The organism is Streptomyces sp. NPDC004788, assembly GCF_053601115.1.
Genome location: NZ_JBSGBF010000049.1, coordinates 1 through 55,617 on the forward strand (window position 1 = coordinate 1; position 55,617 = coordinate 55,617).

54 protein-coding genes and 1 pseudogene (1 of these 55 only partly in view) are annotated in these 55,617 nt (G+C 71.9%); 26 read left to right on the plus strand and 29 right to left on the minus strand.

Annotation, left to right across the window (positions count from 1 at the left end; translation table 11 throughout):
* Positions 1-1,088 (minus strand): serine/threonine-protein kinase (locus ACWEJX_RS21645; protein WP_451609048.1); only part of this gene is annotated, 1,088 nt, incomplete at its 3' end.
* A gap of 245 nt (positions 1,089-1,333) precedes the next feature.
* Complete coding sequence (locus ACWEJX_RS21650; RefSeq protein ID WP_451609049.1) at positions 1,334-2,119, minus strand: VOC family protein; 786 nt, start codon at positions 2,117-2,119, stop codon at positions 1,334-1,336.
* Between the two features lie 206 nt (positions 2,120-2,325).
* Here ACWEJX_RS21650 and ACWEJX_RS21655 point away from each other — a divergent pair, with 206 nt between their 5' ends.
* Positions 2,326-2,973, plus strand: coding sequence for a TetR family transcriptional regulator (locus ACWEJX_RS21655; protein WP_451609050.1), 648 nt, complete (start codon positions 2,326-2,328; stop codon positions 2,971-2,973).
* A 115-nt stretch (positions 2,974-3,088) separates the two neighbouring features.
* Here ACWEJX_RS21655 and ACWEJX_RS21660 read toward each other — a convergent pair whose 3' ends face one another.
* Together ACWEJX_RS21660 and ACWEJX_RS21665 are read right to left on the minus strand one after the other, a co-directional pair.
* Entirely contained in the window at positions 3,089-3,541 is a 453-nt protein-coding gene (locus ACWEJX_RS21660) for a nitroreductase family deazaflavin-dependent oxidoreductase (protein ID WP_451609092.1), read from the minus strand.
* Positions 3,542-3,562: 21 nt separating this feature from the next.
* A complete protein-coding gene (locus ACWEJX_RS21665) occupies positions 3,563-4,849 on the minus strand; it encodes an acyl-CoA dehydrogenase family protein (RefSeq protein WP_451609051.1) in 1,287 nt (428 codons plus the stop codon).
* A gap of 116 nt (positions 4,850-4,965) precedes the next feature.
* Between ACWEJX_RS21665 and ACWEJX_RS21670 the strand changes: the two genes are divergently transcribed.
* The 4 genes from ACWEJX_RS21670 (at position 4,966) to ACWEJX_RS21685 (ending at position 11,670) form a co-directional block, all read left to right on the plus strand.
* On the plus strand, positions 4,966-6,132 hold the full coding sequence (locus ACWEJX_RS21670) for a thiolase C-terminal domain-containing protein (protein WP_451609052.1): 1,167 nt from the start codon (positions 4,966-4,968) through the stop codon (positions 6,130-6,132).
* Positions 6,133-6,229: 97 nt separating this feature from the next.
* A complete protein-coding gene (locus ACWEJX_RS21675; protein WP_451609053.1) occupies positions 6,230-7,462 on the plus strand; it encodes an FAD-dependent monooxygenase in 1,233 nt (410 codons plus the stop codon).
* A 146-nt stretch (positions 7,463-7,608) separates the two neighbouring features.
* Complete coding sequence (locus ACWEJX_RS21680; protein WP_451609054.1) at positions 7,609-10,962, plus strand: hypothetical protein; 3,354 nt, start codon at positions 7,609-7,611, stop codon at positions 10,960-10,962.
* Positions 10,963-11,001: 39 nt separating this feature from the next.
* On the plus strand, positions 11,002-11,670 hold the full coding sequence (locus ACWEJX_RS21685) for a pyridoxine/pyridoxamine 5'-phosphate oxidase (protein WP_451609055.1): 669 nt from the start codon (positions 11,002-11,004) through the stop codon (positions 11,668-11,670).
* A gap of 69 nt (positions 11,671-11,739) precedes the next feature.
* Here the strand turns inward: ACWEJX_RS21685 and ACWEJX_RS21690 are convergent, their stop codons facing one another.
* The 5 genes from ACWEJX_RS21690 to ACWEJX_RS21710 all read right to left on the minus strand — a co-directional run bounded on the left by ACWEJX_RS21690 (position 11,740) and on the right by ACWEJX_RS21710 (position 17,490).
* Positions 11,740-13,647: an AMP-dependent synthetase/ligase gene (locus ACWEJX_RS21690; protein WP_451609093.1), complete on the minus strand. Its 1,908-nt coding sequence runs from the start codon at positions 13,645-13,647 to the stop codon at positions 11,740-11,742.
* Between the two features lie 108 nt (positions 13,648-13,755).
* Entirely contained in the window at positions 13,756-15,090 is a 1,335-nt protein-coding gene (locus ACWEJX_RS21695; protein ID WP_451609056.1) for a dicarboxylate/amino acid:cation symporter, read from the minus strand.
* Positions 15,091-15,471: 381 nt separating this feature from the next.
* Positions 15,472-15,738: a DUF4229 domain-containing protein gene (locus tag ACWEJX_RS21700; RefSeq protein ID WP_451609057.1), complete on the minus strand. Its 267-nt coding sequence runs from the start codon at positions 15,736-15,738 to the stop codon at positions 15,472-15,474.
* Positions 15,739-15,812: 74 nt separating this feature from the next.
* Entirely contained in the window at positions 15,813-16,976 is a 1,164-nt protein-coding gene (gene mqnE, locus ACWEJX_RS21705; RefSeq protein WP_451609058.1) for an aminofutalosine synthase MqnE, read from the minus strand.
* A gap of 58 nt (positions 16,977-17,034) precedes the next feature.
* Complete coding sequence (locus ACWEJX_RS21710; RefSeq protein WP_403800263.1) at positions 17,035-17,490, minus strand: Lrp/AsnC family transcriptional regulator; 456 nt, start codon at positions 17,488-17,490, stop codon at positions 17,035-17,037.
* A gap of 125 nt (positions 17,491-17,615) precedes the next feature.
* On the opposite strand from ACWEJX_RS21710, the gene ACWEJX_RS21715 reads away from it, so the two are divergent.
* Complete coding sequence (locus ACWEJX_RS21715; RefSeq protein ID WP_403800618.1) at positions 17,616-17,741, plus strand: hypothetical protein; 126 nt, start codon at positions 17,616-17,618, stop codon at positions 17,739-17,741.
* Positions 17,742-17,748: 7 nt separating this feature from the next.
* On the opposite strand, the gene ACWEJX_RS21720 is transcribed toward ACWEJX_RS21715, so the two are convergent.
* Genes ACWEJX_RS21720 through ACWEJX_RS21730 form a run of 3 tightly spaced genes read right to left on the minus strand, consistent with a single transcriptional unit; the run spans position 17,749 to position 20,798 of the window.
* The gene (locus ACWEJX_RS21720) at positions 17,749-18,417 is read right to left on the minus strand and encodes a UbiX family flavin prenyltransferase (protein ID WP_451609094.1); all 669 of its coding nucleotides are present in this window, start codon (positions 18,415-18,417) and stop codon (positions 17,749-17,751) included.
* A 30-nt stretch (positions 18,418-18,447) separates the two neighbouring features.
* Positions 18,448-19,350, minus strand: a complete 903-nt coding sequence (mqnP, locus tag ACWEJX_RS21725) for a menaquinone biosynthesis prenyltransferase MqnP (protein WP_451609059.1) — start codon at positions 19,348-19,350, stop codon at positions 18,448-18,450.
* The gene (locus ACWEJX_RS21730; RefSeq protein ID WP_451609060.1) at positions 19,347-20,798 is read right to left on the minus strand and encodes a menaquinone biosynthesis decarboxylase; all 1,452 of its coding nucleotides are present in this window, start codon (positions 20,796-20,798) and stop codon (positions 19,347-19,349) included. Before ACWEJX_RS21730 ends, mqnP begins: the two co-directional genes overlap by 4 nt.
* A gap of 112 nt (positions 20,799-20,910) precedes the next feature.
* Between ACWEJX_RS21730 and ACWEJX_RS21735 the strand changes: the two are divergent.
* Positions 20,911-21,180 (plus strand): annotated as a pseudogene (locus ACWEJX_RS21735) (PLD nuclease N-terminal domain-containing protein); the annotation flags it as partial.
* A 14-nt stretch (positions 21,181-21,194) separates the two neighbouring features.
* A complete protein-coding gene (locus ACWEJX_RS21740; protein WP_451609061.1) occupies positions 21,195-22,073 on the plus strand; it encodes a LysR family transcriptional regulator in 879 nt (292 codons plus the stop codon).
* Here ACWEJX_RS21740 and ACWEJX_RS21745 read toward each other — a convergent pair.
* From ACWEJX_RS21745 to ACWEJX_RS21755, 3 genes are all read right to left on the minus strand, one after another.
* A complete protein-coding gene (locus ACWEJX_RS21745) occupies positions 21,985-22,908 on the minus strand; it encodes a DMT family transporter (RefSeq protein ID WP_451609062.1) in 924 nt (307 codons plus the stop codon). The two genes, ACWEJX_RS21740 and ACWEJX_RS21745, sit on opposite strands and share 89 nt — an antisense overlap.
* 980 nt (positions 22,909-23,888) lie before the next feature.
* A complete protein-coding gene (locus ACWEJX_RS21750; RefSeq protein ID WP_451609063.1) occupies positions 23,889-24,236 on the minus strand; it encodes a hypothetical protein in 348 nt (115 codons plus the stop codon).
* A complete protein-coding gene (locus ACWEJX_RS21755; protein WP_451609064.1) occupies positions 24,233-24,568 on the minus strand; it encodes a hypothetical protein in 336 nt (111 codons plus the stop codon). The genes ACWEJX_RS21750 and ACWEJX_RS21755 overlap by 4 nt, the downstream gene beginning before the upstream one ends.
* A gap of 160 nt (positions 24,569-24,728) precedes the next feature.
* Between ACWEJX_RS21755 and ACWEJX_RS21760 the strand changes: the two genes are divergently transcribed.
* The 4 genes from ACWEJX_RS21760 to ACWEJX_RS21775 all read left to right on the plus strand — a co-directional run bounded on the left by ACWEJX_RS21760 (position 24,729) and on the right by ACWEJX_RS21775 (position 29,715).
* Positions 24,729-25,001, plus strand: coding sequence for a GntR family transcriptional regulator (locus tag ACWEJX_RS21760; protein WP_451609065.1), 273 nt, complete (start codon positions 24,729-24,731; stop codon positions 24,999-25,001).
* Positions 25,002-25,033: 32 nt separating this feature from the next.
* Positions 25,034-25,954, plus strand: a complete 921-nt coding sequence (locus ACWEJX_RS21765) for an isopenicillin N synthase family dioxygenase (RefSeq protein WP_451609066.1) — start codon at positions 25,034-25,036, stop codon at positions 25,952-25,954.
* Positions 25,955-26,060: 106 nt separating this feature from the next.
* Positions 26,061-28,157 (plus strand): hypothetical protein, encoded by a 2,097-nt coding sequence (locus ACWEJX_RS21770; protein WP_451609067.1) that lies wholly within the window; start codon positions 26,061-26,063, stop codon positions 28,155-28,157.
* 4 nt (positions 28,158-28,161) lie between these two features.
* Positions 28,162-29,715 (plus strand): ABC transporter substrate-binding protein, encoded by a 1,554-nt coding sequence (locus ACWEJX_RS21775; protein WP_451609068.1) that lies wholly within the window; start codon positions 28,162-28,164, stop codon positions 29,713-29,715.
* A gap of 37 nt (positions 29,716-29,752) precedes the next feature.
* On the opposite strand, the gene ACWEJX_RS21780 is transcribed toward ACWEJX_RS21775, so the two are convergent.
* The 8 genes from ACWEJX_RS21780 to hemL form a co-directional block, all read right to left on the minus strand.
* Positions 29,753-30,286: an SRPBCC domain-containing protein gene (locus ACWEJX_RS21780; RefSeq protein ID WP_451609069.1), complete on the minus strand. Its 534-nt coding sequence runs from the start codon at positions 30,284-30,286 to the stop codon at positions 29,753-29,755.
* Between the two features lie 121 nt (positions 30,287-30,407).
* Positions 30,408-31,502 (minus strand): c-type cytochrome biogenesis protein CcsB, encoded by a 1,095-nt coding sequence (gene ccsB, locus ACWEJX_RS21785; RefSeq protein ID WP_451609070.1) that lies wholly within the window; start codon positions 31,500-31,502, stop codon positions 30,408-30,410.
* Positions 31,499-33,259, minus strand: coding sequence for a cytochrome c biogenesis protein ResB (gene resB, locus ACWEJX_RS21790; protein ID WP_451609071.1), 1,761 nt, complete (start codon positions 33,257-33,259; stop codon positions 31,499-31,501). Before resB ends, ccsB begins: the two co-directional genes overlap by 4 nt.
* 10 nt (positions 33,260-33,269) lie before the next feature.
* Positions 33,270-34,013, minus strand: a complete 744-nt coding sequence (locus ACWEJX_RS21795) for a cytochrome c biogenesis CcdA family protein (protein WP_451609072.1) — start codon at positions 34,011-34,013, stop codon at positions 33,270-33,272.
* A gap of 27 nt (positions 34,014-34,040) precedes the next feature.
* On the minus strand, positions 34,041-34,652 hold the full coding sequence (locus ACWEJX_RS21800; RefSeq protein WP_451609073.1) for a TlpA family protein disulfide reductase: 612 nt from the start codon (positions 34,650-34,652) through the stop codon (positions 34,041-34,043).
* Between the two features lie 77 nt (positions 34,653-34,729).
* A complete protein-coding gene (locus tag ACWEJX_RS21805) occupies positions 34,730-35,983 on the minus strand; it encodes a hypothetical protein (RefSeq protein ID WP_451609074.1) in 1,254 nt (417 codons plus the stop codon).
* Between the two features lie 176 nt (positions 35,984-36,159).
* Positions 36,160-36,834: a histidine phosphatase family protein gene (locus ACWEJX_RS21810; protein WP_403800211.1), complete on the minus strand. Its 675-nt coding sequence runs from the start codon at positions 36,832-36,834 to the stop codon at positions 36,160-36,162.
* Positions 36,831-38,147, minus strand: a complete 1,317-nt coding sequence (hemL, locus tag ACWEJX_RS21815; RefSeq protein ID WP_451609075.1) for a glutamate-1-semialdehyde 2,1-aminomutase — start codon at positions 38,145-38,147, stop codon at positions 36,831-36,833. The genes ACWEJX_RS21810 and hemL overlap by 4 nt, the downstream gene beginning before the upstream one ends.
* An 805-nt stretch (positions 38,148-38,952) precedes the next feature.
* Between hemL and ACWEJX_RS21820 the strand changes: the two genes are divergently transcribed.
* Positions 38,953-39,522, plus strand: a complete 570-nt coding sequence (locus ACWEJX_RS21820; protein ID WP_451609095.1) for a hypothetical protein — start codon at positions 38,953-38,955, stop codon at positions 39,520-39,522.
* Positions 39,523-39,821: 299 nt separating this feature from the next.
* Positions 39,822-40,199 (plus strand): MerR family transcriptional regulator, encoded by a 378-nt coding sequence (locus ACWEJX_RS21825; RefSeq protein ID WP_451609096.1) that lies wholly within the window; start codon positions 39,822-39,824, stop codon positions 40,197-40,199.
* A 249-nt stretch (positions 40,200-40,448) separates the two neighbouring features.
* Here ACWEJX_RS21825 and ACWEJX_RS21830 read toward each other — a convergent pair whose 3' ends face one another.
* Positions 40,449-41,234, minus strand: a complete 786-nt coding sequence (locus ACWEJX_RS21830; RefSeq protein ID WP_451609097.1) for an ABC transporter substrate-binding protein — start codon at positions 41,232-41,234, stop codon at positions 40,449-40,451.
* Positions 41,235-41,561: 327 nt separating this feature from the next.
* Between ACWEJX_RS21830 and ACWEJX_RS21835 the strand changes: the two genes are divergently transcribed.
* Genes ACWEJX_RS21835 through ACWEJX_RS21845 form a run of 3 tightly spaced genes read left to right on the plus strand, consistent with a single transcriptional unit; the run spans position 41,562 to position 43,518 of the window.
* Entirely contained in the window at positions 41,562-41,810 is a 249-nt protein-coding gene (locus tag ACWEJX_RS21835) for a hypothetical protein (protein ID WP_451609076.1), read from the plus strand.
* A 53-nt stretch (positions 41,811-41,863) separates the two neighbouring features.
* Complete coding sequence (locus ACWEJX_RS21840) at positions 41,864-42,970, plus strand: DUF6597 domain-containing transcriptional factor (protein ID WP_451609077.1); 1,107 nt, start codon at positions 41,864-41,866, stop codon at positions 42,968-42,970.
* Positions 42,971-42,984: 14 nt separating this feature from the next.
* Positions 42,985-43,518 carry a GNAT family N-acetyltransferase gene (locus tag ACWEJX_RS21845; protein WP_451609078.1) on the plus strand — a complete coding sequence of 178 codons (534 nt, stop codon included), beginning with the start codon at positions 42,985-42,987 and terminating at the stop codon, positions 43,516-43,518.
* Here ACWEJX_RS21845 and ACWEJX_RS21850 read toward each other — a convergent pair.
* Complete coding sequence (locus ACWEJX_RS21850; protein WP_451609079.1) at positions 43,499-43,942, minus strand: N-acetyltransferase family protein; 444 nt, start codon at positions 43,940-43,942, stop codon at positions 43,499-43,501. The two genes, ACWEJX_RS21845 and ACWEJX_RS21850, sit on opposite strands and share 20 nt — an antisense overlap.
* 185 nt (positions 43,943-44,127) lie before the next feature.
* On the opposite strand from ACWEJX_RS21850, the gene ACWEJX_RS21855 reads away from it, so the two are divergent.
* Positions 44,128-44,862: a Mut7-C RNAse domain-containing protein gene (locus tag ACWEJX_RS21855; RefSeq protein ID WP_451609080.1), complete on the plus strand. Its 735-nt coding sequence runs from the start codon at positions 44,128-44,130 to the stop codon at positions 44,860-44,862.
* 13 nt (positions 44,863-44,875) lie between these two features.
* On the opposite strand, the gene ACWEJX_RS21860 is transcribed toward ACWEJX_RS21855, so the two are convergent.
* Both ACWEJX_RS21860 and ACWEJX_RS21865 read right to left on the minus strand, forming a co-directional pair.
* Complete coding sequence (locus ACWEJX_RS21860; protein WP_451609081.1) at positions 44,876-45,361, minus strand: MarR family winged helix-turn-helix transcriptional regulator; 486 nt, start codon at positions 45,359-45,361, stop codon at positions 44,876-44,878.
* 281 nt (positions 45,362-45,642) lie between these two features.
* The gene (locus tag ACWEJX_RS21865) at positions 45,643-46,203 is read right to left on the minus strand and encodes a TetR/AcrR family transcriptional regulator (protein ID WP_451609082.1); all 561 of its coding nucleotides are present in this window, start codon (positions 46,201-46,203) and stop codon (positions 45,643-45,645) included.
* A 124-nt stretch (positions 46,204-46,327) separates the two neighbouring features.
* Between ACWEJX_RS21865 and ACWEJX_RS21870 the strand changes: the two genes are divergently transcribed.
* Complete coding sequence (locus ACWEJX_RS21870) at positions 46,328-47,821, plus strand: FAD-dependent monooxygenase (protein ID WP_451609083.1); 1,494 nt, start codon at positions 46,328-46,330, stop codon at positions 47,819-47,821.
* A gap of 40 nt (positions 47,822-47,861) precedes the next feature.
* On the opposite strand, the gene ACWEJX_RS21875 is transcribed toward ACWEJX_RS21870, so the two are convergent.
* A complete protein-coding gene (locus tag ACWEJX_RS21875) occupies positions 47,862-48,332 on the minus strand; it encodes a hypothetical protein (protein ID WP_451609084.1) in 471 nt (156 codons plus the stop codon).
* Between the two features lie 158 nt (positions 48,333-48,490).
* On the opposite strand from ACWEJX_RS21875, the gene ACWEJX_RS21880 reads away from it, so the two are divergent.
* From ACWEJX_RS21880 to ACWEJX_RS21895, 4 genes are all read left to right on the plus strand, one after another.
* Positions 48,491-48,826, plus strand: a complete 336-nt coding sequence (locus tag ACWEJX_RS21880) for a YnfA family protein (protein WP_403800179.1) — start codon at positions 48,491-48,493, stop codon at positions 48,824-48,826.
* A 62-nt stretch (positions 48,827-48,888) separates the two neighbouring features.
* The gene (locus tag ACWEJX_RS21885) at positions 48,889-49,653 is read left to right on the plus strand and encodes an SDR family NAD(P)-dependent oxidoreductase (protein ID WP_451609085.1); all 765 of its coding nucleotides are present in this window, start codon (positions 48,889-48,891) and stop codon (positions 49,651-49,653) included.
* A 65-nt stretch (positions 49,654-49,718) separates the two neighbouring features.
* Positions 49,719-50,390 (plus strand): DUF2278 family protein, encoded by a 672-nt coding sequence (locus ACWEJX_RS21890; RefSeq protein ID WP_451609086.1) that lies wholly within the window; start codon positions 49,719-49,721, stop codon positions 50,388-50,390.
* A 140-nt stretch (positions 50,391-50,530) separates the two neighbouring features.
* The gene (locus ACWEJX_RS21895; RefSeq protein ID WP_451609087.1) at positions 50,531-51,361 is read left to right on the plus strand and encodes a hypothetical protein; all 831 of its coding nucleotides are present in this window, start codon (positions 50,531-50,533) and stop codon (positions 51,359-51,361) included.
* A gap of 46 nt (positions 51,362-51,407) precedes the next feature.
* On the opposite strand, the gene ACWEJX_RS21900 is transcribed toward ACWEJX_RS21895, so the two are convergent.
* A complete protein-coding gene (locus ACWEJX_RS21900; RefSeq protein WP_451609088.1) occupies positions 51,408-52,601 on the minus strand; it encodes an RtcB family protein in 1,194 nt (397 codons plus the stop codon).
* Positions 52,602-52,783: 182 nt separating this feature from the next.
* Between ACWEJX_RS21900 and ACWEJX_RS21905 the strand changes: the two genes are divergently transcribed.
* The 3 genes from ACWEJX_RS21905 to ACWEJX_RS21915 form a co-directional block, all read left to right on the plus strand.
* Positions 52,784-53,740, plus strand: coding sequence for a DUF3558 domain-containing protein (locus tag ACWEJX_RS21905; RefSeq protein WP_451609089.1), 957 nt, complete (start codon positions 52,784-52,786; stop codon positions 53,738-53,740).
* Positions 53,741-53,859: 119 nt separating this feature from the next.
* Positions 53,860-54,594 (plus strand): DUF3558 domain-containing protein, encoded by a 735-nt coding sequence (locus tag ACWEJX_RS21910; protein ID WP_451609090.1) that lies wholly within the window; start codon positions 53,860-53,862, stop codon positions 54,592-54,594.
* Positions 54,595-54,713: 119 nt separating this feature from the next.
* Positions 54,714-55,617, plus strand: partial view of a DUF2637 domain-containing protein gene (locus ACWEJX_RS21915; protein ID WP_451609091.1) — the 5' portion only. Its footprint extends 386 nt past the window's final position; the window shows 904 of its 1,290 coding nt (coding positions 1-904); it begins with the start codon at positions 54,714-54,716; its stop codon lies off the right edge, out of view.

The window sequence follows — 55,617 nt, forward strand, 5'->3', positions numbered from 1 at the left end:
GGACCGCCGTCGCCGGATGCGGGGGCGACGGCGGAGGCCCCGACCGGCTCGGCCGCCGGGCCGGCATGACGGCCGCCACCGGGCCGGTCACCGCCGGGCCGGCCACCGCCGGGCCGCTCGCCACCGCGCGGATCGCCGGGCGGGCTCGGCGGCATCGGCGGCGCCACCGGGGCCGGCGGGGCGCTGGGCCGGCCGCCGCGACGCGACTCGATCATGGCCGTGGCGCGCTGCGGCAGCCAGGCCGCGGCCGTGCCGCTGTCGTCGCCGCCGTCCGCCGGACCGAAGAGGTGCGGGGCGAGCATCGCCTGGAGGTCGGCCGGGGTGGGCCGCTTCGAGACGTCCATCTGCATGCAGGCGTCGATCAGGGGCCGCAGCTCGTCCGGCAGGCCCTCCAGGTCCGGGCCCTCGCGCAGCAGCATGAAGACCGTCTCGACGGGGTTGGCGCCGTGGTACGGGGCATGGCCGGTGGCGGCGAAGACCAGCATCGAGCCGAGCGAGAAGACGTCACTGGCGCCGGTGACGCTGCGCGAGTCGCGGGCCTGCTCGGGCGACATGTAGGCGGGGGTGCCGACGGCGACGTTGGTCATGGTCAGGCGCGTGTTGGAGACGCCGGACGCGATGCCGAAGTCGATCACCCGGGGGCCGTCCTCGACGACGAGGACGTTGGACGGCTTGAGGTCGCGGTGGACGAGCCCGGCGCCGTGGATCGACTGCAGGGCCTCGGCGACGCCGGCCGCGAGCCAGCGCACCGCCTGGGCCGGGAGCGGCCCGCACTCGTTCACTATCTCTTCGAGGGAGGGAGCGGGGACGTACGCGGTCGCGAGCCACGGCACGGCGGCGCGCGGATCGGCGTCGACGACGGCCGCGGTGTAGAAGCCGGAGACCGCCCGCGCGGCCTCCACCTCCCGGGTGAAGCGGACCCGGAACAGCTGGTCCTCGGCGAGCTCCGTCCGGACGGTCTTGATCGCCACGCGCCGCCCGGACGCCGAGCGCGCGAGATACACCAGGCCCATTCCGCCCGCGCCGAGCCGGCCCAGCACCTCGAAGGGCCCGATCCTTCTCGGGTCGTGCTGCGTCAGCTGCTCCACTTGCCTGCCACCTCCCCGTAGGGCCATGAGGGTACGGCCCCGTGGACCCTGATTGTTCCTGTCCGGGGCGGTGGTTGCGAACCCGGGGGCGGATCGGGGTGTCACAGGTCATATCGACCGTCCCGGCACCCGCCCTTCCGGGGGCCTTCCAGCCGCCTTCCGGGTGCCTTCCAGCTGCCTTCCGGCTGCCTTCCGGGGGCCTTCCAGCTCCCTTCCGGCTGTCGCGGCGGCCGTCGCTCGGGTGTTCACCCGGACGGCTTCGCCGCCCGCTTCTCAAGGACGGCGAAACGCGCGCCCTGGTTGTCCTGGAGGACGGCGGTGCGGCCGTGCGGGGTGTCGACGGGGTCGGTGGTGACCCGGCCGCCGAGGCGGACGGCGGTGGCGCAGGCGGTGTCGCAGTCGCGGACGGCGAAGTGGACGAGGACATGGCCGGGGAGCTCGGCGGGGAAGGCGTCGGTGATGACGGCGCGGCCGCCGAAGGCGGAGGGCCAGGAGCCCGCCCCGGAGCGGGGCGGGGACCAGACGCGGTAGTCGGCCTCCGTGGGGCCCACGGGCTGCGACTGGCGGCCGAGCCAGCCGAAGACGGAGGCGTAGAAGGTGTCGACCGCGTCCGGCTCCCTCGTGTGGACCTCCAGCCAGCAGAAGGCGCCGGGCTCGTCGACGACCTCGAAGCCGTCGGCGTCACCCGCCTGCCGCAGACCGAAGACGGCGCCGCCGGGGTCGGCGGCGAGGGCGAGGACGCCGAAGGGGCCGACGGGATAGGGCTCCATCACCATCCGGCCGCCGGCGGCCTTCACCCGCTCGGCGACGATGCCCGCGTCGTCGGCCGCCAGGTAGACGGTCCAGGTGGTGGGCATCCGCCCGTCCCGCTTGGGCAGGAGCCCGGCCACGCGGCGGCCGCGCAGCAGGGCCTCGTCGCGGTCGGGGTCGAAGCTCCAGCCGAACAGCTCGCCGTAGAAGCGCTTGCCCGCCTGGAGGTCGGGAAGCTGCGCGTCCACCCAGCACGGGGTGCCCTGTGTGAATACGGCCATGGCTTCAGGATGGGTGCCGGATCGCGGCGGCGCACGCCGCGACTCCCGGCCCGTCGGTTGTCCACCGAAGTTTTCCACAGGCTGTTAATAAGACGAATGTGCTGTGGAGGGAGCCGGGAGGCCCCGCGGGACCCCTCCGGCGAGGGGTGGCCCCCATTTGCAGTCGGCCGAATCGCGCGCGGATCACCCCTCGGTAAGCTGACGGCATGACAGGACAAGTACGCACCGTCGACGGCCGCGTGGCCGGACGACGCGGCCAGGCGACGCGGCAGAAGCTGCTCGACTGCCTCGGTGAGATGCTCAGCTCCTCGCCCTACCGGGACGTCAAGGTCATCGACGTGGCCCGCAAGGCGGGGACTTCACCCGCGACGTTCTACCAGTACTTCCCTGACGTCGAGGGCGCCGTCCTCGAGATCGCGGAGGAAATGGCCAAGGAGGGCGCGGGGTTGACCGATCTGGTCTCCGGCCGCTCCTGGGTCGGCAAGGCCGGGTGGCAGACCTCCGAGGAACTGGTCGAGGGATTCCTGGACTTCTGGCGCAAGCACGACGCGATCCTGCGGGTGGTGGACCTCGGGGCCGCGGAGGGCGACAAGCGGTTCTACAAGATCCGCATGAAGATCCTGAACTCGGTCACCAACTCCCTCACGGACGCGGTGAAGGAGCTCCAGTCGAAGGGCAAGGTCGACAAGGACATCAGCCCCGCGGCGATGGCGGGCTCGCTGGTGGCGATGCTGGCGGCGGTCGCCGGCCACCAGAAGGGCTTCCAGACCTGGGGTGTGAAGCAGGCCGAACTCAAGCCGAACCTCGCCCTGTTGGTGCATCTGGGGATCACGGGCAAGAAGCCGACGAAGTAACCCCGCAGCCCGGGGAGCGCCCCGCTTCCTTCACCCGTCCTGTCGCGCCGGCGGTGGCCCCACGTACGTGTACGCGTACGGGGGACCACCGCCGGTTTTTTGCGCCCGGCCCGGATCAGGCGCGCGTCAGCCGGAACAGCCGGATCTCCCGCTCGATCCGCGCCTGGTACGTCGCGTACGGCGGCCAGAACGCCAGCACCGCCCGCCACGCCTCCGCCCGCTCCTCCCCCGTGAGCAGCCGCGCCCGTACGGGGAAGCTCTCGCCGCGCCAGCTGACCTCGGCGTCCGGGTGGGCGAGCAGGTTGGCGGTCCAGGCGGGATGCCCCGGCCGGCCGAAGTTGGAGCCGACGAGCACCCAGGTGCCGGCGTCCGGCTCCGGCATGCAGGCGAGCGGGGTGACCCGCGGCTGCCCGCTCTTCGCGCCCTTGGCGGTGAGGACGACGCCCGGCAGCATGCGCGCGCTCAGCATCACCTTGCCCCGGGTCAGCCGGTGCACGGCCCGGTCCATGGCGGGGACGAAGTGCGGGGCGACCTTGGCGAAGGTACGGGTGGAGGAGACCTTCTGCATCACGCGCAGCCCGATCGGCACCTACGCCACCTCCCCAAAGGCGCCGGACGCCCCGGAGGCCCCGGAGGTCCCAGGGGCGCCGGAAGCCCCGGACGCCCCGGAGGTCCCGCCCGCCTCGCCGAAGAGGGCGGCGCGCTCGGCGGCCCGCGCCCGCAGGGCCACCGCCGGGCCGAAGAGCAGCTCGTCCGCCGCCGCCCGCTTGAAGTACAGATGGGCGTCGTGCTCCCAGGTGACGCCGATCCCGCCGTGCAGCTGGATCGTCTCGGCGGCCGCCGCCCGCTGGGCTTCGAGGGCCTGGGCGAGGGCGAGCCCGGCGGAGACGGGATCGGCGTCCGCCGCCGCGCAGTGGGTGAGCGAGCGCGCCGACTCGATCTGGACGAGGAGGTCGGCGAGCCGGTGCTTGAGGGCCTGGAAGGAGCCGATCGGCCGGCCGAACTGCTCGCGCGTGGCGGCGTGTTCGACGGTACGGTCGAGGGCTCCGCGGGCGGCGCCGACGGCCTCGGCGGCCAGCGCGACGGCGGCGGCGCGCCCGGTCGTGGCGAGCGCGCCGAGCACGTCCAGCGGCTCCGCACCCAGCAACTCCGCCGACACGTGGCGGAGTTCGAGGGCCGCCTGGGAGCGGGTGAGGTCGAGGGTGGCCTCCCGGCGCCGCACGAGACCGGTCGCGGCCGCCTTCACGAGGAAGAGCAGGGTACGGCTGCGCGGGAAGCCGCCGGTGTGCGCCGCGACCAGGAGCAGCCCGGCGCTGTGCCCGTCGAGGACGTGGCCGGCCTCCCCGTACAGCGACCAGCCGCCCTCCGGCAGCGGCACGGCCTGGACGCCGCCGGAGCGGCCGCCGCCCGACCAGGGCGTGGCGGTGTTGTCGCCGACGAGGTCGAGGGCGAGCGGGAGGGAGCCGCCGGACAGGGCGAGGGCACAGGTCAGGGAGCCGTCCGCGATGCGGGGCAGCAGGTCGGCGCGCTGCGCCGCGGTGCCGAGCGCGGTGATCAGCGGCGCGGCGAGGACGGCGGTGGCGAGGAGCGGGGAGGGCGTGAGGGCGCGGCCGGTCTCCTCGCAGGCGACGGCCAGTTCGGCGGGGCCGCAGCCGGCTCCGCCGTACCGCTCGGGCAGGGCGAGGCCGGGCAGGCCGAGGGTGCCGGCGAGGGTGGCCCAGAGTCCGGTGTCGTAGCCCTCGGGGGTGGCGACGGCGGCTCGGGTCCCGGCCGGTCCGGCGCGCTTGGCGAGGAGCTCGCGCAGGGTGCGGCGGATCTCCCGCCGGACCTCCTGCCGATGCTCCAGCTGTTCTTCGGTGACGGCGGCGGTACGCATGGGTCTCCCTTCCGGGGTCCCTCGTATCTGACGGTGCGTCATGCTAGGACCGTGCGGAGCAGAAGCACAGCCCGGCGGACCTCCCGATCCGCCAAATCTGATGTACCGTCAGATTCATGCCCACCACCACAACGGACCGCCGTCGGCGCGTCGCCGTCGTCGGCATATCCCTCTCCGACTGCGGCCGGGTCGACGAGGCCACGCCCTATGCCCTGCACGCCCAGGCCGCCCGGCGCGCCCTCGCCGACAGCGGCCTGGACCGCTCACTGATCGACGGCCTCGCCTCGGCGGGCCTCGGCGTCCTCGCGCCGGTGGAGGTCGCCGAGTACCTGGGCCTGCGCCCGCGCTGGGTGGACTCCACCTCGGTCGGCGGCGCCACCTGGGAGGTCATGGCGGCGCACGCCGCCGACGCCATCGCCGCCGGACATGCCAACGCCGTCCTGCTCGTCTACGGCTCCACCGCCCGCGCCGACGTCCGGGCGCGCCGCCGCACCGGCAACCTCTCCTTCGGGGCGCGCGGCCCGCTCCAGTTCGAAGTCCCGTACGGGCACAGCCTGATCGCCAAGTACGCGATGGCCGCCCGCCGCCACATGCACGAGTACGGCACCACCCTGGAGCAGCTCGCCGAGGTCGCCGTGCAGGCGCGGGCGAACGCGGCGCTGAACCCGGAGGCGATGTTCCGCGACCCGGTCACGGTCGACGAGGTCCAGGGCGGCCCGATGATCGCGGACCCGTTCACCAAGCTGCACTGCTGCATCCGCAGCGACGGCGGCTGCGCGGTGCTGCTCGCGGCCGAGGAGTACATCCCCGACACGGCGAAGGCCCCGGTGTGGATCCTCGGCACGGGCGAGTACGTCTCGCACACCACGATGTCGGAGTGGGAGGACTTCACGGTCTCCCCGGCCGCCGTCAGCGGCCGGCTCGCCTTCGAGCGGGCGGGCGTGCGGCCTGAGGACATCGAACTGGCCGAGATCTACGACGCGTTCACCTACATGACCCTGGTGACCCTGGAGGACCTGGGCTTCTGCGCGAAGGGCGAGGGCGGCGCGTACTTCGCGGAGAAGGACCGGCTGCCGGTGAACACGGACGGCGGCGGCCTGTCCGCCTGCCACCCGGGGATGCGGGGGCTGTTCCTGCTGGTGGAGGCGGTACGGCAGCTGCGCGGCGAGGCGCCGGGGCTACAGGTGCGACGGCCGGACGGCTCGCTGCCGGAGCTGGCGGTGGCATCGGGGACGGGGGGCTGGTTCTGCTCCTCGGGAACGGTGGTGCTGGGCCGGGACTGAGATCTACACATCCGTCATAGACAAGCGTGTAGGACATCCGTATAGTCGCCTGTGCGGGGCCGGAGCGGCCCCGCACCACCCGACAAGGAGTCCCGCCATGCGTGCTGCCAAGACCGTCCTGATCTCCGGCGCCTCGATCGCCGGCCCCGCCCTGGCCCTCTGGCTGCACCGCTACGGGTTCGTCCCGACCGTCGTCGAGAAGGCGCCCGCCCTGCGCACCGGCGGGTACAAGGTCGACCTGCGCGGCGACGCCATCGGGATCTGCGCCCGGATGGGCATCCTCGACGAGGTCCGCGCCCACTCCACCGACATGGCGGGCGGCTCGTACGTCGACTCCCGTGGCCGTACGGTCGGTGAACTGCCCGCCGAGATCTTCGGCGGCCGCACCGAGCAGGACGACGAGATCATGCGCGGCGACCTCGCCCGGATCCTGTACGAGCGGACCCGCGACGACGTCGAGTACCTCTTCGGCGACTCGATCGCGAGCCTGGCCGAGGACCCGGACGGCGTCACCGTCACCTTCGACTCGGGCACCGTCCGCCGCTTCGACCTGGTGGTCGGCGCGGACGGCCTGCACTCGCACACCCGCCGCCTGGTCTTCGGCGACGAGCGGCGGTTCAAGCGCCACCTCGGCGCGTACATCTCCATCTTCTCGGCGCCCAACCGGCTCGGCCTGACCCGCTGGGAGACCTACCACGCCCGCCCGGACAAGCTGATCTCCGTCTACGCCACCGCCGGCGAGCGGGCCGGCACCGCCAAGAACTGCTTCGTCTTCGCCGCCCCCGCCGAACTCCCCTACGACCACCGCGACACCGCCGCCCAGAAGCGCCTCCTCGCCGACGCCTTCGCGGGCGACGACTGGGAGATCCCGCGCCTGATCGCGGACGCGGCCGACGCCGACGACTTCTACTTCGACTCCATCGCCACCATCCACATGGACCGCTGGTCCCGCGGCCGCGTCGTCCTCCTCGGCGACGCCGCCCACTGCACCTCCCCCGCCTCCGGCCAGGGCACCGGCCTCGCCCTCACCGGCGCCTACGTCCTCGCCGGCGAACTCGCCGCGGCCGGCGGCGACCACCTGGCCGCCTTCGCCGCGTACGAGGAACTGATGCGCCCGGGCGTCGAACTCAACCGGCGCTTCGCGGAGAAGTTCGCCAAGGAGATGACCGTCTCCTCCCGCTGGAAGATCGCCCTGCGCATGTTCATGGTCCGCACGCTCCCGAAGACCCCGTTCAAGAACCTCATCGCGAAGAAGATCCGCGAGGAGATCCAGCGGGCGTCGACGGCGGTGCCGGTGAAGGAGTACGCGGCGAGGGCCGAGGCGGCCTGAACGCGTTCGAAAACCCCTACCGGTGCACGTGAGGCCCCTGTTACGATCGCGCCTTCGGACGGGAAGCGCCGGAGGGGGCAGCGCGGGGAGACCCGCGCACGAAGGCCGCCCGTCCCTGCCTATCAGGCTCACGGAGGGGAACTTCCTTGCACATACGCACCCGCAGAACACTGGCCCTCGCCACCGCCGCCGCCATCTCCGCCGGCCTCTGCACCGCACTCACCACCCCGGCCCTCGCCGCCGACACCCCGGCGGCCGACGAGGTCGTGATCCCGAACCCGGGCCGCTTCCAGCCCCAGGGCGAACAGCTCGGCCAGGTCGGCCCGACCGGCTACGCCCACCGGCGAGAGACCGGAAGCGCCGGCTGGGTCTGGACCGACACCGGGACCGGCACCGACAAGCCGATCACCGAAGAGCAGGCCACCAAGGGCCACTCCGGCCTCTACCCGGCGGTCACCGCCGACCACGTCAAGGTCAGGGATGTGGCCACCGGGCAGGAACACCTGGACGTGGTGCTGCCGGAAGGCCGGCGATTCACCGGCGCCTTCAACGCCGACACCGCGGTGACGTCCACCCTGCGCCCCGACGGGACGTACCTCGACGCGATCCAGCTGCTCCAGCTCGTCGACGGCAAGCCCACCGAGCGCGCGGTGACCCCGCTGACCGAGCAGTTCGCCGAGGTGGAGGTCCGTCAGCAGGACTCGCACGGCGCCCTGCTCCGCCTCTACCGCGAGCCGGGCCAGTCGGGGGTCGACTACGTACTCGACTACGCGACCGCCACGCTCAAGCCGGCGGCGTCGAGCGGCGAGGGCGTGTACGTCGAGCTGGGCGCCGACCGCATCGCGTACTACGACTTTCTCAACTACCGGGTCCTGACGGCCCCGCGCGACAACCCGAAGCAGACCACCGAGACGCCGATGCCCTCGCTCCAGGACACCTGGAACGCGGAGCTGGCGATCGCCGGCGACTGGGTCCTGGTCGTCGAGCAGCCCTCGCAGCGCACCGAGATGACCGTCACCGGAAACCCGCTGAAGGCCGTCCGCATCGGCACTGGCGAGGTCAGGGACCTCCTGCCGCACGCGGCCGCGCAGCTCGCCGCCGCCCCGGACGGCAGCGTCCTCGCCGTCGGCGGCACGGGCGCTGACGACTGGGCGGTGCAGCGCGTCACGATCGGCGAGGACGGCGCGCCGAAGCTCACCAAAGTGTCCGAGATCCCGGCCGCCCCGGCCCGCTTCGCGGGCATCGCCCTGGGCGGCGGCCGGCTGAACTTCCTGAGCGACGACGTGTCGGGCATCGACGCGCTGGGCCTCCACGACGTCGACGTCGACCTGACCACCGACCCGGCGTCCGCGGGCGCCCCGCGCCTGCGCGCCAAGGTCACCGACGCTCCGTCCGCCCCCGGCCTGGTGTCGCTCGGGGACGGCGACTCCGTCTACACCCACGACAACCGCCTCTACGCCCGGACCGACGGCACCACCAGCCGCACCGCCGACCTCCCGGTCGCCCACGCCACGGTGATCGATGGCGCCGGCCGCTACGTCCTGGCCGAGCGGGGCACCACCAAGTACGTCGCCGACCTCCAGAACGACGGCACCAGCGCGACGGACGTACGGCTCACGCTCCAGGACACCGCCGCGGCGCTGTGGGACACCAAGGTCTGGAAGCCGGCCGCGACCCCGGGTCAGGTCAACGCCTACGACCTCCGCACGAATACCACCTCGGCACCGGTCGACCTCGGCTCCGGCTGCCGCCCCACCGAGCTCCAGGCCGTCGGCCGCTGGCTCTACTGGGCCTGCGGCGCCGACAAGGCCGGCGTCTACGACCAGACCGCGAAGAAGAGCGTGCCGGTCCCGGCCGGCGAGGCCCTGCTCGGTGACGGCTTCGTCGTGCGCCACGAGGGCGACACGCTGAAGCTCACCGACGCGGTCTCCGGCGAGACCCGCGACCTCGCCGACCTCCCGGCCGGGATGGGCTCGGGCCGCCGGTCGACCTGGACCGTGGACAAGTTCGGCGGCGGTGTCGCCTTCGTCGACGCCGAGAAGAACATCCACGTCAAGAAGACCGGTGTCACGGCGCAGCCGCTGGCACGGCTCCAGCACACGGTCGAGCCGCTGACCTTCACCGGCTCCGGTGTCGAGCCCGCGCCCGCCACCTGGTCCCCCGTGTGGCGCTTCTCGAAGCAGGTCGGCGCCTGGACGCTGCGCGTCGCGAAGGGCGACGGCGAAAGCGTCCGTACGTTCACCGGGACGAGCGGCACCGGCGCCGCCGTCCGCGTGAAGTGGGACGGCAAGGACTCCCGTGGCCGCGCCGTCGAGAACGGGCAGTACCGCTGGGAGCTGACCGCCCGTCCGCTCGACGGCATCGGCAACGCCCAGGTGTTCTGGGACGTCTTCGACGTCAAGGGCAGCTCGCTCACCACCCTGCCCGGCACCTTCTCCCCGGTCACCCCGACCCGGCTCCTCGACACCCGCTCCGGCCTCGGCGCCCCGAAGGCGAAGATCGGCCCGAACGGCACGGTCCTGCTGAAGGTGGCGGGCACGGCCGGGGTACCGACCGAGGGGCTCACCTCCGTGGTCCTCAACGTCACCGCCACCAACGCGACGGCCGACAGCTTCGTCTCCGTCTACCCGTCCGGCACCCTGCGCACCTCGTCCTCCAGCCTCAACTTCAAGGCCGGCAAGACCGCCGCGAACCTGGTGACCGTCCCCGTCATCGACGGCTACGTCCAGCTCTACAACAAGAACGGCTCCGTCGACCTCCTCGCCGACATCGCCGGTTACTACGCCGAGGGCACCTCGGGCTCCACCTACCAGCCGGTCGCCCCGAAGCGCCTGATGGACACCCGCAACGGCACCGGCGTGCCGAAGGCGAAGATCCAGGCCGGCGGCACGGTGACCCTTCCGGTGACCGAGCCGGGTGTCACCGCGGTGGCCCTGAACGTGACGGCGACCAACGCCACCTCGGCGAGCTTCGTGTCGGTCTACCCGTACGGCACCGCCCGCCCGAACGTCTCGAACGTCAACTTCGAGGCCGGGCAGACCGTCCCCAACATGGCCGTGGTCCCGGTGAAGGACGGCAAGATCACCTTCTACAACCGAGCCGGGTCGGTGGACGTGATCGCCGATGTCGCCGGGTACTTCAAGGGCGGCGCCGGCGCGGTCTTCACCGGCATGCAGCCCAAGCGCCTGATGGACACCCGTGACGGCACCGGCGTCGCCAAGGCCAAGGTCGGCGCGGGCCAGACGGTGAGCCTCACCGTCGGCACGAAGTACAAGGCCGTCGTCCTCAACGTCACCGCGACCAACCCGACGGCGACGAGCTTCGTCTCCGTCTACCCGTACGGCACGCCCCGCCCGTCCGCGTCGAACCTCAACTTCGTCGCCGGGCAGACCGTGCCCAACGGTGTGATCGTCCCGGTCAAGGACGGCAAGATCACCTTCTACAACCACAACGGCACCGTCGACCTCATCGCCGACGTGACGGGTTATTACACCGACTGATCCCCCGGATCGGCAGCGCAGGGCCTCATGATGGACGCCATGGACGACGAACGGCGTTTTCAGGAGGCCCTGCGGTCTCTCCGGGTCTGGGACACCGAGCTGCCCGCCTTCGATCCGGCGGACGTGCCGGAGGAGCCGGTGGCGCTCTTCCACACGTGGTTCGCGGGCGCGGTGGAGGCGAAGGCGGTCGAGCCGCACACCATGGCGCTCGCCACGGTGGACGCGGACGGGCGGCCCGACGTGCGGACGGTGATGCTGCACGACGTGGACGCGCGCGGCTGGCACTTCGGCTCGCACGCCGGCAGCGCGAAGGGCCGGCAGCTGGCCGCCCGGCCCGAGGCGGCGCTCAACTTCTACTGGCCGGCGCAGGGCCGGGCCGTGCGGGTGCGGGGCCGGGTGGTGACCGGGACACAGGAGGAGGCGTACGCGGATCTGCACGCCCGGACCGCCGGGGCGCTCGCCTCCGCGCTGGTCGGGCACCAGAGCGAGGTGCTCGGTTCGCTCGGCGAGCTCGCGGAGGCGAGCGCGGCGGCCTGGGACCGGGCCCAGCGTGAGCCGGAGGCGCACGCGGAGAGCTGGACGCTGTACGTGGTGGAGCCGGCCGAGGTCGAGTTCTTCCAGGGCGACGAGCAGCGCCGGCACGTACGGCTCAGGTACCGGAGGACCACCGAGACCGGGGCCTGGGCGCGCGAGCTGCTCTGGCCGTAGCGCCCCGATCGGCCCGGACCGGCCCCGAACCGGCCCCGATCGGCCCTGGCCAGCCCGGATCGGCCCCGATCAGCCCGGGTCCCCGTACATCGCGTCGATCTCCCGCGCGAAGTCCCTCAGCACCGCCCTCCGTCTGAGTTTCAGGGAGGGCGTGAGGTGCCCGCTCGTCTCGGTCCACTCCGTGGTCAGGATCCGGAACGCGCGGATCGACTCGGCCCGCGACACCAGCCGGTTCGCCTCGTCGACCGCGCGCTGGACCACGGCGAGCAGCTCCTCGTCGCGGGCCAGCTCCCACAGCGCGAGGTGGTCCTTGTGGCGCATCCGGCGCCAGTGCAGCAGGCCCTCGTGGTCGAGGGTGACGAGCGCGGTGACGAACGGGCGGTTGTCGCCCAGCACCATGCACTGGGCGACCAGCGGGTGGGCGCGCAGCCAGTCCTCCAGAGGCGCCGGGGCGACGTTCTTGCCGGCGGAGGTGACGATCATGTCCTTCTTGCGGCCGGTGATGCGCAGATGGCCCTCGTGGTCGAGAGCGCCGAGGTCGCCGGTGGGGAACCAGCCGTCGTCGGTGTACGGCAGGGCGACGCCGCGCTGGGCGTCCCAGTAACCGGCGAAGACATGGCCGCCCTTGAGCCAGATCTCGCCGTCGGGCGCGATCCGGACGGCGGTGCCGGGCAGCGGGCGGCCGACGGTGCCGGGGCGGGGGCCGTGCAGCGGGGTGACGGTGGCGGCGGCGGTGGTCTCCGTCAGGCCGTACCCCTCGTACACCTCGATGCCCGCGCCCGCGAAGAACTCGGCGAGCCGGGCGCCGAGCGGCGAGCCGCCGCAGATGACGTGGCGGACCCGGCCGCCGAGCGCGGCGCGGATGCGCTTGTAGACGAGCGGGTCGTAGAGGGCGCGGGCGGCGCGCAGCCCGAGGGACGGCTGGGCGTCCCGCGCCTCCCGCGCGTCCTGCCCCTGGCCGTACCGCTCCCTGCCGTACCGCTCGGCCACCCGCGCCGCCCTGTCGAAGGAGGCGGCGCGGCCGGCGCGTTCGGCGGTGGCGCGGGCGGTGTGGAAGACCTTCTCCAGGACGTACGGGATGGCGAGCAGGAAGGTCGGGCGGAAGCTCGCGAGGTCGGCGAGGAGTTCGTCGCTCTCGATGGACGGCGCGTGGCCGACCCGCACCCGGGCGCGGACACAGCCGATGGCGACCATGCGCCCGAAGACGTGCGAGAGCGGGAGGAAGAGGAGCGTGGACGCCGGCTCCTTGGTCACCGAGCGGAAGACGGGGTGCAGGAGCTCGACCGCGTTGTCGACCTCGGCGAAGAAGTTGGCGTGGGTGAGCGCGCAGCCCTTGGGCCGGCCGGTGGTGCCGGAGGTGTAGATGAGGGTGGCGAGGTCCTGCGGGGTGAGCAGCCCGCGCCGCGCGGTGACGGCCTCGTCGGCCACCCGCGCGCCGGCTCTTCGCAGCTGGTCGACGGCGCCGGTGTCGAGGACCCACAGCTGGCCGAGCGCGGGCAGTTGGCGGCGCTCGGCGGAGACCAGCCGGGCCTGCGCGGCGTCCTCGACGACACAGGCGGTGGCGCCGGAGTCCTGGAGGATCCAGCGGGTCTGGTACGCGGACGAGGTCGGGTACAGCGGGACGGTGATCAGCCCGGCGGCCCAGGCCGCGAAGTCGAGCAGCGTCCACTCGTACCGGGTACGGGCCATCAGCGCGAGCCGGTCGCCGGGCCGCAGCCCGTGCGCCACGAGCCCCTTGGCGACGGCGTGCACGTCGGCGGCGAAGGCGGAGGCGGTGACGTCGGTCCAGCCGCCGTCCGGCGCCTTGCGGGCGAAGAGCACGGCCGCCGGGTCCTCGCGGGCGGTCTCGTACGGCAGGTCGGCGAGCGAGCCGCGCCGCACGGGCGGGACGAGCGCGGGTACGGAGACCTCGGTGACGGGCACGTGCGGCTCCTCGGGGCATCGAGAACCGGACAGTAACCTTACTTCCGAGTAAATCTAGGGCGTGGGAAGGGATTTGGACAGATCCGGGCAGCGCCCCCTGCAAACGCACCGCGCCCCGGACCGTCGGGTCCGGGGCGCGGTGTGTACGACACGCGGCTCGCGTCAGGCGGCGGCCGGGACCGCGACCTTCTGCTCGGCCTGCTCGGCGTCGGCCGGCTCGTCGACCGGGGAGGCCGAGGCCGACGCGTAGGCGGCGAGGTCCAGGATCTTCTCGCGGGCGGAGACGATGACCGGGACCAGGGCCTGGCCGGCGACGTTGGTGGCGGTGCGCATCATGTCGAGGATCGGGTCGATCGCCATCAGCAGACCGACGCCCTCCAGCGGCAGGCCCAGGGTGGAGAGGGTCAGCGTCAGCATGACCGTCGCACCGGTGAGACCGGCGGTGGCCGCCGAGCCGATGACCGAGACGAAGGCGATGAGCAGGTACTCCTTGACGCCCAGCTGGACGTCGAAGATCTGCGCGATGAAGATCGCCGCGAGCGCCGGGTAGATCGCGGCGCAGCCGTCCATCTTGGTGGTGGCGCCGAACGGCACGGAGAAGGAGGCGTACTCCTTCGGGACGCCGAGGCGCTCGGTGACCCGCTGGGTGACCGGCATGGTGCCGACGGAGGAGCGGGAGACGAAGGCCAGCTGGATGGCGGGCCAGGCGCCCTTGTAGAACTGCAGCGGGTTCAGCTTGGCGACGGTCGCGAGCAGCAGCGGGTAGACGCCGAAGAGGACGAGCGCGCAGCCGACGTAGACGTCGACGGTGAAGGTCGCGTACTTGCCGAGCAGGTCCCAGCCGTAGTTGACGATGGCGCGGCCGATGAGGCCGGCGGTGCCGATCGGGGCCAGCCGAATGACCCACCACAGGGCCTTCTGCAGCAGCTGGAGCGCGGACTCGGAGAGGGTGAGCAGCGGCGCGGCCTTCTCCCCGAGCTGGAGCGCGGCGATGCCGGCGACGGCGGCCATGAAGACGATCTGCAGGACGTTCAGCTCGGTGAACGGCGTGATGACGTCCGTCGGGATGATGCCGGTGAGGAAGTCGATCCAGCTGCCGTGGTGCTCGGGCAGCTTGCCGTCCTTCGGCGTGAGGCCGGTGCCGGAGCCCGGGTTCGTGAGCAGGCCGATCGCGAGGCCGATGGAGACGGCGATCAGCGAGGTGATCATGAACCAGACGAGGGTCTGCACGGCGAGCCGGGCCGCGTTGTTGACCTTGCGGAGGTTGGTGATCGAGACCAGGATCGCGAAGAAGACGAGCGGGGCGACGGCGAGCTTCAGGAGCTGGACGAAGATGCCGCCGACCTGGGTCAGGGTCTCCTTGAGCCAGCCGACGTCCTGGCTGCGGGCCACCCAGCCGAGCAGGACGCCGATGACGAGACCGGCGACGATCTGGGCCCAGAACGGGACCTTGGGTATACGGGACTTCGCCACGGGCGCGGGCGCAGACGCGGACACGGGCACACTCCACTGGTGCGTATCGGGGGAATACGGGACGGGGGTGCGGCACACACGCGCTTTCGCGCGGGCCGCTGCATGATGCCGGATCAGAAGGCGCGGCAACAGACCGCGGACATACAGCGGCACAGATCGACGTGCAGGCGCGCCACGAGCAGGCTGCTCGCGGCCTCACGGGGGCGCACTGCGGTCTTCATGGCAAGAACGTTAACACTTGTACTTTGAGAACCTCAAAGCAGTTCTTTGAGGTAAAGGGGTGCCAGGGCGGCGTCTCAGCCTTCGGAACGCAGAAAACCCCTGGCGGGAGCCTTCGAAGCTCCCGCCAGGGGCGGAGTCTGTGATGCTGCTTACGCGGCCTTTATGCGGCTGCGGCGCTACGGCTCAGGCGGCGTCCTCGGCGGAGCGGTTCGCCTCCAGGCGACCCTTCGCCCGGTCGACCCGCGCCACGATGTCGACGCTCATCCGGTCCCGCTCCTTGCGCAGCAGGACGAAGCTCAGCGGCGCCGACACGACGATGGACAGCAGGAGCACCCACAGCAGGTTGGAGTCGCCGAGGCCGCGCGGCAGCACGTGCGCGTAGACGAGACCCCACAGCACGAGGAAGCTGCCGGCGAAGATGCCGAGGCGCATGAGGGTGTAACGGAGCATGCGAGTTCCTCCCATACCGGACGAGCGAGCCTCCAGTGAAGCACGCGCGAAAGCGATCATTCGGAGGGGGGTCCTCAGACGCGCATCGGCTGCGGCGACTCGCGGAGCCCGGCGTCCGGGCCCGGGTACTCGCGGATGACCTCGTAGCGCGTGTTGCGCTCCACCGGCCGGAAACCGGCGTCCCGGATGAGCTCCAGGAGGTCGTCCCGGGTCAGCTTGTTCGGGGTGCCGTAGTTGTCGGCGTCGTGCGTGATCTTGTACTCGACGACCGAGCCGTCCATGTCGTCCGCGCCGTGCTGGAGCGCCAGCTGTGCGGTCTGCACGCCGTGCATCACCCAGAAGACCTTGAGGTGCGGGACGTTGTCGAAGAGCAGCCGGGAGACGGCGAAGGTCTTCAGGGCCTCGGCTCCGGTGGCCATCGTGGTGCGGGCCTGGAGCCTGTTGCGGACCTTGCCGTCCTTCATGTCCACGAAGTCGTGCTGGTACCGCAGCGGGATGAAGACCTGGAAGCCGCCGGTCTCGTCCTGCAGCTCGCGCAGCCGCAGCACGTGGTCGACGCGGTGGCGCGGCTCCTCGATGTGGCCGTACAGCATGGTGGCCGGGGTCTTCAGACCCTTCTCGTGCGCGAGCCGGTGGATCCGGGACCAGTCCTCCCAGTGGGTGTTGTGGTCCACGATGTGCTGCCGGACCTCCCAGTCGAAGATCTCGGCGCCGCCGCCGGTCAGCGACTCCAGACCGGCCTCGATCAGCTCGTCGAGGATCTCACTGGCGCTCAGCCCCGAGATGGTCTCGAAGTGGTGGATCTCGGTGGCGGTGAAGGCCTTGAGCGAGACGTTCGGCAGCGCCTTCTTCAGCTCGGAGAGCGAGCGCGGGTAGTAGCGCCAGGGCAGGTTGGGGTGCAGCCCGTTGACGATGTGCAGCTCGGTGAGGTTCTCGCCCTCCATCGCCTTCGCGAGGCGCACGGCCTCCTCGATGCGCATGGTGTACGCGTCCTTCTCACCGGGCTTGCGCTGGAAGGAGCAGTAGGCGCAGGAGGCGGTGCAGACGTTGGTCATGTTCAGATGCCGGTTGACATTGAAGTGCACCACGTCGCCGTTCTTGCGGGTCCGGACCTCGTGGGCCAGTCCGCCGAGCCAGGCGAGGTCGTCCGACTCGTACAGGGCGATGCCGTCCTCACGGCTCAGCCGCTCGCCGGCGAGGACCTTCTGCTCCAGCTCACGCTTGAGCCCAGCGTCCATCACGGCCGCCTCCCACTCTCATCCGCACTGTCTGTAATCAGGCTCCCCAACCGTACTCTCAGCCCTCTTCCGGCAGATCCCCGACCCGGTTCTCCCACTTCGTCGACAGCACGATCGTGGTGCGCGTCCGGGACACGCCCTTCGTGCCGCTGAGCCGGCGGATCGTCTTCTCCAGGCCGTCGACGTCCGACGCGCGGACCTTGAGCATGAAGGAGTCGTCGCCGGCGATGAACCAGCAGTCCTCGATCTCGGCCAGGTCCTTCAGCCGGCGGGCCACGTCCTCGTGGTCGGCGGCGTCGGAGAGGGAGATGCCGATGAGGGCGGTCACGCCGAGGCCGAGCGAGGTGGCGTCGACGGTGGCGCGGTAGCCGGTGATGACCCCGGCGGCCTCAAGGCGGTTGATGCGGTCGGTGACGGAGGGGCCGGAGAGCCCGACGAGCCGTCCGAGCTCGGCGTATGAGGCCCGGCCGTTCTCGCGCAGGGCCTGGATGAGCTGCCTGTCCACGGCGTCCATAGGTATGAAGCCTTCCATTGTCCAGCGATACCGCGAGTATAGGTATAGAATCTAAGGCACACAGGGCCGACACCCTGTGAATCTTTCAGTGGATCAAAGACGATCTTTCAGGAGTGGTGTTCACCGTGTACACGATCGAGATGGCCTACGCCCGTATGCGCGAGCTGCAGGAGATGGCCAACCGCTCGCGTGCGTACAAGACCTCCGCCGCCTCGAAGCGCGCCGCCAAGAAGGCCGCCAAGAAGCGCTAGCCCTCTACTACCGGGTCGGGGATGCTCCACCGAGCTCTCCCTCCCAACGGCGGTACAGCTCGTGCGGCACCCCTGCCGCGTCGAGCACCCGCCCCGCGACGAAGTCCACCAGGTCCTGGATGTGCGTCGCACCCGCGTAGAACGCCGGAGAGGCGGGCAGCACCACGGCGCCCGCCTCGTCCAGCGCCACCATGTGCCTGAGCGTCTGCCCGTTCAGCGGGGTCTCCCGCACGGCGACGACCAGCGGCCGCCGCTCCTTGAGCGTCACGCTCGCGACCCGCTGCAGCAGATCCTTCGAGAGCCCGAGCGCGACCCCCGCCACGGCGGCCGTCGACGCCGGCACGATCAGCATCCCCTTGACGGGGTACGACCCCGAGGACGGCCCGGCGGCCAGGTCCCCGGCCGCCCAGTACCGCACGTCGCTGACATCGACGTCGAAGGTGTCGGGCTTCCCGTCGGCGCCCCGCGCCAGCCAGGTCGCCAGGTCCTCGCGCCAGTGCGCGTCCCGGAAGGCGATCCCCGTCTCGTCGAGCAGCGTCAGCCGCGAGGCCCGCGAGACCACCAGGTCGACGCTCTCCCCCGCCGCGAGCAGTCCCCGCAGTACGGACGCGGCATACGGCGTGCCCGACGCCCCGGACACCCCCACGACCCACGGACGACGCTGCTGCTTGTTCACCGGCTCCACGCGGCCGAGCCTATCCGGCCACTAGGGCGTCAGCCCGCGCACGAGGAGGTCGAGCAGCGCGCACACGAAGAGCGCGATCCCGATGAAGCCGTTGACGGTGAAGAACGCCCGGTTCAGCCTCGACAGGTCGTGCGGCTTCACGATCGAGTGCTCGTAGCAGAACGCCACCACCACGATCACCAGGCCCGCCCAGAAGAAGCCGCCCGCCTCCGTCGCCAGGGCGTACCAGACGAGCAGCGCCGTCGTGACGACCGCCGAGGCCCGCGCGCCCCACAGGGCGGCCGGGATGCCGAAGCGGGCCGGAACGGACATGACGCCGTGGGCGCGGTCCGCCTGGACGTCCTGGCAGGCGAAGATCAGGTCGAAGCCGCCGATCCAGATGCCGACCGCGAGGCCGAGGATCACCGCCTCCCACGACCACTCGCCCGTCACCGCGAGCCAGGCGCCGATCGGGCCGATGGACTGGGCGAGACCGAGGATCGCGTGCGGGAAGTTCGTGAACCTCTTCCCGTACGGGTAGACCACCATCGGGATCACCGCGAGCGGCGCGAGCGCCAGGCACAGCGGGTTGAGCAGTGCCGCCGCGCCCAGGAAGACGACGACGGCGATGCCGGCCCCGGTCCACGCGGACTTCACCGACACCGCGCCGGTCACCAGCTCCCGGTTCGCGGTGCGCGGGTTACGGGCGTCGATCTCGCGGTCGATGATGCGGTTGCAGGCCATGGCGAAGGTGCGCAGGCCCACCATGCAGACGGTCACCAGGAACAGCGTCCACCAGTGGATCTGCTGGTCCGTCTCGTACATGGCCGTGAGGGCGGCGATGTACGCGAAGGGCAGCGCGAAGACCGAGTGCTCGATCATCACGAGCCTGAGGAAAGCCTTCGTGCGCCCCGGCTGGGCGCCGGGGACGGCCGCGGTCGTCACAGCCCGTACTCCTTCCAGCGGCGGTCCACCAGGGCCGCCGTCGCCGGGTCCGACTCGACCATGTCCGGCCAGCCGCCGTCCCGGGTGTAGCCCTCCTCGGGCAGCTTCTTCGTCGCGTCGATGCCGGCCTTGCCGCCCCAGAACTGCTGGTAGGAGGCGTGGTCCAGATGGTCCACCGGCCCCTCCACGACGGTCAGGTCACGCGAATAGTCCGTGTTCCCCAGCGCCCGCCAGGACACCTCGTGAAGATCATGGACATCGCAGTCCTTGTCGACCACGATGATCAGCTTGGTCAGCGACATCATGTGCGCGCCCCAGATGGCGTGCATGACCTTCTGCGCGTGCTTCGGGTACTTCTTGTCGATCGAGACGATCGCGCAGTTGTGGAAGCCGCCGGACTCCGGCAGGTGGTAGTCCACGATGTCCGGCACGATGATCTTGAGGAGCGGCAGGAAGAACCGCTCCGTGGCCCGGCCCAGCGGGCCGTCCTCGGTCGGCGGGCGGCCGACCACGATCGACTGGAGCAGCGGGCGCCGCCGCATCGTGATGCAGTCGATCTTCAGCGCAGGGAACGGCTCCTGCGGGGTGTAGAAGCCGGTGTGGTCGCCGAACGGCCCCTCGGGCAGCATCTCGCCCGGCTCCAGCCAGCCCTCGATCACGACCTCCGCCTGTGCGGGGACCTGGAGCGGCACGGTCTTGCAGTCGACCATCTCGATCCGCTTGCCCTGCACGAAGCCCGCGAAGAGGTACTCGTCGATGTCGCCGGGCAGCGGCGCCGTCGAGGCGTACGTGACGGCCGGCGGGCAGCCGAAGGCGATCGCGACCGGCAGCCGCTCGCCCCGCTCCGCGGCGACCGCGTAGTGGTTGCGGCTGTCCTTGTGGATCTGCCAGTGCATGCCGATGGTGCGCTTGTCGTGCCGCTGGAGGCGGTAGAGGCCGAGGTTGCGGACCCCGGTCTCCGGGTGCTTGGTGTGGGTGAGCCCCAGGTTGAAGAAGGAGCCGCCGTCCTTGGGCCACGTGAAGAGCGCCGGCAGCAGGTCGAGGTCGACGTCGTCGCCGGTGAGCACGACCTCCTGGACGGGCGCCTCCTTGACCTTCTTCGGGGGCACGTGGACCATCGAGCCCAGCTTCCCGAACGCCTCGCGGACGCCGACGAAGCCCTGCGGCAGCTCCGGCTTGAGCAGCCCGCCGATCTTCTCGCTGATCTCCTCGTACGACTTCAGGCCCAGCGCCTTGAGGAGCCGGCGGTCCGTACCAAAGACGTTCATGGCGAGCGGCATGGCGGAACCCTTGACGTTCTCGAAGAGAAGCGCGGGACCCCCTGCCTTGTTCACCCGGTCGACGATCTCCCCGACCTCCAGGTACGGATCGACTTCGGCCTTGATGCGCTTGAGGTCGCCTTCGCGCTCCAGTGCCCTGAGCAGCGAGCGGAGATCGTCGTAAGCCATACGGGCAAGTATCGGTCACCGGCTAGTCTGAGCCTGTCACCGGGGCCGCCGGACGCGCCCCCGCCACCGCTTGGCCGCTGCTTCGGCCGCCGCTTCCAGGGGGCTTTCGCACATGCTCAGGGCTCTGCTGTTCATCCTGCCGCTGGCGCTGATGATCTACGCCTTCATCGACTGCCTGAACACCCCCGAGGACGAGGTCAAGCACCTGCCGAAGGTGGTGTGGGTGCTCATCATCCTGCTCGTGTGGGTCGTCGGCGCGGTCGGCTGGATCGCGGCGGGCAAGCAGCGTGCGGCCCGGGACCGGGCGGCCGGCCGGTGGGTGGCGCCGGACGACAACCCGGAGTTCCTGAGGTCGCTCGACGAGCAGCAGGACAAGGACAAGGACACCGAGAACTGATGGAGCTCCGGCTCCTCGTCACGTTCGAGAAGGTCGCGACGGTCCTCTCCTTCACCCGGGCGGCCGCAGAGCTCGCGTACGCCCAGTCGTCCGTCACCGCCCAGATCCGCGCCCTGGAGGCCGACCTCGACGCCGAGCTCTTCGAACGGCTCGGCTCCCGCATCCGCCTCACCGAGGCCGGCGAGCGGCTCCTGCCGTACGCCCGGCAGATGATCGCGCTCGCCGCGGAGGCCCGGGCGGCGGTGGCGGCCGGGGACGGCGAACCGGCCGGGACGATCACCGTCGGCACGATGGAGTCGCTGACCTCCTACCGGCTGCCGCCGCTCCTGGAGCTCTTCCACCACCGCTATCCGGGCGTACGGCTCTCGCTGCGCCCCACCCTCGGCGACGCGACCCGGCAGGCGCTGCGCCAGGGCACGTACGACCTGGGCCTCCTGATGGAGCGGGAGACCGCGCACGAGGGCCTGGAGAGCGAGGTCCTCGGCGCCGAGCCGCTGGTCCTGGTGGCCGCACCCCGTCACCCGCTGGCCGGCCGGACCGGACTGACGACGGCGGACCTGGCGGCGGTCGGTCTGGTCGGCACCGAGCCGGGCTGCGCCTACCGAGACCTGTTCGAGGCGGAACTGAAGCCCTACGGGCCGCTCTTCACGGAGTACGGGACGATCGAGGCGAGCAAGCGGGGCGTGGCGGCCGGGCTCGGCATCGCGCTGCTGCCCCGGATCACCGTCGAGGGGGAACTGGCGTCCGGGGAGCTGGTGGCGCTCGACTGGGAGCCGCCGTTCACCCTCTTCACGCAGATCGCGTGGCGGCGCGGGAAACGACTGCCGGCGCACGTCCGGCTGTTCGTGGAGCAGGCGCGGCGGCTCGCCCGAGAGTGACCTTCAGGCTCGCGAGGACGATCAGCGGCACGCCGAGCGCCTGCACGAGCCCGATGTGGTGCCCGTAGACGGCCCAGTCGACGCCCATCGCGACGGCCGGGTAGGTGAAGGCGAGCACCGCGATCCGGGCGGTGGGCAGCTTGGCGTACGCCGCGTACATCAGCACGTACATCACCCCGGTGTGGATGAGCCCGAGCCCCGCGAGCCATCCCCACCCGGCCCCGAGCCGGGCCGCCTCGCCGAAGTCCGCGAACGGCAGCAACAGCGGAATCCCTACGCTCACCTGCACGAGCGCGATGAGGTGCGGCCGTACGCCGCTGATCCGCTTGGTGACGATGGTCGATGCGGCATAGAGCACGGCCGCGGCCAGCGCGAACCCGAGCCCCTTCAGCGACGCCGTGTCCCCCGGCCGCACCCCCGACACGAGCACGAGCCCGGCGAACGCGACCCCCAGCCACCCCAGCTTCCCCGCACCGATCCGCTCCCGCAGCACGACCGCACCGAACAGCACGAGGAAGAACGGCTGCGTGTGGTAGACGACGGTCGCGAACGAGATCGAGGTGGCCTCGTACGCCTCGAACAGGAACACCCAGTTGAAGACGATGAACGCCCCACCGAGCGCGGCGAGCCCGAGCTTGCGAGGGGTGAACCCGTGCCCGGTGAAGAACCCGCGGACAAGGCTGTAGACCCCGAGCGCGAGCGCCCCGAACAGGCACCGGAAGAACACGACGGTGAACGGCGACGCCCCCGACTGCACGACGAAGACGCCGAGGGTGCCGGACAGCACCATGGCCAGGGTCAGTTCGAGGGTCCCGCGTGTCGTCTCGTTTCTCATGCCGACGACGCTACGAACGGGGGCCGGGGGCGGTCCACGAGCCAGTGGGGGACGCTGCCGATGGGGGAATCGGCGGAGCCGATGGCGTGACGCGCGAGTGGGGCGGAGGTCCGAGACGGTCGGGGTGAGCGCTGTCGAATGGGCGACGTGCGGCCGCCCTCTCTCCGAGTGTGGCCCCCTCCGCCGGCCCCTCAAGGGCGCTCCTTCGTCGCGTCGCTGCGCGATGGGCCGGTTGGGGTTCATGCCCCGCTGGTCACCGTCGGTGGGTGGTGAGGTGGTGCGGGACAGCCCTTCGCCCGCCATCAACACCGAACAGACCCCTTCCATGGGGTCAGGGCGGTGTGTTTGGCAGGTGGAAGTGGTTGATGGCGGGGAAAGGGTTCGCGACGGCGGGATTCCGGCCGGGGTTTCCGAACCCTTCGCCCGCCAGTGTGCGAAATCCCCGGCCCTGGTGGGACAGAAGAGGACTCCTGTGACTCCAGAGACGACTTGGGACAGGCCATGGCGGGGAAAGGGCTCGCCACGGCGGGACCGATCACCGCCCACACCCCCGGGAGTGACCAGCGGGGCATGAACCCCAACCAAACGGCGGCAGATGCCCGCTGAGCCGGGATCAGGCGCCCCATTCCACGTCCGCGCACCCCGGGACGGCGGATACGCACCCACCCGCCCCAGCCACAAACCCAGCCCCCACCCACCGGGCAGCACAAGCCCTCAAGCAGGAGCGATACCCGAAGCCCACCCACCACCGGCCCGACAGACCGCCAACGGCGGCAGCGATACCCGGACCTCCGCGCGGCCCCGCCCCCCGGCCGCCCTCCGAGTGTGAAAAGGCCGCCGGAGCCACCGGGTCAAGGGTGGGCGCAGCCCATCGCGCAGCGACGCGACGAAGGAGCGCCCTTGACGCGGTGGCGGAGGGGGCCACACTCGGAGAGAGGGCGGCCGCACGTTGCCGATCCCAGGCCGCCCGCTCCGACCGCCTACCGTTCCCCGGCCACGTGGCAGACGCACCCGCACACCAGGTAGCGGACGCCCGGTACGCCCGAGTCACGCGGCACGTGGTCCCGGCAGCGGGCGTGGAGGCCGACGACGCAACGTGGTGACTGGTACTCGGGCTCGGGCGCGGCCCCGAGCGCGTGGGCCAGCAGCGACACGCTCACCGCGTCCGCGATCTCCGGCGTCACCCACCACGCGTCTCCGGCGCGGTCGCGGTGCGGGCCGTCGTGCCCCGTCGGCAGCACGCAGACCGAGCCCGCGCACACGGGCCGCATCACCTCGACGACGGCGATCGCGGGCCGCCGGGCCCCGCAACGGCCCGGACGGCTCATCGGGCGCTCCCGGCATGGATGTTCCGCTGGTCGATGTCGACGCCGACCGTGGCCAGCCACAACGCCCGCCGACGCCTGCGCTGCGCCGCTCGCGCGGCGAGCCCGGACACGTAGGGCCGCGCGAGCGGCGACCGCGCGCCGTCGAGGAGCAGCGCCTGCTCCCGGGCGTACGGGGAGCGCGGGCGCCGAGCGGGGACACGGTGACGCGGCGCGGAGGCCGGCGGCGCCGGGCGGGGGCGGTGCCTGCCCGTGGGCGGCAGGGTCAGCATCAACAGCCAGAGGAGGGCGGGAATCAGGACCCGGCCCAGTGGGTGCGCGATAGTGTTCCGCACGTCATCAACTCCTGCTTAGTTGGTGGCCATGCCCCGGGAGGTCTAGCCACCTCGCCGGGGTCTTCGTTGCGCGAACCTAGCAGTTGTCTACAGCCCTCGGTATACAAGTGCAGACAGATCCATCCGATCGTGGAGTTGCGCATCGCTCTACGTTGGACACATGAGCGAACCTTCCGGCCCCAGTGGCCCCCTGGACCCGAAGAGCGCCACCCCTCTCTACGTCCAGCTCGCGGACGCCATCAGCAAGCAGATCGCCTCCGGCGCTCTGGCCCCTGATCGCCCCATCCCCTCCGAGCACCGCCTGGCCGAGGAGTACGGCGTCGCCCGCCTCACCGCCCGGCGTGCCACCCAGGAGCTGCGCGAGCGCGGGCTCGTGATCACGGTGCGCGGCAAGGGCTCCTTCGTCACCCCGCTGCCTCCCGAGACGGAGTGACGCCACCGCCCCACCGGGGAAACCTCCCCCCCATGACCCCACCCCACGCCAGCCTCCCCACCATCGACCTCACCCGCCCCCCGACCCCCCAGCTCCCCGCCGTCGACCTTGCCCTTCGCAAGGCCGGCTTCCTGCTGGTCAGCGGCCACGGCGTCGACCCTGTCCTCCGGGCCGCCATCCGCACCCACGCCCGCGCGTTCTTCCACCTCCCCTCCCCCACCAAAGAGAAGTACGCGGTGAAGGTCGGCGGGCGCGGCTGGCTCGGGCCCGGGGCAGAGGCCAACGCGTACGCGGAAGGGACGGCAACACCCCCCGACCTCAAGGAGTCGCTCTCCTTCGCGGCGGAGGAGCCGACCGGGGACGCGGCCGTGGACGCCGAGTGGTTCCTGCCGAACGTCTGGCCCGCCGAGGTGCCGGAGCTCCGGCCGCTCGTCGAGGCGTACCTGGCGCAGATGCGGGCGCTGTCGGACCGGGTCCTGGACCTGCTCGGGCAGGCGCTCGGCGAGGGGGCCGACTTCTTCACGCGGCACACCGGGCACCCGACCTTCGGGTTCAACATCAACTGGTACCCCGGGCAGGACAGGGTCGGCCCGCCCGAGCCCGGGCAGTTCAGGATCGGGCCGCACACCGACTTCGGCACGGTGACGATCCTGGACCGGCAGGCCGGCAAGGGCGGGCTCCAGGTGTACTCGGACGAGGGCGGCTGGCAGGACGCCCCGTTCGACCCCGACACCGACGCCTTCACCGTCAACATCGGGGATCTCATGGCGAGTTGGACCGGCGGGCGTTGGCGGTCCGGGCGCCACCGGGTGCTGCCGCCGCCCGCCGACGCGCCCGCCGAGGAGCTGATGTCGCTGGTCTACTTCTACGAGTGCGACCCCGGCACCATCATCCACGGCATCGAGTCGCACTCCTACCTGCGCGCCCAACTTGACGCCATCACAGCCGGATAACCCGATGAATTCCGCACCGTAAAGCCGCACCCCTTCCAACTCCCGCTCGATATCCTGGACTTGAGGATGTGACGGGGCACGTCTGCTGGGATGCGGGGGGTGTCGAGTGGACAGGGTCCTGTACGGCCGCGAGGCGGTGTTCCATCGCACCGGGCTCGCCGCGCGGCTGGTCGGGCTCGACGGGGAGCGGCTCGGGGCCGTCCGGTACGAGCACGGGGACGACCCGCCGGTCGTGGTGTTCACCGGCGGGCGCGGGATGGGCAAGACCGCGCTGCTCAAGCAGCTGCGCAACACCTACAGGGGCGCCACGCCGCTCGCGTTCGTCGACTGCGCGCACATCGAGCCGCCCGCCGACCACGGGCCGGGGTGGACCGAGCTGACCGGGGCGCTCGCCGAGCTGGCGGTGCAGCTGTCGCCGAAGGTGACCGGGGCGCGGCCGGTGAAGTTCCCTCGGCTCTCGCTCGGCCTCGTCGCGGTCGCGTCGATCAGCTGGACACGGGAGGACGAGGAGCGGGCGCAGGGGGACCTGCAGCGGCTCGGGCCGGTGCTCTCGACCGTCGACGCGACGAAGGGCGCGGCGACGAACTGGGTCACCAAGGTGCTCACCAAGCTCGCCGCGACCTTCGCCGAGACCGCCGCCCCGCTCGCCGGGCTGCTCGCCGAGGCGACCGTGGAGACGGTCCTGGAGGAGGTGTTCGGCCGGGTCCAGCAGAAGTCGGAGGGCTGGTACGGCACGTACCGCAACGCCGGCGGCCGCGGCAAGGCCGGCCTCCAGCAGCTCGCCATCGACTTCGCGCAGGGCGGCCGGCGCCGCCAGGAGGCCGAGGACTTCCTCGTCGACGCCCTGATCGAGGACCTCGGCCAGGCGTACAAGGGCCTGATCCGGGCCGGCACCCGCCGCGGCCGGCCCGTGCTGCTGCTCGACAACGCGCACGGCGAGCTGGGCCGCCGGCTCGTCGAACCGGTCCTGCGCGCCCGCCACGAGGGCCGCCGCGACAAGGTGGTGGTGTTCGCCACCTCCCGGGTGCACGACCACGAGGGCATGCGCCACGCGCACCGGACCCGGCTGCCCGAGACCACGCACCGGGCGCCCGCGCCGCGCGGCGGCGACATCACCTCCGGGATCCTCGCCGTCGCGCTCACCCCGCTGTCGCCCGCCCAGACGCAGGCCGCCTTCGACCGGCTCGACCCGTCCGGCCGCACCCCGGCCGACCTGGCCCGCGGCGTGCACCGGCTCACCGGCGGCCGCCCGCTCGGCGTGACGCTGCTCGGGCAGGCCGCCGCCGAGGCGCCGCGCGCCGAACGGCCCGGCCTCACCCCGGGCGCGCTGCTCGACCTGACCGTGGAGCTGCGCGAGGACGCCCGGCCGGTGCCGGTCGTGCCCGCGCTGCTCGGCGCGCTGCTCCCGCAGCCGCGCCTGGAGCCGTTCACCGTACTCGCCGCCGCCCATGACGAGGAGTCGGCCCGGCTGCTCGCCCGCACCCGGCTGCACACCGAGTCCCGGGACGGCGACATGGCGCTGCGGGTACGGGACCTGCTGCGCGCCGAGGACTGGGCGGAGGGCCCCGAGCACTTCGTCGCCGACCCGCTGCTGCGCGCGCTGCTGCTACACCGGCTGCGCTTCGACGACGCCGACCACCCGCGCCACGCGGCCTGGCGGGCCGTCCACGAGACCCTGCACCGGCACTACGACCAGGACGCCACCCGCCCGTACCGGCTCTACCACGAACTCGCCCTGGGCCGGGTGGAGAACGCGGTGACCCATCTGCGGACCACCTTCCCCGAGCCCGACGTGCTCGGCTGGCTGGGCCGGCTCCGCTTCATCGCCTCCGCGCCCTACCCGCGCGAACCGCACGCCACGGGCCGGCCCGCCGGGCCCGACCCGCGACGGGCCGTCGCCCTCGGACAGGAGTCCCGCCGGCAGACCCCGGACGCCCTGCCCGCCGGGCTGAACGCCGACGGCAAGGCCCTGCACCTGTCCGTACGGCGCCTGCTGCACGCCGTATGGCTGCTCACCGATCCGCTCGCCCTGCCCGACGGCGAGGTGACCGAGAAGCTGGCGCACGAGCTGCGCCAGCTCTCCGGCCGCCATCTGACGGGCAACAGCCCCCTGTGGGACGCGGCCACGCACTGGCCGAAGGACATCCACGCCTGGCGCCGGCTCACGCTGCCGCCGGGCCGCGACCGCGAGGACGGAGTCTGAGGTCATGGCCGACCGGCTGAGCAACTTCCTCCGCACATTCCTCTACACCCCGCGGCAGAAGCTCGTCGCCGCGCTGATCGCCCTGGTCGTCGTCGGCGTGCCGCTGGGGTACGGGATCAAGTCCATGACCACGCCGGAGAACCGCTCCTGCGCGCCGGGCGTCGCCCGCCCGCAGGACTCGGACGAGTGCGTGGGCGTCGCCACCGCCGGCGACGGCTACGCCTTCGGGATGCCCGACCTGGCCGAGATCGCCGGCCGCATCGGCGCCGAGAACGCGACGCTGAAGCCCGACGAGTACGCCACCGTCGCCGTCCTGCTCCCCTTCACCTCCACCGACCCCGGCATGCGCGTCAAGGTGCTGCGCGAGGTGCAGGGCGCCTACGCCCGCCAGTACCGCGCCAACCACGAGTCCAACAGCGAGACCCCCAAGATCCGTCTGGTCCTCGCCAACAGCGGCAAGAACAACGCCCACTGGCAGAGCGTCGCCGGTCAGCTCACGTCCATGACCGACGCCCCGCACCGGCTGCGTGCGGTGACCGGCATCGCCACCTCGTCCGACGCGATACGCGGGACCGTCGCCGCCCTCACCGGCGCGGGCATCGCCGTCGTCGGCACCACCATCACCGCCGACGACATCGCCGACGGCCCCGGCGCCGCCCACAACCGCTACCCCGGCCTCGCCCGGGTCTCGCCCACCAACAGCGACGAGGCCAAGGCGCTCGCCCACTTCGGCAAGGTGAACGCCGGCAAGGCGCTGCTCGTCCAGGACACCCGCAACGGCGACCACTACACCGACACCCTCAAGTCGGCCTTCGCCGCCTCCCTCAAGGGCGCCCCCTACGAGCCGCAGCTCTTCACCTCGCCCGCCGACCCCACCGACGAGGGCAACACCGCCAACACCTTCCGGCAGATCACCCACCTCATCTGCGACACCCGCGCCGAGACCGTCTTCTTCGCCGGCCGCCACACCCAGCTGCGCCAGTTCATCAACGCGCTGGGCGCCCGCGGCTGCGCCGAGCGCTCCTTCACCGTCCTCACCGGCGACGAGGGCTCCTACCTGGGGGCCGACAAGCTGCTCGACCGGCGGGCCCTGAAGAACCGGCTCACCGTCCGGTACGCGTCGCTCGCCCACCCCGACGCCTGGCTGCCCGCGCCCGGCCGGTCGGTCCCGGCGACGGGCGGTTCGACGGTCGCGTACCAGACCTTCGTGACGGACATCGCCCGCGCCTCCGCGGGGCCGGTCGCGCTCGCCGACGGGCAGGCCATCGTCGCGTACGACGCCATGGCCCTGGCCGTCCACGCCATCCGCCAGGCCACCCCGGACAACGCCGCCTATCCGGAGCTCGCCGACGTCCGCACCCAGTGGCCGCAGGTCAAGGGGTCGCTGCGGGTGGAGGGCGCGGGCGGCTGGATCTGCCTGGACAACTACGGCAACCCGTACAACAAGGCGGTCCCGATCGTGGAGCTGGCGCAGGACGGCAGCCAGCGCTTCGTGGCCATCGCCTGGCCGGAGGGCGCACCGCCGACGACGAGCTGCCTGCCGCCACGCAAGGGGTGAGCCCTGAAGGGTTCGGGGCTCGCGGCCCCTTACGGGTTCACGGCTCCCAGGCCGGCCAGGGCGCCTCGTCCCGCGCGTACACCTCCCGCAGCTGCCGCCACCGCGCGTCGGTCCAGTCGCGCCAGTCCGTCGGCCGCCCGTCCAGCGCGTCCCGCAGCCGCTCCAGGTGGTCGTGCCAGCCCGCCAGCATGTCGAGCTTGGCCTCGCGCGTCCCGTGGAAGTCCGCCGTGAAACGCAGCACGGTCGACCCGGCCGCGTCCGGCCGGCCCGGTTCCAGGTGGAAGCGGATCCGGCCGTGCGGCGGGCCGACCGTGTACTCGGCCACGTACTCGGGGTCCCAGGCGGTCACCCGCCCGGACACCACCGTGTCGCCGTTGAGCCAGCGGAGCGTGACGCGCCCGCCGAGCCGGGGCTCCAGCGGGTCCGCCGCGCACAGCCACGAGGGCAGGCCCTCGGGCGAGGCGACGGCCGCCCAGACCATCGGCATCGGGTGCGGGAGGTCGACCACGTACCGCAGCAGGTGCTCGTCGATGTCGTGGGTCTCGGCCCGGCCCCGGGGTATCTCGCTCATACCTCCAGCGTGACCCCGGGACCCTTCGGTCGCGAGCCCAGCTGCCCGCGGCCGTCCGGCCGCGGACCCAGAGCGCTGCTCAGTGGGCTCGGAACGCCGCTCAGCGAACTCAGAGCGCTGCTCAGACGCCCGCGTACGAGTGCTTGCTGCTCACGAAGATGTTGACGCCGTAGTAGTTGAAGAGGAAGCAGCCGAAGGCGATCAGCGCGATGTACGCGGCCTTGCGGCCCTTCCAGCCGGCCGTGGCCCGGGCGTGCAGGTACGCGGCGTACGCGACCCACGTGATGAAGGACCAGACCTCCTTGGCGTCCCAGCCCCAGTAACGGCCCCACGCGTCACCGGCCCAGATCGCGCCCGCGATGATCGTGAAGGTCCACAGCGGGAAGACCGCCGCGTTGACCCGGTAGGCGAACTTGTCGAGCGTCGCGGCGGCCGGCAGCCGCTCCAGGACGGAGCGGGCGAAGGAGCCCGGCTCGCCGCCGGTCGCGAGCTTGTTCTCGTACGAGTCGCGGAACAGGTAGAGCAGGGTGGCGACCGCGCCGAGGTAGAAGACCGCGCCGCAGAAGATGGCGGTGGAGACGTGGATCCACAGCCAGTACGAGTGCAGGGCCGGAACCAGCTGGTCACTGGCGGTGTAGAGCCAGGTGGTGGCCACACCGAGGTCGAGCAGGACGGTCGTCACCAGCGGCAGGCCCATCCAGCGGATGTTCTTCTTCGCGGCCAGGAAGCCCAGGTACGCGCCGGTCGCCACCGTGGAGAAGGTGATCGAGAACTCGTACATGTTGCCCCATGGCGCCCGCTGCACGGAGAGCGCGCGGGCGACCACGCCGGCCGCCTCGATGAGGAAGGCGAGCGTGGTGAGCGAGACGGCCATCCGGCCGTACAGGTCGCCCTTCTCGGTGCCGCCGGCCGCGCCGGGGCCGTCCGGGACGTCCCGGACGCCGGCCGCGGAGCGCGTGACGACCTTCGGCTTGTCGAGCACGGCCGTGCCCCCGCCGGCCGTCTTGACCTGCACGGTCACGGCCGGGGCCGCGGCCGCCGGCTGGGCGGCGGACGGGGTCAGCGCGGCGGCGGTGCGGCCGACCTTGCTGCGGCTGCCCAGCACCCACTCGGCGATGTGCGCGAGGAAGGCCAGCGTGTAGACGGCCATCGACGAGTAGATGAGGTAGTTACTCGTGTGCGCCAGGCTCTCGTTGGTCGCGGCGGCGAGGATCACTTCTCAGCCCCTTCGGACTTTTCGGCAGGTGCCTCGGTGGCGGGTGCCTCTTCGGCAGTTGTCTCGGCGGGTTCTTCCGCCGCATCAGCGGATTCCGGTCCCGGCTCCGGCGCCGTCGGCGCCTCGGCGTTGAGCAGGACCGCGAGTTCGGCCAGCTCCTCGGGCAGCTTGGCGGACTCGCTCCGCCCCAGGCCCGCCATCTCGACGACGGTGACGCCGTCCGCTCCCCGTACCGCCCGGACCCAGACCCGGCGGCGCTGGATGAAGAGCGAGCCGGCCAGACCGGCGATGGCGGCGAGCGCGCCCGTGAGGGCGAGGCCGCTGCCGGGCTGCTGGGTGACCTGGAAGCTCGCCCACTCCTTGATCTCCTTCTCGAAGGTGATCGAGCCGGCGCCGTCGGGCAGCTTCATGGTCTCGCCGGGCAGGAGCCGGTTGGCGACACCGGTGCCGCCCTGGACCTTGAACTGCTTCATCTTGGACGTGTCGAGCTGGTACACGTTCTGCGGCAGACCGGAGTTCACGCGCAGGTCGCCGTGGTAGCCGGTGACCGCCAGGACGGGGAATTCCAGCGCGGGGAACTGGGAGAACATCGAGCCCTTGCCCGCGCCCGCGAAGGTCGGCACGAAGAGGGCCGAGAAGCCCAGCTGCTCCTTCTTGCCGTTCTTGTCGCGGTAGCCGTCCATCACCTTGATCGCGCCGGACGAGGTGACGTTGTTGTCGAAGGGCAGCATCGGTACGGGCTCGTGCATGACGACCTTGCCGCGCCCGTCGCGGACGGTGACCACGGGCGCGTACCCGTGGGAGATCAGATAGACCTTCGCGCCGCCGACTTCCAGCGGCTCGTTGACCCGGATGACCGACTTCTTGTCGGGGCCGCCGCCCTCGGAGTACGTGACGGCCGCCTCGAAGGTGCGCGGGGTGCCGCGCTGCGGGCCGTTCTTCTCGTACGTGCCGGTGAACTCGTCCAGCTTGAAGCTGAACGGAGGCAGGTCCTCGACGCTGAACTGCGAGCCCGACTTGAAGTCGTCGTACTGGGTGAGCGTGTTGGAGAAGCCGTCGCCCTCGACGATCAGCTTGCCGCCCTCGGACTTCATCAGCTGGCCCCAGGCGAAGGCGACCAGCATGACGATGAGCGCGACGTGGAACATCAGGTTGCCGGCCTCGCGCAGATAGCCCTTCTCCGAGGCGACGGCGTCGCCGACGGTGTGGGCGCGGAAGCGGCGGCCCTTGAGGATGCGCAGCGCGGCCTCGCGGACCTGCTCGGGCTCGGCCTCGGTGCGCCAGGTGGTGTACGCGGGGAGGCGGGTGAGCCGCTTGGGGGCGCCCGGCGGGCGGCCGCGCAGCTGGCCGACGAACTGCCAGGTGCGGGGCAGGATGCAGCCGATGAGCGAGACGAACAGCAGGATGTAGATCGCGGAGAACCACACCGAGCTGTAGACGTCGAAGAACTGGATCTTGTCGTAGATCGGCGCGAGGGTGGTGTGGGCCTCCTTGAAGGTCCGCACCTTCAGCTCGTCCGCGCTGTTCTGCGGGATGAGCGAGCCCGGGATCGCGCCGAGGGACAGCATGAAGAGCAGGATCAGCGCGACCCGCATGGACGTCAGCTGCCGCCAGAACCAGCGGATCCAGCCGATGACGCCGAGGGTGGGGCCGCCGATGACGGTGTCCTCGGCGGACTCCTGCGGCGCGGTGGACAGCTGGGCGCCGGCCTCGCCGAGGTCGGTCTCCCGCTGCTCTGTCGTGTCTGTGTTGCTCATCCCGTGACTCTCAGATCCCCACCGTGAAACCGCTGGACCAGCTCTGCATCGTGGAGACCATGGTGTCCCATGCGCCTGTGAGCAGCAGGACGCCGGTCACGATCATCATGCCGCCGCCGATCCGCATCACCCACGTGTAGTGCTTCTTCACCCAGGCGAACGCGCCGAGCGCCTTGCGGAAGGCGACGGCCGTCAGGATGAACGGCACCCCGAGACCGAGGCAGTACGCGACGGTCAGCATCGCCCCGCGGCCGGCGCTGGCCTCCTGCGCGGCGAGCGCGTTGACGGCGGCGAGCGTCGGGCCGATGCACGGTGTCCAGCCGATGCCGAACAGCGCGCCGAGCAGCGGCGCGCCGACGAGCCCGGCGACCGGCTTCCGGTGGAAGCGGAACTCGCGCTGGGTGAACCAGGGCATGAGGCCCAGGAAGAACACGCCCATGAGGATCATGAGCACGCCCAGGACGGTGGTCAGGGTGTCGCGGTGCTCCTGGAGCGTCCAGCCGAAGAAACCGAAGAGCGCCCCGCTGGAGACGAAGACGGTGGAGAAGCCGAGCACGAACAGCGCCGCGCCCGCGGTCATCCGGCCGCGCCGGGCCTCGCCGAGGTCGGTGCCGGTGACGCCGGTCACGTAACTCAGATAGCCGGGGACGAGCGGCAGCACGCACGGCGAGAAGAAGGAGACGAGCCCGCCGAGCGCGGCGATCGGCAGCGCGAGCAGCAGGGTGCCGCTCAGCACCGTCTGATTGGGATCCACGTCACATTCCCCGTTTCCGATTCCCGGTCACTTCTCGGCGAGGAGCGGGTCGATCATGGAACGGAGCTTGGTGTCGTCGAGCGCCATGAGGGAGCGCGCGGCGATCTTTCCGTCCTTGTCGAGAACGATGGTGGACGGAATGGCCTGCGGATTCAGGGTGCCCTTGGGGAATCCGTTGAGAATGAGCTTTCCGGCCGGGTCGAAGAGGCTGGGATACGTGATCCCGTAGTCCGCTTCGAAGTTGACGGCCTTGGTCTTCTCGAAGTCGCGGGTGTTGATCCCGACGAACTCGACGGCCTTGCCCTGGGCCTTCATCTCCTTGGCGACCTTGGCGAAATGCGGCGCCTCGGCGCGGCAGGGGCTGCACCAGGAGCCCCAGACGTTGAGGACGACGACCTTGCCCTTGAAGTCGGCGACGTCCAGCTGCTTGCCGTCGACCGTCTCGCCGGCGAGCTTGCCGGCCGCCTCGCGCTCGCCCTTGGCGACGGTGGAGATACCGCCCGTGTTGGTCACGAAGTTGGTGCCGCCACCGCCACCGGACTTGCCGTTGGAATCGGAGCTGCATGCGGTCAGCGCGAGCGCGGCGGCCAGGGTTCCGACCGCCAGCAGGGCGCGACGAGGGGCGCGGCTAAGGCTCATGTGAAAAGTTTCGCATGGGCGCTTCGGGGATCTTGGGCGCCCCCCTACGTGCCCGTAAAGCCCCTTGTCAAGAAAACCTAAGCCGTCTTGAGGAATGTGTTCCAGCCACCCGCCGGCGACTGCCCGACCTCAAGCGTACGCAGCTTCGCCAGGATCTTCGGATCCTGCACGTCCAGCCAGTCCGTGAACTGCTTGAAGGAGACCAGCCGGACGTCCTTCTTCCCGGCCATTTGCTTCAGGGCCTCCTCGACGGCGTCCATGTAGATGCCGCCGTTCCACTGCTCGAAGTGGTTGCCGATGAAGAAGGGCGCGCGGTTCGTCTCGTACGCGCGCTTGAAGCCCGACACGTACGCCCCGGTGGCCTGCTCGCGCCAGCCCGGGTAGCGGGAGGGCATGCCCTTGGTGGTGTTCTTCGACTGGTTGGCGAGCATGTTGTAGTCCATCGAGAGGACCTCGAAGGAGTGGCCCGGGAAGGGCACGGCCTGGAGCGGGAAGTCCCAGATGCCCTTCCGCTTGACCGGCCACATCTGGCGGCCGCCCGGCGAGCTGGCGTCGTAGCGCCAGCCGAGCCGCCTGGCGGTCGGCAGCAGGTTGTCCTGGCCGAGCAGGCAGGGGGTGCGGCCGCCGACGAGCTCCTTGGCGTAGTCGAAGGGCAGCGCGTCGAGGTCGGTCCAGCCGCTGTTCGTCTTCCACTTCGTCACGAAGCCGATCGCCTGGTCGATCTCGTTCTGCCAGTCGGCCGGGGTCCAGTGGGCGACGGAGCCGGAGCCGCCGCAGAAGTGCCCGTTGAAGTGCGTGCCGATCTCGTGGCCCTCCAGCCACGCCTGGCGGACGTACTTCAGGGTCGCCTTGACGTGCTCGTCGGTGAGGTAGCCGATGTCGGAGGCGCCGACGCGGTTGTTCGGCGGCCGGTAGAGGTCCTTCTTCGACTCGGGCAGCAGATAGAGCCCGGAGAGGAAGAAGGTCATCCGCGCGTCGTGGTTCTTGGCCAGCTCCAGGAAGCGCGGGAAGAGGCCGTTGCCCACCTCGCCGGCGCCGTCCCAGGAGAACACCACGAACTGCGGCGGGGTCTGACCGGGCTGCAGCGGCACGGGGGCGTCGGGCTGGTTCGGCTGCTTTCCGGTGTCGGAGGTGGAACCGTCACCGATGGGCTTGCCGTCGTTCTGCGTGGGCGTGGCGGAACCGTCCGGGCCACCGTCCGCGTTCCCGTCCTTGCCCGAACCCGAACGGCCGCCCTTGTCCGGGCCGTTGGTGCTGCACCCGGCGATCCCGAGCGCCGCGGCCGCCCCGACGCCCGCGCCGAGGAGCTTCCTCCGGCTGACCTGCCCCATCCCGCGCATCCGATCCCCACATCCCGCAATACAACGACGCAACCGACATCCAGTGAGATGCCGGGAGGAACTCGGAGGTTCCGGGAAATAGCACAATAATTTCAAGGCGGTCGTTCGCCCGTGCAGGACACGAACGAACGACCGCCTTGATGATGAGCCAGGAGGGCCGGTACGGGCTACGCCCCGAAGGCCTTCGCCTTCCCCTTGACCGGCTTGGCCCCGGCGCGCAGGTGCTCCGGTACGAGGTCCAGGGCCGGCTCGCTGTAGCCGACGGACACGATCCGGTCGCCCTGGTACGTGAACGAGGTCAGCGAGGCCAGCGTGCACTGCCGGCGCCGCGGGTCGTGCCACAGCCGGCGCTTCTCCACGAAGCTGCGCACGATCCAGATCGGCAGCTGATGGCTCACGCACACCGCCTCGTGGCCACGGGCCGCGTCCTTCGCCGCGTCGAGCGCGCCCATCATGCGCACGACCTGCTCCAGGTACGGCTCACCCCAGGACGGCTTGAACGGGTTGGTGAGGTGCCGCCAGTTGCCCGGCTTGCGCAGCGCGCCGTCGCCGACGCCGAAGGTCTTGCCCTCGAAGACGTTCCCCGCCTCGATGAGGCGCGGGTCGGTGGCCAGGTCGAGGCCGTGGGTCTTGGCGATCGGGGCCGCCGTCTCCTGCGCCCGCTCCAGCGGGGAGGACACGACATAGGTGATGTCCCGGCCGGCGAGGTGCTCGGCGACCCGGTCGGCCATCTGACGGCCCAGCTCGGAGAGGTGGTAGCCGGCGCGGCGGCCGTAGAGGATGCCGTCCGGGTTGTGGACCTCGCCGTGGCGCATCAGGTGGACGACGGTGACGTCGGTCATGCCTGGACCTCCGTGGCCTCGGCGGCGGCGCGGGCGGCCGCGGGCAGGGCGGCGGCGATGCGCTCGACCGCGCGCTCGTCGTGGGCGGTGGACACGAACCAGGACTCGAAGGCCGACGGCGGCAGGTAGACGCCGTCCGCGAGCATCGAGTGGAAGAAGGCGTTGAAGCGGAACGCCTCCTGCTTCTTCGCGTCGTCGTAGTTCCGCACCTCGTCCGCCGTGAAGAACACCGAGAACATGTTGGACGCGGTCTGCAGCCGGTGCGCCACGCCCTCCTTGGTCAGCGCGTCCGTGACCAGGCCCTGGATCTCCTTCGACACCGCGTCGACCTTGTCGTACGCGGCCTGGTCGAGCAGCTTCAGCTGCGCGAGTCCGGCGGCGGTCGCGACCGGGTTACCGGAGAGCGTGCCGGCCTGGTAGACCGGGCCGGCCGGGGCGAGGTGGCCCATGACGTCGGCACGGCCGCCGAAGGCCGCGGCCGGGAAACCGCCGCCCATGACCTTGCCGAAGGTCATCAGGTCGGGGCGGACGCCGTCGACGCCGTACCAGCCGGCCCGCGAGGTGCGGAAACCGGTCATGACCTCGTCGGAGATGTACAGCGCGCCGTTCTCCCGGCACAGGTCCGCGAGGCCCTGGTTGAAGCCCGGCCGCGGCGGCACGACGCCCATGTTGCCCGGCGACGCCTCGGTGATCACACAGGCGATCTCGCCCGGGTGCGCGGCGAACGCGGCCCGCACCGCCTCCAGGTCGTTGTACGGCAGCACGATCGTGTCACCGGCCTGGGCGCCGGTCACGCCGGGCGTGTCGGGCAGGCCGAAGGTGGCCACACCGGAGCCCGCCGCGGCGAGCAGCGCGTCCACGTGGCCGTGGTAGCAGCCCGCGAACTTGACGACCTTCGCGCGCCCGGTGAAGCCGCGGGCGAGCCGGATCGCCGACATCGTCGCCTCGGTGCCGGAGGACACCAGGCGGACCTGCTCGACCGGCTCGATCCGCGCCACGATCTCCTCGCCGAGCGCGACCTCGCCCTCGCCCGGCGTGCCGAAGGAGGTGCCGCGAGCCACCGCCGCCTGCACCGCCGCGGTCACCTCGGGGTGCGCGTGCCCGAGGATCATCGGCCCCCACGAGCAGACCAGGTCGACGTACTCGCGACCGTCGGCGTCGGTGAGGTACGGACCGGTACCGGACACCATGAACCGGGGCGTTCCACCCACGGCCCGGAAGGCTCGTACCGGAGAGTTCACGCCGCCGGGCGTCACAACCGAGGCGCGGTCGAAAAGCGTCTGTGAGACTGGAGCTTCGTATGAATACGGCACTGTGATCCTGACCTGCGAGTACGACGTGTGATACGGAGGGACGGTGTGGGCACCCTGTGAATTACGCCGGGGCGTCTGTCCTCCGCGTCTGCGAAACTGGGGCGTCATAGGGATGGCTCACGGAATCCATGGTGTCAGAGGCCACGGCGATCTTGCGGACAGGTGTTTCACCGCAGGACCCTGGGGGAGGTCACTGTCACGATGATCGGACCGCGTGGCGGACGCGTGCGGCCTGGAACAGTAGTCGGGTGGAGATATGCATCGCGGTGGCGGACCGGGTGAGGGGACTGACGACCTGGGTCCCGACCCTGTCCGGCGGGGGAGGCACCGGCGCCGGAGGACGGAAGAGCCGAGGGCCAACGAGCCGCGCACGGGCGAGCCGAGACCGGGCGATCCGAGGTCGAGTGAGCTGAGGTCGAGCGATCCGAGGTCGAGCGATCCGAGGTCGAGTGAGCTGAGGGGGAACGAGCCGCGGGGGAACGAGCCGCGACCGGGCGAGTCGAGGGTGAGCGATCCCCGGAGGAACGAGCCGAGGATGGGCGAGCCGCGAGGGAGCGATCCCCGGGGAAGCGAGTCGCGGGCGAACGAGCCGAAGGCTTACGAGTCGCGGACGCACGAGCCGAGAACGGGCGAGTCCCGGACGGGCGAGGGGCGCATGGGTGAATCTCGTACGGGCGAGTCGCGCCTGGGCGAGCCGCGCGTGGGCGAGTCGCGCCTGGGCGGGGAGGCTCCGAAGAGCGGCGACGCTTCGAGGGGCGGCGCTTCGAGGGGCGGCGAGCCGCCGGTCGGGGATCCGGGCGGTGTCGTGGACGACTCGCGGCTCGGCCGGGCCAGGGCCCGGCGTGCCCGGGCGGCGCGCGAGGCACGTGAGGCGCGGGAGACCACCGACCGGATCGACGGACCGGCGGTGGACGGCGCGAGTGTCGGGAGAGGCCGCTTGGGGGTGACGTACAAGTACTTCGGCGCACCGGACGGCGCGACCGCAGCCCGCGTCCCGATCTCGATGCGTCCCGAGGAGCTCGGCGGCGACGAGCTCGGCATGGGCGGCATGTTCACCCGGATCAAGCCGGAGACCATAGCCGCGATGGTCCTCACGGGCATCCAGGGCATGCCCCTGCACAAGGTCCCTCCGCTCGAACTCGTCGTCCTGCACCCCGACTACGCGGTGGTGAAGCTGCCCATGACCGCCGTCGACCCGCTGCGCGGGATCGGCGAGGAGTCGGTCGGCGCCGCCGCCTTCATCTGGTCCACGGTCCCCGACCGCGGCGGCCCGCAGGACGCGTTCAACGTCTACCAGCTGCTGCACGAGTGGCAGGACTTCAGCCACCGTCTGCACGAGGCGGGCCACCAGCCGTACTGCCTGGTGTGGCCGTAGGGCCCGTACCACCCACACAGCGCGGCGAGGCCGCCGCGCGCCGGGATCAGCGGGATCTCCTCCGTGGCGTGGGCGACGGAGGAGAACGGGTCGCTGCGGAAGATCGGCGGGGCAAGCCGTTCGGGCGGCGGGTCTCGCCGAGCCGCGCGCTGTCCAACGGACGTCCTACCAGCAGGCGTTTCGCCGCGTTTCCAGCTCTCATAAGTGCTGAAGTTAGGACGAATCGGATCTAATGCGCGGAAGCCGCGCCCGTCCGGAAGGACCAGTCTGTGCTGAGCGTTGTGCCCACCGCCCGCCCCATGAAGATCGGCGAGGTCGCGGAGCGGACCGAACTCCCCCTGCGCACCATCCGCCAGTACGAGGACAGCGGCCTGGTCGTCCCCTCCGCCGCCTCCGAGGGCGGTTTCCCCCTCTACACGGACGCCGACGTCGCCCGCCTGATGGTGATCCGCCGCATGAAACCCCTCGGCTTCACCCTCGACGAGACCCGCGACCTCCTCACCGCCCTCGACCACCTCGCGTCCCCCGACCTCGACCTCGACCCACCGACCCGCGCCGCACTCGTAGCCCGGGTCCGCCGCTACGAGGAGGCGGCGAGAGCCCGAGTGGCGGAACTCCGCGAGCAACTGGCCAGAGCGGAAGACTTCGCGACGTCGCTGGGAGGCTGGCTGGCGTAGGAACGAGGCGGAGCTTCGCGCCCCGCACGCCCGCCCGGGCCGCAGGGCGCCTCGCCCCAGCGCGGGCTGCTCCGCTCCCGCCTCTCCCCCTCCGTGCGGGCAATCGTCCCGCTGGGGTCCCCCCGGGGCGAAGCCCCAGGGGAGGGACGGATGGGCCCACGGGACGGCGCCCCTGCGGGCGCGTTCCGCTCCTCGGCCTACGCGGCCCACGACGGGCGGCGCCTCATGGACCGGGCCCGGAAAGCGGCCCTACAACCCCGTGTCCAACGCCCCCGCCACGTCCTCGAAGAACCGCGCATACGCCACCGCACTGGGCGGCGTCTCCGGATTCCACGGCGCCAACCGTGCCCCCGCCGGCACCCGGTGCGGCGGCACCGCGTTGACCCGGCTGTCGAAGAGCACCAGATCGGGCCCGAGCCCGACCGCGTACTCCCAATCCGTCGTCAGCCAGTTCGCCCCCGGCCCCGGCCCCGGGTCCACGAACCGCACCCCCAGCTCGGCGAGCCGCGCCAGCTCCGGCCAGGCGTGCGGCCGCGCCAGATGCACCTGCTCCGGGCCCGCACCCGACAGCGCGAGCACGTCGACCGCGCCGCGCCCGGCGGCAGCCCGTACCGCCGCCTCCGCGGCCGCCACGTCCGCCGCTCCCCTCTCCGCCGCCTCCGTCCCCGCCGCCCCCAGCGCCCCCGCCAGCTCCCCGAAGCGCGCGACGATCGCCGGCAGCGACAGCTCACTGCCCACGGACAGCGCGACCAGCGGCGCGCCGAGCCGCTCCGCGAACGCCTCGTCGAGCGCGTACGGGCTCTTGCCGTCGTAGGTCACGTCCACGACCAGGTCCGCGCCGCCCAGCTCCCGGATCCGCGCAGCCGCCGAATCGCCCAGGGCCCGGCCCGGCCCCAGGTACGGCACCTCCGCCGCCGCGAGCCCGCCCGCCTTGACCGGATCGAGGAGCTCGCCGTCGTGCCCGGAGCCGTAGACGGCGACCGGCCGTACGCCCAGGTCGAGCAGGGCCGCCCCGGCCCGTACGTACGCCACCACCCGCTCCGGCCGGCGCCCCGCCGTCAGGGCCGTGCCCCGGTCGTCCGTGAATCCCCACGCGCCCGTGCCCGCGCCCGCCGTGCCCGTGCCCGCGCCCGCCGTGTCCGTGTCCGCGCCCGCGCCCGTGCCCGCGCCTGCCGTGTCCGACATGCGGCTGCTCCCTCCCCGGCCGGAAATCTCCGTCCCCGCCACCTTGGGGCGGTTCCGCGGCCCGCACAAGAGGGCCTCGGGCAGCCCGGCCCCCCTGCCGAAAGACCCCCAGGGTGGTGTTAACTGAACAAGTCGGGAGGAAGCAGTAGGAATCGTCTCGCGCCCCCGGAGTCAGCCATGACCTTGCCCGGCCAGTTCTCGGACCCCCGCGTGCTCACCCTGTTCGGCCTGCTGGCCGTCACCGTCACTGTCACCGTCTGGGTGGCCGTCGGCCTGCGCGCCCGTACCCGCCGCCAGAGGGCCGCCGCCCCGCTGGAGCGCGTCTGGCACCCGCAGGAGTCGGTCGCCCTCACCCCGGCCGAGGAGCGGGCCTTCGGCCAGGTCGTCTCGCGCCTGTCGCCGGGCTCGGCGGGCCGCCTGCGCTGAGGACGTGAGTCCACGCTTGAAAGAGGCAGGCCGGAGCGGAAACCATGCGGCACATGACCGCCTCCGGATCCGCCTCAGAAACCACGGCCGGCCCCGGCGCGGAAACCGGCTCGGAGACCGGCCCTGGCGCGGAAACCGGCCCGGGCGCGGAAACCGGCGCCGGCCCGCGCCGCGACACCCGGGGCATCGTGGACCCCGCCGAACTGCTGGCCCGTGTCCGCTTCCGGCGCCACCTCCCGGCGCCCGGACTCCGCCCCTATCTGGAGCACTACTGGCTGATCGACTGGGACCTGACCGAGCCGTACGCGTCCCATGTCGTCCCGCATCCGTCCGTGAACGTCGTCTTCGAGCGCTCCTCCGATACGGGGGACTCCGCGGTCGTCTCGGGCATCGGCCTCGAACTCTTCACGAAGAAGCTGACCGGTACGGGCCGGGTCTGCGGCGTGCAGTTCCGCCCGGGCGGCTTCCGCCCCTTCGCGCCCGGGCTGCCGGTCTCGCACTGGACGGGCCGGATCGCGCCACTCGCCGAAGCGTTCCCGGGGGCGGGGACGTTCCGGGGGGCCGGACCTGGACCGGGGGTCGGACCTGGGGCCGGACCTGGGCCGGAGGCTGGGCCGGGGGCCGGACCGGGGGCCGGACCGGGGGCCGGACCTGGGCCGGAGGCTGGGCCGGGGGCCGGACCGGGGGCCGGACCTGGGTCGGGGGCTGGGCCGGGGATGGGGCCCGAGGGCATGGCGCAGGTGCTCGCGCCCGCCGACGACGCCGCACGCGTGGCGGCGCTCGACGCGTTCCTGCTGGCCCACGGCCCCGTCGCCGACCCGGCCGCCGAGCAGGCGATGGCCCTGGTCGACCTGGTCCGCACGGACCGCACGGTCCGCCGCGTCTCGGCCCTCGCCCGCACCGCCGGTCTGTCCGCGCGCTCGCTCCAGCGCCTGTTCGCCTCCCACGTGGGCGTCGGCCCCAAGTGGGTCATCCTCCGCTACCGCATCCACGAGGCCCTGGAACGCGCCGACGGATCCGGCCCCACCACCGCTCCCCCGGACTGGGCCCGGCTCGCCGCCGAGCTGGGCTACAGCGACCAGGCCCATCTCGTACGGGACTTCACGGCGACGGTCGGGGTGCCGCCGACCGCGTACGCGCGGGCGTTGTCAGACCCGTGACCTAGGGTGCGGACATGGAGACCACACGCACCTCCGTCCGCCTCGAACCGTGGTCCGAGGGCGACTTCGAGCTGCTCCGGGCCATGAACGCGCCGGAGTTGATGACCCATCTGGGCGGCCCCGAGACCGACGAACAGCTCGTCGCCCGCCAGCAGCGGTACGAGACGGTGGCCGCCGACGCGGAGCGGCCCGGCTGCATGTTCCGGATCGTCGTGCTGCCGGAGGGCATACCGGCCGGCGCCATCGGCTTCTGGGAGTCCGAGATGGACGGCGAGCCCGTCTACGAGACGGGCTGGACGGTCCTGCCCGGCTTCCAGGGCCGGGGCGTGGCCACGGCCGCCACCCACGCGCTGGTGGAACGGGCCCGCGCCGAGGGCCGGTTCCACCATCTGCACGCCTTCCCCTCGACGGAGAACGGGCCGTCGAACGCGGTGTGCCGCAAGGCCGGCTTCACCCTCCTCGGCGAGGAGGACCTGGAGTACCCGCCGGGCCGCCCGATGCGGTGCAACAACTGGCGCTTCGACCTCGCTACGACGCCGGAGGGCTGAGCTCGCGGCTGAAGTGGAAGGCCACGATGTCGAAGCGCTCGCGCAGATAGAAGCGGTGCGCTCCGGTCCGGTGCGTCCCGGAGTCCAGGTTGAGCTCGTGACACCCGGCCGCCCGGGCGCGCCCTTCCAGGTGGGTGATCAGCGCACGCCCCACGCCGGTGGAGCGTGCGGTCTCCCGCGTCACCAGATCGTCCACGTACAGCGACCTCACCGAGCTGGTGTTGACGACGATCCGCCATCCGGCCACGCCCACGCACTGACCGTCGTCGGCGTACACGGCGGTGAAGCGCAGGCCCTGGGCGTGCCCCTCGGCGTAGACGTCCCGGAACAGCTCGGACGTGAGATGCGGGCGCAGCTCGCGCAGCACGGGCAGCAGCTCGGTCTCCAGACGGGGATCGCCGGGCTCCAGGTCGATGATCTTCATGCGTGGACGGTATCGCGGGACGTGGCGCTGACGGGAGGGCACTGAGCCCGCTCGCGGGCCGCGGCCGGGGCGCGGCCAGGGGCCCGAGCCGCAGCCGCGGCCGGGGCGCGGCCCGCGACCGCGCGGGGCTCGCACCTCGCCGAAATGCCTGGCCGCGCCTCCGCACCCGGTGACATCCTGTCCCCGTGAACGGACCGGAGATCCAGATCAGCTTCGCCCCCGGCCTGCGGCTCTTCGTCGCGGCGGAACGGCGCTCGGGGCACACCACCGTGGCCACCGACGGCGCCTCGTCGCTCGGGCATGTGGTGGAGTCGCTGGGCGTGCCGCTCACGGAGGCCGGGCGGCTGCTCGTGGACGGGCGGCCCGTGGACCCGTCGCACGTGCCGGCGGCCGGCGAGACGGTCGACGTGGAGGGCGTCGAGCGCCCCCAGCCGGTGCCCGGCGCACCGCTGCGGTTCCTGCTCGACGTACACCTGGGCACCCTCGCCCGCCGGCTCCGCCTGCTCGGCGTCGACGCCGCGTACGAGAGCGAGGACATCGGCGACCCGGCGCTCGCCGCGCGCTCCGCGCAGGAGCGGCGGGTGATGCTGTCGCGGGACCGGGGGCTGCTGCGCCGCCGCGAGCTGTGGGCGGGCGCGTACATCTACAGCGACCGGCCGGACGAGCAGCTGCGCGACGTCCTGGAACGCTTCGCGCCGCGGCTCGCGCCCTGGACCCGCTGCACGGCGTGCAACGGGCCGCTGACCGACGCCGACAAGGACGCGGTGCGCGACCAGCTGGAGTCGGGTACGCAGAAGTCGTACGACGTCTTCGCGCGGTGCACGGAGTGCGGCCGGGTGTACTGGCGGGGCGCCCACCACGCCCGCCTGGAGGCGATCGTCACGGACGCGGTCCGCGAGTTCGGCGGGGCGACCGCGTGAGGCGGCCCGCGCGCTAGTCGAACTCGCCCGACCTCAGCCGCTCGATCTGAGTGGCGCTCAGTTCGACCGTGCGCCGCATGTGGGTGGTGAGCAGGGCGAGTTCGGCGTCGCCGTAGTCGTCGTAGAGGTTGCCCCAGGTGCTGTTCAGGCGCCGCCAGAACGCACCGAGCTCGGCCATCCGCTCGGGCACGGCGGCCACCATCACCCGGCGCCGGTCCTCGGCGTCCCGCTCGCGCCGGACGTAACCGGCCCGTTCGAGGCGATCGACGAGCCGGGTGGCGGACCCGGTGGTGAGCCCGGTGAGCTCGGCGACCCGCCCGATGGTGACCGGCTCCGGCTCCAGGCCGAGCAGGCTGAGGCACTGCACGTCGGTCGGGTGCAGACGCAGATGATCGGCGACGGCCTGGTTGAACAGGGCGTAGGCGGCCATGTACCGGCGGGCCTCGCTGTGCAGCTCGGCCATGAGGGCGTCCCGGCGGGCGGATTTCTGCTGCGGCATGCAGAAAGTGTACGAAGCAGCGACTGCGCCGCCGCGCACGACCGGTCCCGCGTCGCCGACTCGCCACTGGCCCGCGCCAGGCGGCCGAGCTTCGCCAGCCCCTGGCGGCGAGCGCCCCACCACCCGTCACCCCGGCGCGCCGGCCACGCCGACAGCCGCCCCTGGCGCGCGCCCCGCGCCCGCCCGGCGGCGGGCCCGCACCGGGCCGCCGGCCCGCGCCGGCGGTCCATCCGCCGTCACCCGACGGCCCCCGGAGTCGCCCGCCGCCGCCCGACGCCGCCCTACGGCGCCTCCGCCGTCAGATACCGCTGCACCGTCGGCCCCAGCCAGGCCACGACCTCCTCACGGGACATCTCCACGGCGGGCGGCAGCCGCAGCACGTAACGGGCCAGCGCCATGCCCATGATCTGCGCCGCGGCGAGCGCCGCCCGCCGCGGCGCCTCGGCCGGGACGGGGCAGACGCCACGCGTGACGGGACCCAGCTGCTCGGCGAAGATCGCCTGCACCCGCTCGGCCCCGGCAGGGTTGGTGACGCCGACCCGCAGCATGCCGGTCAGCACGTCGTCGCGCTCCCAGCGGTCGAGGAAGTGCTCGACGAGGGTGGTGCCGACGTGCTGGGCCGGAAGCGCGCCGAGCTCGGGTATCTCCAGCTCGATGGCGGAGGCCGCGGCGAACAGCCCCTCCTTGTTGCCGTAGTAGCGCATGACCATCGACGGGTCGATCCCGGCGTCGCGGGCGATGGCCCGGATGGTCGCGCGCTCGTACCCATCGGCGGCGAAGCGCTCGCGGGCGGCTTCGAGGATCGCGTTGCGGGTGGCGTCGGAGCGGCGTGCGGTCGTCATGCCAACAACTGTAGGCCAACAGGTGTTGACACGCCAGCGCGCCGGGCCTACATTTGCCAACAAGCGTTGACCAACAATCGTTGGCCAACGAGCGTAGGCACGCAGGCATCCCTTGGAGGCAGCGATGAGCACCACGGGCACCACCTCTCCCACCCCTGCGCACGGCACCGGCGCCGACGTCGACACCGACGTCCTCGTCGTCGGCGGCGGCCCCACGGGCCTCCTGCTCGCCGGCGACCTCGCCGCCGCCGGCCTGCGGGTCACGCTCGTCGAGCGGCGCGCCGCCGGCATAAGCAATCTGACCCGCGCCTTCGCCGTGCACGCCCGCACCCTGGAACAGCTCGACGCCCGCGGCCTCGCCGACGAACTGGTCGCCACCGGCACCCGGCTCACCCGGCTGCGCCTGTTCGGCCGCGCCTCCCTCGACCTCTCGGCCCTGCGCACCCGCTTCCCGTACCTGCTCATCACGCCGCAGTACGAGGTCGAGCGCCTCCTCGAACGCCGGGCGCTGTCCACAGGCGTGGAGTTCCGGTACGGGACGGAACTGCGCGGCCTGCGCCAGGACGCCGACTCGGTCACCGCCGAACTCTCCGGCCCCGAACTCTCCGGCCCCGAACCCACCGGCCCCGCAACGTCCGGCCCCGCACCGTCCGACCACGAGCCCGCCCGGCCCGTCACACTCCGCGCCCGCTACCTCGTCGGAACCGACGGCGTGCGCAGCGCGGTGCGCGGCGCGCTCGGCCTGCCCTTCCCGGGTGCGTCCGTGATCCGCTCCATCGTCCTCGCGGACGTCCGCCTCGCCGAGAAGCCCGAGAACCTGCTGACCGTCGCGGCAGGCGGCGACTCCTTCGCCTTCATCGCCCCCTTCGGCGACGGCTGGTACCGGGTGATGGGCTGGGACCGCGCCCGCCAGGCCCCCGACGACGCGCCGGTCGACCTCGAAGAGCTCCGGACCATCGCCCGCCGCGCCCTCGGCACCGACTACGGCATGCACGACGCACGCTGGGTCTCCCGCTTCCACAGCGACGAGCGACAGGCCCCCGCCTACCGCTCCGGCCGCGTCTTCCTCGCCGGCGACGCCGCCCACGTCCACTCCCCCGCCGGCGGCCAGGGCATGAACACCGGCCTCCAGGACGCCGCCAACCTCTCCTGGAAGCTCGCCGCGGTCCTCCGCGGCGAGGCGTCCGCCCCCGAAGCCCTGCTCGACAGCTACCAGGCCGAGCGCCACCCGATCGGCTCACGCGTACTGCGCAGCAGCGGCGCCATCGTCCGGCTCGCCATGGCCCACACCCCGCTCCAGCGCGCCGCCCGCACCCTCGCCGCCCGGCTCCTCGGCACCGTCAAGCCCGCCGCCGCCCGCGCCATGGGCCAGATCAGCGGCATCGGCATCTCCTACGGCCCCGGCGCACGCCGCGTCCCCGACCTGAAGCTGCGCGAGGGCCGGCTCTACGAACTCCTGCGCAAGGGCGAGTTCGTCCTGGTCGCCCCCGAGGGCGCCGAGCCGGCCCTGCCCCGTACGGCACCGGTCACTGCGGACCGGGTCATACGGGCCACCTGGGCGAACCCGGCCCGCCGCGACACCGTCCTGGTCCGCCCCGACGGCTACACGGCCGCGTAGCCACCGCCGGAGTCCCGGCCCCGGCCCGACCCGGCCCCGGTCAGAAGACGTACGGGTCGCCGGTCGCGAGGACCAGGACACGGTGGCGGTCGTTGTGCGGATTGACGTCGGTGACGCCGTCGCGCCACGCGGTGCGGATGTCCACGGTCAGCTCGTCCGGCCTGCCCGCGGTCCGCAGGTCGAGCGCGAGCCGGCCGGCCGCGCCGGCCGCCCGCAGCTTGCCCGTACGGCAGGACACGACCCGGTCGCTGCTCCAGAGACAGGCCGGCGGCAGCTCCTGACCGCCCGCCATCGGCACGGAGAAGGCGATCCGGACGGTCGCCTGGGAGACGTCCGAAGGACCGTGGTTCTCGCTGACCAGGCGGACACCGAGCCGCCCGTCCCAGAGGGAGAGGTGACCGTGGTGGGACAGATCCGCCTCCGGGCCGGCGGCCCGGGCACCCGCGCCCGTACCGGTCACCAGGGCAGCGGCCAGGGTCAGGCCGAGCAGCACCTTGCGCATCGCACTCATGCCCCGAAGATACCGACTGATACCCATATGTTCTGACTATCCATCAGCCGCGTGTCCCGAGTCGCCCGTGACACACCGACACCGACACCGTGACACCCGTGACACCCGGGACACCAGAGGCACCCGAGGCACCCGCGGCTCCGTGAAACCCTTCCGCCATGCTCATCGCCCGCTCCGCCCTCCTCTTCCTCGTCGCCGCCCTCTTCGAGATCGGCGGCGCCTGGCTCGTCTGGCAGGGCGTCCGGGAACACCGCGGCTGGATCTGGATCGGCGCCGGCGTCCTCGCCCTCGGCGTCTACGGCTTCGTCGCCACCCTCCAGCCCGACGCCGAGTTCGGCCGCATCCTCGCCGCCTACGGCGGGGTCTTCGTCGCCGGCTCCCTCGCCTGGGGCATGGTCGCCGACGGCTACCGCCCCGACCGCTGGGACGTCACCGGCGCGCTGATCTGCCTCGCCGGCATGGCCGTGATCATGTACGCCCCGCGCGGCCGCTGAACCACCCGTCCTATCCTGACGACGCCATCGACACAATCGACCGCACGCGCGAGGAGCACCCCATGACCGCCGCCGGCAAGCCCATCGCCGTCGTCACCGGAGCCAGCAGCGGCATCGGTGCCGCCACCGCCCGACAGCTCGCCGCCGCCGGCTACCGCGTGGTCCTCACCGCCCGCCGCAAGGACCGCATCGAGGCCCTCGCCGCCGAGATCACCGACGCCGGCCACCAGGCCACCGCCTATGCCCTCGACGTGACCGACCGCGCCGCCGTCGACGAGTTCGCCACCGCCTTCCGCACGCTCGCCGTCCTCGTCAACAACGCCGGCGGCGCCCTCGGCGCCGACCCCGTCGCCACCGGCGACCCCGACGACTGGCGCCGCATGTACGAGGTCAACGTCATCGGCACGCTCAACATGACCCAGGCCCTGCTGCCCGCCCTCACCGCGAGCGGCGACGGCACGGTCGTCGTCCTCTCCTCCACCGCCGGCCACGCCACCTACGAGGGCGGCGCCGGCTACGTCGCCGCCAAGAACGGCGCCCGCGTCCTCGCCGAGACCCTCCGCCTGGAGATCGTCGGCACCCCGGTCCGCGTCATCGAGGTCGCCCCCGGCATGGTCAAGACCGAGGAGTTCGCCACCACCCGCTTCGGCGGCGACACCGAGAAGGCCGCCAAGGTCTACGCCGGCGTGGCCGAGCCGCTCACCGCCGACGACGTCGCCGACACCATCACCTGGGCCTGCACCCGCCCCCCGCACGTCAACATCGACCTCCTGGTCGTCCGCCCCCGCGCCCAGGCCTCCAACACCAAGGTCCACCGCGAGCTCTGACCCGGACGAGGCCCGGCCCGGAGCGCCGCCGGGCCGGTCACGGCCCGCGGTGCTTCACTGACGGCATGCCCTTCGAACACTACGGCGTGCTCTCGGGAATCCTGTACCGCCACTACCGCGACCGGCCGGACAACCAGGGCCGCTGGTTCCACGTCCACGCGGAGGTGGACGCGCCGGGCAGGCGCTACCACTGCGCGATCGACGTCGACAGCCACCAGTCCAACGTCGGCGTGCACTGGAAGACCTTCACCCTCGACGCGTCCGCCGTCGGCCCGGCCGCGACACTCCCCCAGGGCCTGCACAACCTCGCGTCCACACCGGACTCCGGCGCCCTCGACTACCTGCGCCACCCGGCCCTGGTGGACCGCTCCGGAGTCCTCTTCCAGCGCCGCCCGCCGTCCTGGCTGCAGGAACTGCTCGACCTGTTCGGCTCCCGCCCCTGGCAGGAGGGCTCCAACCTGGACGCCGCCACCGCACTCGAACCGATGCTGACCCCGGGCCGGCACGCCCTCTTCTTCGGCGAACCCTTCGACGACGGCCCCGAAGGCGAAGCCGGCCTGCACAACATCCACCAGAACCAGGGCGACCCCGCCGGCTCCCAGTGGTGGCCCGAGAACGGCATCTGGCAGGACGGCGCCACCCTCACCCAACGCCCCGACGGCCGCTGGGACGTCTTCCTGAACAGGTTCTCCAGCCAGTCCGACCACACGAACATCCTGGGCCACCCCGAGGCCTGACACCTTCGGGTGAACCACCCCGAAAGCCCCCACGGCGCCCGAACGCCCGCCCTACGGTCGAAACAACTCCATACAGAACGGCCCTCGGCCGGGACGGCAATCCCGACCGAGGGCCTCACCATCTGGAAGTAGGGCTTCCCATGGCTGAGCAGGACCTTAGCGCCCCCGTGCGCTTCATGGACCTCGAAGACCCCCGCTACGCGTACATGTTCGGCTTCCTCCAGGCCGACGGACACCTCGCGCAAGGCACGGGCCAGAAGGGCAGGCTGACCGTCGAGATCAACGCCCGAGACATCACGCTCCTGGAGGAGTTCCAGCGGCTCACTCCGTACAACAGCAGCATCACCCGGCGCACCCGATCGACGAACTTCGCCGCCGTCAGCCACACAGCGACCTGGTCGCTGTGTGCCCTGGAGGCCCGCACGAAGCTGAACGAACTCGGCCTGCCATACGGCCGTAAGTCAACGCGCATCACGCCGCCCCGAGTGCCGTTCTCCCGCCCTGACTACCTCCGGGGTGTCATCGACGCCGACGGCTCCACGGGCTTCACCGGGCAGGGCCTCCCGTTCATCGGCCTCACAACGGCGAGCACCGCCATTGGAGCGTATCTGTGCCACTACACGAAGAAGATCATCGGCGCTCAGCGCCTCATCAAACGAAACGCTCGCGACGGGGTCTACAACATCCTGTACACGGCAGAGGTGGCGCAGCAGCTCGCGGCCCATCTGTACTACCCCGGCTGCTTGTCGCTGGAGCGCAAGCGCACTGCAGCGAACTCACTCTCCACCTGGGAGCGTCCGGCTGGAATGAAGAAGAGGCCATCACGCATCGAGTGGACTGTCGAGAAGGATCGGATCCTGCTCGCAGCGCCAACGCTCGCAGCAGCGGCCGCGACATTGGGGCTCTCGCAGAGTGCGTGCCAGGTCCGCCGGTGGAAGTTGGACCACGGACTCGTCCCCCTGCCTCGCTGAGTAAGCACAAGGGGCGGTACACGCGTACCGCCCCTTTTCGCTTGCCTCAGCCCTTCACATTGACGACCTGCTTGAGCTTCGCGACGACCTCGACCAGGTCCCGCTGCTGCTCCATTACCTGCTCGATCGGCTTGTAGGCCCCCGGAATCTCGTCCAGCACGCCGGCGTCCTTACGGCATTCCACGCCCCGCGTCTGCTCCTCCAGGTCCCGCACCGTGAACCGCCGCTTCGCCGCGCTCCGACTCATGCGCCGGCCGGCCCCGTGTGAAGCCGAATTGAACGCGGCCTCGCTGCCAAGCCCCTTCACGATGTACGAGCTGGTGCCCATGGAGCCAGGGATGATCCCGAACTCCCCGGATCCCGCGCGGATCGCTCCCTTACGGGTGACCAGCAGGTCCATGCCCTCGTACCGCTCCTCCGCCACATAGTTGTGATGGCAGGAGATCACCGGCTCGAAGGCCACCTTCGCCTTCCGGAACTCCCGACGGATGACCTCCTGGAACAGCGCCATCATGATCGCGCGGTTGTACTTCGCGTATTCCTGCGCCCAGAAGAGGTCGTTGCGGTACGCCGCCATCTGCGGCGTGTCCGCGACGAACACCGCAAGATCGCGATCCACCAGACCCTGGTTGTGCGGCAGCTTCTGTGCCTCGCCGATGTGGTACTCGGCAAGCTCCTTGCCGATGTTGCGGGACCCGGAGTGCAGCATCAACCAAACCGAGCCTTGGCCATCGATGCAAACTTCGCAGTAGTGATTTCCCGAGCCAAGGGTTCCCATTTGCTGTTCCGCCCGGCCCCGGCGGAACTTCACCGAATCGGCCACGTCATCGAACCGCGACCAGAAGTCCCCCCACCCCGCCGTCGGGAACTGGTACAGCCGCCCCGGGTCCACCATCTCCCGGTGCATGCCGCGCCCCACCGGGATCGCCTGCTCGATCTTCGAGCGCAGTCGGGACAGATCACCCGGCAGGTCGTTCGCCGTCAGTGACGTCTTGACCGCCGACATGCCGCAGCCGATGTCGACGCCGACCGCCGCCGGGCACACCGCGCCGTGCATCGCGATGACCGAGCCGACCGTCGCGCCCTTGCCGTAGTGCACGTCGGGCATGACGGCCAGGCCCTTGATCCACGGCAGGGTCGCCACGTTGTGGAGCTGGCGCATCGCGCCGTCCTCCACAGACGCCGGGTCGGCCCACATCCGGATGGGCACCTTCGCGCCCGGTACCTCGACGTACGACATAATTGCCCACTTCCCCCGAAAAGTCTGAAAACGCAAAAACCGGAGCCAAAGCCCGTACAGGTGACCGCGGACCGGCATCAACGGCCGTGCGTGCGATACACATTGTGTTCACCGCGCCATGCGGGGCAGCAAACAGTTTTCGGGGGATTCCTCCGGGAGTCCGGAGAAGGGAGCCTGGGATCGTGCAGCGTAAGGCGTACGTGCTCTCCGCGGTCGCTCTCGCCGTCGGTCTCGGGATCGGCCTGACGGGCTGTTCCTCCGGCACGGCCGCCGACGTCGGCGCCGTCGACTCCAAGGCCGGCCCCGCCGCCGCCTCCGCCGCGCCACCGGGGCGCTACCGGACGCTGTTCGAGCCGTGTGGTGCCGTGCCCCGGGCCACGCTCAGGGACCTGCTGCCCGGTGCCGCCGGGCTGCCCGACGCCGAGCGCGACCGCGTCTACCGCGGGACCGCGGCGGCGACGTTCGACACCGACCGGCGGGTGGGCTGCAGTTGGAAGGCGGCCACGCCCGACGCGACGCACCAGCTGACGCTCGACATCGAGCGGGTGGTCTCCTACGACCCGCTGGTCAGCGACGACGACCGGGCGCAGCAGGTGTTCGCGGGCAAGCAGACCGGCGCCGGCATCGCGCCGGTCGCGCCGACCGCGACGCCCCCGGCGTCGAGCCCGGCGACGCCCTCGGCGTCGAGCCCCGCGTCGAGCCCCGCGTCGGCCAAGCCCAAGGCCACGCCCCCGCCGGCCGCGTCCACCGATCCCGCGTCCGCCCCCGGCGCCGCGTCGCCGATGGCCGGCCAGGAGCCGGCCCACGCGCCGCAGGGCCCGGTCACCCCGCCGCCCGCCCAGACCGCGGTCGCGAGCAGCACGGCTGCGACGCCTCCGGCCGCGTCGCCGACGGCCGGTCTGGAGCCTCGGGTCCTCGACGGTCTCGGTGACGCCGCGTACCTCGACGACACGCTCGTCACCACCGGTCCGTCCGGGCAGCAGCGGCTCGTCAGCGTGGTGTTCCGCACATCGAACGTCATCGTGACCGTCTCCTACGAGGAGCAGACGACCTCCTCCGCCGTTGCCCCCGACCGTGCGGAGCTGCAGGAAAAGGCCCGGAATCTGGCCCGTCTGCTGGCCGACCGGCTGGAGGAGTAGCGGTCGGGATGCGTTCCGTGACCGCCACCGGGCCGGGTCCGGACCACGTAACGTGTCGGCGTACCGTGGCCGCCCGGCCGCCGGCCGCCCAAGCGACTGCCCAAGCGACTGAAGGAACCATGCAGCGATCAGCCCCGCGCCTCTCCCGCATACTCGCCTGCGCCGCCGTCCCGGTGATGCTCGTCGCCGCCGGCTGCTCGTCCGGCTCCGACTCCGGGGACAAGGGCTCGGGCGCGCCGGACAAGGCCGCGTCGTCGGCGGCCGCCACGCCGTCGGCGGCGCCGACGACGAAGAAGGTCGAGCCGGCGAGGTTCGCGAAGCTGCCGGAGATCTGCACGTCGCTGTCGTCGAAGACGATCGACGAGCTCGTGCCGAAGGCGAAGAACAAGAAGGGCACGGCCGCGACCTCCAGTGACATCACCAGCCGTGGCGGCTGCTCGTGGAACGGCCTGGAGGACAAGGGCACCAAGGGCTCGAACTACCGTTGGCTCGACGTGTCCTTCTACCGCTACGAGTCGGACGCGACGCTCGGCAGCGGTCAGGAGCGCGCCGCCGAGAGCTACGCCAAGGAGCTGGCGAAGGTCCAGGCGACCGAGGGTGCGAAGAACCTGAAGACGACGAAGACGTCGGGTGTCGGCGACGAGGCGGACCTGGTGTCGTACGAGCTGCGCAAGACCGACGAGGACTTCGAGTACGCGTCGGTCGTGGCCCGCACGGGCAACGTCGTGGTGCTGCTGTCGTACAACGGTGCCGGTTACGCGGGTGCCAAGACGCCGTCGGACAAGTGGATCGCGGATGGCGCGGTGAAGGCGGCGAAGGAGGCCGTGGCGGCGGTCGCCGCGGCCAACAAGTAGCCGATACATAGCGGTTCGTCCCACTTTGCACGAAGCCCGTGCCTCCCCCGGAGGCCGGGCTTCCCGCACATGTGCCAGTCTGTGCCCGCGAGATGTCGTTCGACGGGAGGGGATCGCGGGTGGCCGCGATGCAGCTGACACGCACGCACCGCATACTCATCGGCATGGTCGTCGCCGGTGCGGTGGTGATCGCCGGGATCGGTTTCGCCGGCTCGTACGCGGCGGTGCGCGCGCTCGCCGTCGCCAAGGGCTTCGGCACCTTCTCGTACTTCTTCCCGATCGGCATCGACGCGGGCATCTGTGTGCTGCTCGCGCTGGACCTGTTGCTGACGTGGATCCGCATCCCGTTCCCGCTGCTGCGTCAGACGGCGTGGCTGCTCACGGCGGCGACGATCGCGTTCAACGGCGCGGCGGCGTGGCCGGACCCGCTGGGTGTGGGCATGCACGCGGTGATCCCGGTGCTGTTCGTGGTCGCGGTGGAGGCGGCGCGGCACGCGGTGGGCCGGATCGCGGACATCACGGCGGACAAGCACATGGAGGGCGTGCGGCTGACGCGTTGGCTGCTGTCGCCGGTGCCGACGTTCCGGCTGTGGCGGCGGATGAAGCTGTGGGAGCTGCGTTCGTACGAGCAGGTGATCAAGCTGGAGCAGGAGCGTCTGGTGTACCAGGCGCGGCTGCAGGCCCGTTACGGGCGTCTGTGGCGGCGCAAGGCGCCGGTGGAGGCGCTGATGCCGCTGCGGCTGGCGAAGTACGGGGTTCCGCTGGCGGAGACGGCGCCGGCGGGTCTGGCGGCGGCGGGGGTGGAGCCGGTGCTGCTGCCGTCGGCGCCGCAGGTCGCGGTGGCGGAGGTGGCCGCGCAGCCGCTTGCTCCGCAGCCGGCCGCTCCGCAGCTGGAGCAGGCGCAGCCGCAGCCGGTCCAGCCCCTGCAGACGCAGGTGCCCGCGCAGGCCCAGGTGCAGGGCCAGGCGCAGGGCCAGGCGCAGGTCCCGGCTCAGCCGGTGAACCACGAGAGCCCGTGGTTCG

Bases quoted from the DNA above. Each gene is read 5' to 3' on its own strand.
- ACWEJX_RS21650 (WP_451609049.1), bottom strand. From the start codon at position 2,119: ATGGCCGTATTCACACAGGGCACCCCGTGCTGGGTGGACGCGCAGCTT.
- ACWEJX_RS21655 (WP_451609050.1), top strand. From the start codon at position 2,326: ATGACAGGACAAGTACGCACCGTCGACGGCCGCGTGGCCGGACGACGC.
- ACWEJX_RS21660 (WP_451609092.1), bottom strand. From the start codon at position 3,541: ATGCAGAAGGTCTCCTCCACCCGTACCTTCGCCAAGGTCGCCCCGCAC.
- ACWEJX_RS21665 (WP_451609051.1), bottom strand. From the start codon at position 4,849: ATGCGTACCGCCGCCGTCACCGAAGAACAGCTGGAGCATCGGCAGGAG.
- ACWEJX_RS21670 (WP_451609052.1), top strand. From the start codon at position 4,966: ATGCCCACCACCACAACGGACCGCCGTCGGCGCGTCGCCGTCGTCGGC.
- ACWEJX_RS21675 (WP_451609053.1), top strand. From the start codon at position 6,230: ATGCGTGCTGCCAAGACCGTCCTGATCTCCGGCGCCTCGATCGCCGGC.
- ACWEJX_RS21685 (WP_451609055.1), top strand. From the start codon at position 11,002: ATGGACGACGAACGGCGTTTTCAGGAGGCCCTGCGGTCTCTCCGGGTC.
- ACWEJX_RS21700 (WP_451609057.1), bottom strand. From the start codon at position 15,738: ATGCTCCGTTACACCCTCATGCGCCTCGGCATCTTCGCCGGCAGCTTC.
- mqnE (WP_451609058.1), bottom strand. From the start codon at position 16,976: ATGGACGCTGGGCTCAAGCGTGAGCTGGAGCAGAAGGTCCTCGCCGGC.
- ACWEJX_RS21710 (WP_403800263.1), bottom strand. From the start codon at position 17,490: ATGGACGCCGTGGACAGGCAGCTCATCCAGGCCCTGCGCGAGAACGGC.
- ACWEJX_RS21730 (WP_451609060.1), bottom strand. From the start codon at position 20,798: ATGGCTTACGACGATCTCCGCTCGCTGCTCAGGGCACTGGAGCGCGAA.
- ACWEJX_RS21740 (WP_451609061.1), top strand. From the start codon at position 21,195: ATGGAGCTCCGGCTCCTCGTCACGTTCGAGAAGGTCGCGACGGTCCTC.
- ACWEJX_RS21745 (WP_451609062.1), bottom strand. From the start codon at position 22,908: ATGAGAAACGAGACGACACGCGGGACCCTCGAACTGACCCTGGCCATG.
- ACWEJX_RS21750 (WP_451609063.1), bottom strand. From the start codon at position 24,236: ATGAGCCGTCCGGGCCGTTGCGGGGCCCGGCGGCCCGCGATCGCCGTC.
- ACWEJX_RS21760 (WP_451609065.1), top strand. From the start codon at position 24,729: ATGAGCGAACCTTCCGGCCCCAGTGGCCCCCTGGACCCGAAGAGCGCC.
- ACWEJX_RS21765 (WP_451609066.1), top strand. From the start codon at position 25,034: ATGACCCCACCCCACGCCAGCCTCCCCACCATCGACCTCACCCGCCCC.
- ACWEJX_RS21775 (WP_451609068.1), top strand. From the start codon at position 28,162: ATGGCCGACCGGCTGAGCAACTTCCTCCGCACATTCCTCTACACCCCG.
- ACWEJX_RS21780 (WP_451609069.1), bottom strand. From the start codon at position 30,286: ATGAGCGAGATACCCCGGGGCCGGGCCGAGACCCACGACATCGACGAG.
- resB (WP_451609071.1), bottom strand. From the start codon at position 33,259: ATGAGCAACACAGACACGACAGAGCAGCGGGAGACCGACCTCGGCGAG.
- ACWEJX_RS21800 (WP_451609073.1), bottom strand. From the start codon at position 34,652: ATGAGCCTTAGCCGCGCCCCTCGTCGCGCCCTGCTGGCGGTCGGAACC.
- ACWEJX_RS21805 (WP_451609074.1), bottom strand. From the start codon at position 35,983: ATGGGGCAGGTCAGCCGGAGGAAGCTCCTCGGCGCGGGCGTCGGGGCG.
- ACWEJX_RS21810 (WP_403800211.1), bottom strand. From the start codon at position 36,834: ATGACCGACGTCACCGTCGTCCACCTGATGCGCCACGGCGAGGTCCAC.
- ACWEJX_RS21825 (WP_451609096.1), top strand. From the start codon at position 39,822: ATGAAGATCGGCGAGGTCGCGGAGCGGACCGAACTCCCCCTGCGCACC.
- ACWEJX_RS21835 (WP_451609076.1), top strand. From the start codon at position 41,562: ATGACCTTGCCCGGCCAGTTCTCGGACCCCCGCGTGCTCACCCTGTTC.
- ACWEJX_RS21840 (WP_451609077.1), top strand. From the start codon at position 41,864: ATGACCGCCTCCGGATCCGCCTCAGAAACCACGGCCGGCCCCGGCGCG.
- ACWEJX_RS21845 (WP_451609078.1), top strand. From the start codon at position 42,985: ATGGAGACCACACGCACCTCCGTCCGCCTCGAACCGTGGTCCGAGGGC.
- ACWEJX_RS21850 (WP_451609079.1), bottom strand. From the start codon at position 43,942: ATGAAGATCATCGACCTGGAGCCCGGCGATCCCCGTCTGGAGACCGAG.
- ACWEJX_RS21860 (WP_451609081.1), bottom strand. From the start codon at position 45,361: ATGCCGCAGCAGAAATCCGCCCGCCGGGACGCCCTCATGGCCGAGCTG.
- ACWEJX_RS21865 (WP_451609082.1), bottom strand. From the start codon at position 46,203: ATGACGACCGCACGCCGCTCCGACGCCACCCGCAACGCGATCCTCGAA.
- ACWEJX_RS21870 (WP_451609083.1), top strand. From the start codon at position 46,328: ATGAGCACCACGGGCACCACCTCTCCCACCCCTGCGCACGGCACCGGC.
- ACWEJX_RS21875 (WP_451609084.1), bottom strand. From the start codon at position 48,332: ATGAGTGCGATGCGCAAGGTGCTGCTCGGCCTGACCCTGGCCGCTGCC.
- ACWEJX_RS21880 (WP_403800179.1), top strand. From the start codon at position 48,491: ATGCTCATCGCCCGCTCCGCCCTCCTCTTCCTCGTCGCCGCCCTCTTC.
- ACWEJX_RS21885 (WP_451609085.1), top strand. From the start codon at position 48,889: ATGACCGCCGCCGGCAAGCCCATCGCCGTCGTCACCGGAGCCAGCAGC.
- ACWEJX_RS21890 (WP_451609086.1), top strand. From the start codon at position 49,719: ATGCCCTTCGAACACTACGGCGTGCTCTCGGGAATCCTGTACCGCCAC.
- ACWEJX_RS21895 (WP_451609087.1), top strand. From the start codon at position 50,531: ATGGCTGAGCAGGACCTTAGCGCCCCCGTGCGCTTCATGGACCTCGAA.
- ACWEJX_RS21900 (WP_451609088.1), bottom strand. From the start codon at position 52,601: ATGTCGTACGTCGAGGTACCGGGCGCGAAGGTGCCCATCCGGATGTGG.
- ACWEJX_RS21910 (WP_451609090.1), top strand. From the start codon at position 53,860: ATGCAGCGATCAGCCCCGCGCCTCTCCCGCATACTCGCCTGCGCCGCC.